General features: G+C 74.6%; 55 protein-coding genes, 1 tRNA gene and 1 pseudogene (2 of these 57 running past the window's edge). 29 read left to right on the forward strand and 28 right to left on the reverse strand.

Annotation, left to right across the window (positions count from 1 at the left end):
* The 4 genes from ACR9E3_RS11220 to glp form a co-directional block, all read right to left on the reverse strand.
* Positions 1-65 (reverse strand) — tRNA-Ala (locus ACR9E3_RS11220); it reaches 8 nt to the left of the window's first position.
* A 63-nt stretch (positions 66-128) separates the two neighbouring features.
* Entirely contained in the window at positions 129-1376 is a 1248-nt protein-coding gene (gene sepX / locus ACR9E3_RS11225; RefSeq protein ID WP_460380306.1) for a divisome protein SepX/GlpR, read from the reverse strand.
* A gap of 226 nt (positions 1377-1602) precedes the next feature.
* Positions 1603-2274, reverse strand: coding sequence for a GNAT family N-acetyltransferase (locus ACR9E3_RS11230; protein WP_460380307.1), 672 nt, complete (start codon positions 2272-2274; stop codon positions 1603-1605).
* Between the two features lie 21 nt (positions 2275-2295).
* A complete protein-coding gene (gene glp, locus ACR9E3_RS11235) occupies positions 2296-3549 on the reverse strand; it encodes a molybdotransferase-like divisome protein Glp (protein WP_460380308.1) in 1254 nt (417 codons plus the stop codon).
* A gap of 108 nt (positions 3550-3657) precedes the next feature.
* On the opposite strand from glp, the gene ACR9E3_RS11240 reads away from it, so the two are divergent.
* From ACR9E3_RS11240 to ACR9E3_RS11250, 3 genes and pseudogenes are all read left to right on the forward strand, one after another.
* Positions 3658-5019 carry a UTP--glucose-1-phosphate uridylyltransferase gene (locus ACR9E3_RS11240; RefSeq protein ID WP_460380309.1) on the forward strand — a complete coding sequence of 454 codons (1362 nt, stop codon included), beginning with the start codon at positions 3658-3660 and terminating at the stop codon, positions 5017-5019.
* The gene (locus ACR9E3_RS11245) at positions 5016-5630 is read left to right on the forward strand and encodes a 5-formyltetrahydrofolate cyclo-ligase (protein WP_460380310.1); all 615 of its coding nucleotides are present in this window, start codon (positions 5016-5018) and stop codon (positions 5628-5630) included. The genes ACR9E3_RS11240 and ACR9E3_RS11245 overlap by 4 nt, the downstream gene beginning before the upstream one ends.
* A 173-nt stretch (positions 5631-5803) precedes the next feature.
* A pseudogene (locus ACR9E3_RS11250) lies at positions 5804-5896 on the forward strand (FmdB family zinc ribbon protein); the annotation flags it as partial.
* 62 nt (positions 5897-5958) lie between these two features.
* Here ACR9E3_RS11250 and ACR9E3_RS11255 read toward each other — a convergent pair.
* Complete coding sequence (locus ACR9E3_RS11255) at positions 5959-6180, reverse strand: hypothetical protein (protein ID WP_460380427.1); 222 nt, start codon at positions 6178-6180, stop codon at positions 5959-5961.
* A gap of 209 nt (positions 6181-6389) precedes the next feature.
* Complete coding sequence (locus ACR9E3_RS11260) at positions 6390-7301, reverse strand: DMT family transporter (protein ID WP_460380311.1); 912 nt, start codon at positions 7299-7301, stop codon at positions 6390-6392.
* A gap of 214 nt (positions 7302-7515) precedes the next feature.
* Between ACR9E3_RS11260 and ACR9E3_RS11265 the strand changes: the two genes are divergently transcribed.
* Positions 7516-8199 carry an SAF domain-containing protein gene (locus ACR9E3_RS11265; protein ID WP_460380312.1) on the forward strand — a complete coding sequence of 228 codons (684 nt, stop codon included), beginning with the start codon at positions 7516-7518 and terminating at the stop codon, positions 8197-8199.
* Between the two features lie 26 nt (positions 8200-8225).
* On the opposite strand, the gene ACR9E3_RS11270 is transcribed toward ACR9E3_RS11265, so the two are convergent.
* A complete protein-coding gene (locus tag ACR9E3_RS11270; protein ID WP_460380313.1) occupies positions 8226-8393 on the reverse strand; it encodes a hypothetical protein in 168 nt (55 codons plus the stop codon).
* Positions 8394-8524: 131 nt separating this feature from the next.
* Positions 8525-9043: a MogA/MoaB family molybdenum cofactor biosynthesis protein gene (locus tag ACR9E3_RS11275; RefSeq protein WP_460380314.1), complete on the reverse strand. Its 519-nt coding sequence runs from the start codon at positions 9041-9043 to the stop codon at positions 8525-8527.
* A 92-nt stretch (positions 9044-9135) separates the two neighbouring features.
* On the opposite strand from ACR9E3_RS11275, the gene ACR9E3_RS11280 reads away from it, so the two are divergent.
* Positions 9136-10194 (forward strand): NAD-dependent epimerase/dehydratase family protein, encoded by a 1059-nt coding sequence (locus ACR9E3_RS11280; protein ID WP_460380315.1) that lies wholly within the window; start codon positions 9136-9138, stop codon positions 10192-10194.
* 73 nt (positions 10195-10267) lie between these two features.
* On the opposite strand, the gene ACR9E3_RS11285 is transcribed toward ACR9E3_RS11280, so the two are convergent.
* Entirely contained in the window at positions 10268-11647 is a 1380-nt protein-coding gene (locus tag ACR9E3_RS11285; protein WP_460380316.1) for a hypothetical protein, read from the reverse strand.
* A 192-nt stretch (positions 11648-11839) separates the two neighbouring features.
* Here ACR9E3_RS11285 and ACR9E3_RS11290 point away from each other — a divergent pair, with 192 nt between their 5' ends.
* From ACR9E3_RS11290 to ACR9E3_RS11300, 3 genes are read left to right on the forward strand one after another with little or no spacing between them, the layout of a single operon-like run.
* Positions 11840-12535: a glycosyltransferase family 2 protein gene (locus ACR9E3_RS11290; RefSeq protein ID WP_460380418.1), complete on the forward strand. Its 696-nt coding sequence runs from the start codon at positions 11840-11842 to the stop codon at positions 12533-12535.
* A gap of 47 nt (positions 12536-12582) precedes the next feature.
* The gene (locus tag ACR9E3_RS11295) at positions 12583-13287 is read left to right on the forward strand and encodes a TIGR04282 family arsenosugar biosynthesis glycosyltransferase (protein ID WP_460380420.1); all 705 of its coding nucleotides are present in this window, start codon (positions 12583-12585) and stop codon (positions 13285-13287) included.
* Positions 13284-13997, forward strand: coding sequence for a class I SAM-dependent methyltransferase (locus ACR9E3_RS11300; protein WP_460380317.1), 714 nt, complete (start codon positions 13284-13286; stop codon positions 13995-13997). Before ACR9E3_RS11295 ends, ACR9E3_RS11300 begins: the two co-directional genes overlap by 4 nt.
* A 33-nt stretch (positions 13998-14030) precedes the next feature.
* On the opposite strand, the gene ACR9E3_RS11305 is transcribed toward ACR9E3_RS11300, so the two are convergent.
* On the reverse strand, positions 14031-15809 hold the full coding sequence (locus ACR9E3_RS11305; RefSeq protein WP_460380318.1) for a S1C family serine protease: 1779 nt from the start codon (positions 15807-15809) through the stop codon (positions 14031-14033).
* 254 nt (positions 15810-16063) lie between these two features.
* On the opposite strand from ACR9E3_RS11305, the gene ACR9E3_RS11310 reads away from it, so the two are divergent.
* On the forward strand, positions 16064-17449 hold the full coding sequence (locus ACR9E3_RS11310; protein ID WP_460380422.1) for a HAMP domain-containing sensor histidine kinase: 1386 nt from the start codon (positions 16064-16066) through the stop codon (positions 17447-17449).
* A 96-nt stretch (positions 17450-17545) separates the two neighbouring features.
* Positions 17546-18736 carry an LLM class flavin-dependent oxidoreductase gene (locus ACR9E3_RS11315; RefSeq protein WP_460380319.1) on the forward strand — a complete coding sequence of 397 codons (1191 nt, stop codon included), beginning with the start codon at positions 17546-17548 and terminating at the stop codon, positions 18734-18736.
* A 53-nt stretch (positions 18737-18789) separates the two neighbouring features.
* On the opposite strand, the gene ACR9E3_RS11320 is transcribed toward ACR9E3_RS11315, so the two are convergent.
* Positions 18790-19494 (reverse strand): response regulator transcription factor, encoded by a 705-nt coding sequence (locus ACR9E3_RS11320; protein ID WP_460380320.1) that lies wholly within the window; start codon positions 19492-19494, stop codon positions 18790-18792.
* 271 nt (positions 19495-19765) lie between these two features.
* Between ACR9E3_RS11320 and ACR9E3_RS11325 the strand changes: the two genes are divergently transcribed.
* Entirely contained in the window at positions 19766-20908 is a 1143-nt protein-coding gene (locus tag ACR9E3_RS11325) for a L,D-transpeptidase (protein WP_460380321.1), read from the forward strand.
* A gap of 313 nt (positions 20909-21221) precedes the next feature.
* Here the strand turns inward: ACR9E3_RS11325 and ACR9E3_RS11330 are convergent, their stop codons facing one another.
* Positions 21222-21797 (reverse strand): hypothetical protein, encoded by a 576-nt coding sequence (locus ACR9E3_RS11330; protein WP_460380322.1) that lies wholly within the window; start codon positions 21795-21797, stop codon positions 21222-21224.
* Between the two features lie 11 nt (positions 21798-21808).
* A complete protein-coding gene (locus ACR9E3_RS11335) occupies positions 21809-22798 on the reverse strand; it encodes a helix-turn-helix transcriptional regulator (protein ID WP_460380323.1) in 990 nt (329 codons plus the stop codon).
* A gap of 64 nt (positions 22799-22862) precedes the next feature.
* Here ACR9E3_RS11335 and ACR9E3_RS11340 point away from each other — a divergent pair, with 64 nt between their 5' ends.
* The 12 genes from ACR9E3_RS11340 to ACR9E3_RS11395 all read left to right on the forward strand — a co-directional run bounded on the left by ACR9E3_RS11340 (position 22863) and on the right by ACR9E3_RS11395 (position 35350).
* The gene (locus ACR9E3_RS11340; RefSeq protein WP_460380324.1) at positions 22863-23756 is read left to right on the forward strand and encodes a DNA-3-methyladenine glycosylase family protein; all 894 of its coding nucleotides are present in this window, start codon (positions 22863-22865) and stop codon (positions 23754-23756) included.
* A 29-nt stretch (positions 23757-23785) separates the two neighbouring features.
* A complete protein-coding gene (locus ACR9E3_RS11345; RefSeq protein ID WP_460380325.1) occupies positions 23786-24385 on the forward strand; it encodes a TIGR03086 family metal-binding protein in 600 nt (199 codons plus the stop codon).
* 60 nt (positions 24386-24445) lie between these two features.
* On the forward strand, positions 24446-25834 hold the full coding sequence (locus tag ACR9E3_RS11350) for an MFS transporter (protein WP_460380326.1): 1389 nt from the start codon (positions 24446-24448) through the stop codon (positions 25832-25834).
* Between the two features lie 108 nt (positions 25835-25942).
* Entirely contained in the window at positions 25943-26479 is a 537-nt protein-coding gene (locus ACR9E3_RS11355; RefSeq protein ID WP_460380327.1) for a MarR family winged helix-turn-helix transcriptional regulator, read from the forward strand.
* 184 nt (positions 26480-26663) lie between these two features.
* Positions 26664-27932 carry an FAD-dependent monooxygenase gene (locus tag ACR9E3_RS11360; protein ID WP_460380328.1) on the forward strand — a complete coding sequence of 423 codons (1269 nt, stop codon included), beginning with the start codon at positions 26664-26666 and terminating at the stop codon, positions 27930-27932.
* A gap of 37 nt (positions 27933-27969) precedes the next feature.
* Positions 27970-29361 carry an MFS transporter gene (locus tag ACR9E3_RS11365; RefSeq protein WP_460380329.1) on the forward strand — a complete coding sequence of 464 codons (1392 nt, stop codon included), beginning with the start codon at positions 27970-27972 and terminating at the stop codon, positions 29359-29361.
* A 40-nt stretch (positions 29362-29401) separates the two neighbouring features.
* Positions 29402-30271, forward strand: a complete 870-nt coding sequence (locus ACR9E3_RS11370) for an FAD binding domain-containing protein (RefSeq protein WP_460380330.1) — start codon at positions 29402-29404, stop codon at positions 30269-30271.
* On the forward strand, positions 30268-32670 hold the full coding sequence (locus tag ACR9E3_RS11375; RefSeq protein ID WP_460380331.1) for a xanthine dehydrogenase family protein molybdopterin-binding subunit: 2403 nt from the start codon (positions 30268-30270) through the stop codon (positions 32668-32670). Before ACR9E3_RS11370 ends, ACR9E3_RS11375 begins: the two co-directional genes overlap by 4 nt.
* Complete coding sequence (locus ACR9E3_RS11380) at positions 32667-33152, forward strand: (2Fe-2S)-binding protein (RefSeq protein WP_460380332.1); 486 nt, start codon at positions 32667-32669, stop codon at positions 33150-33152. The genes ACR9E3_RS11375 and ACR9E3_RS11380 overlap by 4 nt, the downstream gene beginning before the upstream one ends.
* Positions 33149-33847 (forward strand): SRPBCC family protein, encoded by a 699-nt coding sequence (locus ACR9E3_RS11385; RefSeq protein ID WP_460380333.1) that lies wholly within the window; start codon positions 33149-33151, stop codon positions 33845-33847. Before ACR9E3_RS11380 ends, ACR9E3_RS11385 begins: the two co-directional genes overlap by 4 nt.
* Positions 33837-34505 carry an isochorismatase family protein gene (locus ACR9E3_RS11390; protein WP_460380334.1) on the forward strand — a complete coding sequence of 223 codons (669 nt, stop codon included), beginning with the start codon at positions 33837-33839 and terminating at the stop codon, positions 34503-34505. Before ACR9E3_RS11385 ends, ACR9E3_RS11390 begins: the two co-directional genes overlap by 11 nt.
* Positions 34502-35350 (forward strand): alpha/beta fold hydrolase, encoded by an 849-nt coding sequence (locus ACR9E3_RS11395; RefSeq protein WP_460380335.1) that lies wholly within the window; start codon positions 34502-34504, stop codon positions 35348-35350. Before ACR9E3_RS11390 ends, ACR9E3_RS11395 begins: the two co-directional genes overlap by 4 nt.
* A gap of 203 nt (positions 35351-35553) precedes the next feature.
* Here ACR9E3_RS11395 and ACR9E3_RS11400 read toward each other — a convergent pair whose 3' ends face one another.
* Together ACR9E3_RS11400 and ACR9E3_RS11405 are read right to left on the reverse strand one after the other, a co-directional pair.
* Complete coding sequence (locus tag ACR9E3_RS11400) at positions 35554-36336, reverse strand: maleate cis-trans isomerase family protein (RefSeq protein WP_460380336.1); 783 nt, start codon at positions 36334-36336, stop codon at positions 35554-35556.
* Positions 36333-37364, reverse strand: coding sequence for a M29 family metallopeptidase (locus tag ACR9E3_RS11405; protein ID WP_460380337.1), 1032 nt, complete (start codon positions 37362-37364; stop codon positions 36333-36335). The genes ACR9E3_RS11400 and ACR9E3_RS11405 overlap by 4 nt, the downstream gene beginning before the upstream one ends.
* A 111-nt stretch (positions 37365-37475) precedes the next feature.
* Here ACR9E3_RS11405 and ACR9E3_RS11410 point away from each other — a divergent pair, with 111 nt between their 5' ends.
* Positions 37476-38612: an NYN domain-containing protein gene (locus ACR9E3_RS11410; protein ID WP_460380338.1), complete on the forward strand. Its 1137-nt coding sequence runs from the start codon at positions 37476-37478 to the stop codon at positions 38610-38612.
* A gap of 73 nt (positions 38613-38685) precedes the next feature.
* Here ACR9E3_RS11410 and ACR9E3_RS11415 read toward each other — a convergent pair whose 3' ends face one another.
* From ACR9E3_RS11415 to ACR9E3_RS11450, 8 genes are all read right to left on the reverse strand, one after another.
* Entirely contained in the window at positions 38686-39222 is a 537-nt protein-coding gene (locus ACR9E3_RS11415) for a flagellar basal body-associated FliL family protein (protein ID WP_460380339.1), read from the reverse strand.
* Between the two features lie 249 nt (positions 39223-39471).
* Positions 39472-40152 (reverse strand): aspartate/glutamate racemase family protein, encoded by a 681-nt coding sequence (locus tag ACR9E3_RS11420; RefSeq protein ID WP_460380340.1) that lies wholly within the window; start codon positions 40150-40152, stop codon positions 39472-39474.
* Positions 40152-40871 (reverse strand): mycothiol-dependent nitroreductase Rv2466c family protein, encoded by a 720-nt coding sequence (locus tag ACR9E3_RS11425; protein ID WP_460380341.1) that lies wholly within the window; start codon positions 40869-40871, stop codon positions 40152-40154. Before ACR9E3_RS11425 ends, ACR9E3_RS11420 begins: the two co-directional genes overlap by 1 nt.
* Positions 40872-40880: 9 nt before the next feature.
* A complete protein-coding gene (locus tag ACR9E3_RS11430; protein WP_460380342.1) occupies positions 40881-42410 on the reverse strand; it encodes an NCS1 family nucleobase:cation symporter-1 in 1530 nt (509 codons plus the stop codon).
* A 110-nt stretch (positions 42411-42520) separates the two neighbouring features.
* Positions 42521-43150 (reverse strand): maleylpyruvate isomerase family mycothiol-dependent enzyme, encoded by a 630-nt coding sequence (locus tag ACR9E3_RS11435; RefSeq protein ID WP_460380343.1) that lies wholly within the window; start codon positions 43148-43150, stop codon positions 42521-42523.
* A 44-nt stretch (positions 43151-43194) separates the two neighbouring features.
* On the reverse strand, positions 43195-43962 hold the full coding sequence (locus ACR9E3_RS11440; protein WP_460380344.1) for an SDR family oxidoreductase: 768 nt from the start codon (positions 43960-43962) through the stop codon (positions 43195-43197).
* A 12-nt stretch (positions 43963-43974) separates the two neighbouring features.
* Complete coding sequence (locus ACR9E3_RS11445) at positions 43975-45117, reverse strand: acetyl-CoA C-acetyltransferase (RefSeq protein ID WP_460380425.1); 1143 nt, start codon at positions 45115-45117, stop codon at positions 43975-43977.
* A 125-nt stretch (positions 45118-45242) separates the two neighbouring features.
* Positions 45243-46073: an oxygenase MpaB family protein gene (locus tag ACR9E3_RS11450; RefSeq protein ID WP_460380345.1), complete on the reverse strand. Its 831-nt coding sequence runs from the start codon at positions 46071-46073 to the stop codon at positions 45243-45245.
* Positions 46074-46212: 139 nt separating this feature from the next.
* Between ACR9E3_RS11450 and ACR9E3_RS11455 the strand changes: the two genes are divergently transcribed.
* The 3 genes from ACR9E3_RS11455 to ACR9E3_RS11465 are packed head-to-tail and all read left to right on the forward strand — an operon-like array spanning position 46213 to position 49269.
* A complete protein-coding gene (locus tag ACR9E3_RS11455) occupies positions 46213-47208 on the forward strand; it encodes a thiamine pyrophosphate-dependent dehydrogenase E1 component subunit alpha (protein WP_460380347.1) in 996 nt (331 codons plus the stop codon).
* A complete protein-coding gene (locus tag ACR9E3_RS11460; RefSeq protein WP_460380348.1) occupies positions 47196-48221 on the forward strand; it encodes an alpha-ketoacid dehydrogenase subunit beta in 1026 nt (341 codons plus the stop codon). Before ACR9E3_RS11455 ends, ACR9E3_RS11460 begins: the two co-directional genes overlap by 13 nt.
* 7 nt (positions 48222-48228) lie before the next feature.
* A complete protein-coding gene (locus ACR9E3_RS11465) occupies positions 48229-49269 on the forward strand; it encodes a hypothetical protein (protein WP_460380349.1) in 1041 nt (346 codons plus the stop codon).
* A 40-nt stretch (positions 49270-49309) separates the two neighbouring features.
* Here the strand turns inward: ACR9E3_RS11465 and ACR9E3_RS11470 are convergent, their stop codons facing one another.
* Both ACR9E3_RS11470 and ACR9E3_RS11475 read right to left on the reverse strand, forming a co-directional pair.
* Complete coding sequence (locus ACR9E3_RS11470; protein ID WP_460380350.1) at positions 49310-49837, reverse strand: TIGR03086 family metal-binding protein; 528 nt, start codon at positions 49835-49837, stop codon at positions 49310-49312.
* Between the two features lie 54 nt (positions 49838-49891).
* Positions 49892-51073: an alpha-hydroxy-acid oxidizing protein gene (locus ACR9E3_RS11475; RefSeq protein ID WP_460380351.1), complete on the reverse strand. Its 1182-nt coding sequence runs from the start codon at positions 51071-51073 to the stop codon at positions 49892-49894.
* Between the two features lie 103 nt (positions 51074-51176).
* Between ACR9E3_RS11475 and ACR9E3_RS11480 the strand changes: the two genes are divergently transcribed.
* Together ACR9E3_RS11480 and ACR9E3_RS11485 are read left to right on the forward strand one after the other, a co-directional pair.
* Entirely contained in the window at positions 51177-52097 is a 921-nt protein-coding gene (locus ACR9E3_RS11480) for a TIGR03564 family F420-dependent LLM class oxidoreductase (RefSeq protein WP_460380352.1), read from the forward strand.
* On the forward strand, positions 52094-53584 hold the full coding sequence (locus ACR9E3_RS11485) for a lyase family protein (RefSeq protein WP_460380353.1): 1491 nt from the start codon (positions 52094-52096) through the stop codon (positions 53582-53584). Before ACR9E3_RS11480 ends, ACR9E3_RS11485 begins: the two co-directional genes overlap by 4 nt.
* Positions 53585-53645: 61 nt before the next feature.
* Here ACR9E3_RS11485 and ACR9E3_RS11490 read toward each other — a convergent pair whose 3' ends face one another.
* The 3 genes from ACR9E3_RS11490 to xcbD form a co-directional block, all read right to left on the reverse strand.
* A complete protein-coding gene (locus tag ACR9E3_RS11490; RefSeq protein ID WP_460380354.1) occupies positions 53646-54752 on the reverse strand; it encodes a cobalamin-independent methionine synthase II family protein in 1107 nt (368 codons plus the stop codon).
* A 132-nt stretch (positions 54753-54884) separates the two neighbouring features.
* The gene (locus tag ACR9E3_RS11495; protein ID WP_460380355.1) at positions 54885-55853 is read right to left on the reverse strand and encodes a 1-aminocyclopropane-1-carboxylate deaminase/D-cysteine desulfhydrase; all 969 of its coding nucleotides are present in this window, start codon (positions 55851-55853) and stop codon (positions 54885-54887) included.
* A protein-coding gene (gene xcbD / locus ACR9E3_RS11500) for a 3-sulfopropionylcysteine synthase XcbD (protein ID WP_460380356.1) crosses the window boundary here: on the reverse strand, positions 55850-56160 show its 3' end. 1027 nt of this gene lie beyond the right edge of the window; 311 of the gene's 1338 nt are visible here — the last part of the coding sequence; the start codon falls outside the window, past its right edge; it ends in the stop codon at positions 55850-55852. The genes ACR9E3_RS11495 and xcbD overlap by 4 nt, the downstream gene beginning before the upstream one ends.

Below are 56160 nucleotides of genomic sequence, written 5' to 3' on the forward strand. Positions count from 1 at the left end.
AGGGGAATCGAACCCCTGACCTACTCGATGCGAACGAGTCGCGCTACCAACTGCGCCACAGCCCCTGGTGCGGTGCCAACTCTAGCAACGCCGCTGATCGCCGTCGGACGGCGGGTCAGGCCCTCGTGTCAGGCGCCGGCCGCCCGGCGGTAGCCGTAGGTGCGCTCGCCGTCGAGGTCGTGGAACGCGGGGTCGTCGTCGGAGTCGTCGACGAGCTCGAGGTCCTCGGGCACCGGCGGCGGGGGCGTGCGCGGCGCCGCCCAGCGGGGCGCCTCGTCGTGGTCGGCGTGGTCGTCGCGACCGCCGCGCGCCACGGGCACCCGGCGGGTGTCCTCCTCGGCCGGCTCGTCGTCGAGCTCGTCGTCGGCGTAGGCGGCCTCGTAGTCCCCGTCGATCCAGTCGGTCTCGTCCTCACGCGCCGCGGCCATGCGGGCGTCGTGCTCGGCCTGACGGACCCGGCGGGCCTCGAGCGCCCGGCGCTCGCCGGACAGGCGGGCCGCGCGGCGGGCACGGACCTCCTCCTCGATGCGCGTCTGGCGGCGCAGGAAGATCAGGTAGCCGACGAGGACGACGTCGGCGGCGGCGTGCAGCCACCACATCATGCTGGAGACCACCAGCGCCGCGAGCGCCGAGAGCACCGCGACCGCGATGAGGCCGAGCGCGATCCGCTGCCGGAACGCGTAGCGCGCCTGGGCCGCGGCCGCCGCCGCGTCGGCGTCGAACCCGCCGCGGCCGGGCCGGTAGGGGCGCAGCTCCCGGGAGACGGTCTCGGTGTCCTCGAGATCCTCGAGGTCCTCGTCGTCGTAGCGGTCGTCGAACTCGTCGAGGTCGTCGTCGTACTCGTCGTACCCGCCGTCGGCGTCGTACCGGCTGTCGTAGCCGTCGTCACGGTCGTCGTGGTCGTCGTCCGGGGCCCGGCGGGGCAGGACCCGCTCGCGGCCGACCGGGCGCGCGTCGCGCCCCGCCTCGTCCTCGACGTCGTCCGTGTCGTCGAGCCCGCCGGCGACGGAGGTGTGGACGTCCGTGTCCAGATCGCGGTCCAGGTCGCCGCGGTCGGCGTCCAGGTCGAGCTCGGCGTCGAGGGCCTCGGGCGTCTCGTCGTCACGCTCGGCGAGCGTCGTCCCGGCCGTGCCCGCGCCGCGGCTCGTCGACCCGGAACCCGTCGCCGCCCGGTCGCCGCCGCCGCGGCCCGTCGTCTGCGCAGTCGTCACGGCGACCTCCTCGATCAGGGGTGCGCCGGCCGTCCGTGGCAGCACCCGGGCACTCAGGTCGGCCTCGGCGGGACGCGGGACCATCTGGCGGCGTCGGGCGACCACGGGGACCAGCACGACCAGCCACGCCAGGACCAGGGCTGCGAACACGACCGAGCTCGGCACCCGCAGACCTCCCACCGGGACGACCGCGACGACCGGATCCGGACCGCCGCGCTCGCCACGCTAGTCACACGAGTCCCTCGCGCCCCGTAGCGACGTCGGCGTGTCGTGTGCGAGCGGTGACGTCACCCCTCCAGTGGGGGAACCTCGTCCCCCGGGGTTCCGGGCCCGGAGCCACTCGACCGGGGGTCAAGCCACGATGGAGGGCTGGGCCATGTGGGTGCGAACCTCACGCCCGCTCGGCCAGGCCCGCCCGCAGCAGCCGCGCGACCAGGCCGTCGGGCAGGACGTCCTCCTCGGTGACGGCCAGGACGAGGTGGTCGCGCCAGTCGCCGTCGACCTCGAGGTAGCGCCGCAGGAGGCCCTCCTCGCGGAAGCCGAGCTTGGCGAGGACCCGTCGGCTGCGGGCGTTCTCGGGCCGCACGGTCGCCTCGATGCGGTGCAGGCCGACGCGGGCGAAGCAGTGGTCGACGGCCAGCGCGACGGCCGCGGTCGCGGCGCCCCCGCCGGCGACGTGCGCGGACACCCAGTAGCCGACGTAGGCCGAGAGCAGCGGCTCGCGCACCACGTTGCCGATGACGACCTGGCCGGCGAACTCGCCGTCCACGAGCAGTGTGAACGGCAGGGCCTGACCGGTGCGCCCCATCGAGCGCAGCGCGCTCCAGCGCGCGGGCCACTCGACGAGCGCGTTCCGCTCGGCCCACGGCCCCGGCAGCGTCGGCTCCCACGGCGCGAGGTGCTCCTCGTCGCGCAGGCGGGTCCGTGACCACGCCGCCCCGTCGCGCAGGCGCACCGGGCGGAGGGTCACGACGCCGGCCGGCACCCGCAGGTCGCGGGTGCGCGCCGGCCAGCCGGGGTGGCGCCCGGTCGGCCGGGCCCCGCCCCACGGGGCACGGGTCACGCGACGGATCCTCTCCCCGCGTCAGGTGCGGGGCGCGAGGAAGGAGACGCGCACCGGGGCGTCCATGCCGACCTCGGTGGTGTCCTCGTCGACGACGATCAGCGCGTTCGCCTCCGCGAGCGAGGACAGCAGGTGCGAGCCGGAGCTGCCCAGCGGCTGGGCGAGGTAGTCGCCGGTCTGGCGGTCGCGCAGCAGGCGGCCGCGGACATAGCTGCGGCGCCCGGGCGGGGAGCTGACCGGCGAGAGCAGCGCGGCGGTGACCTCGCGGCGGTGCAGCTCGGCGCGGCCCAGGGCGAGGCGGATCAGCGGGCGCACGAGCACCTCGAACACCACCAGGGCCGAGACCGGGTTGGCGGGCAGCAGGAAGGTCGGGACCTCCTCGCTGCCGAGGCGCCCGAAGCCCTGGACGGAGCCGGGGTGCATGGCCACCCGCGAGATGTCGACGGGCCCGAGGGCCGCGAGCGCGTCCTGGACGTCCTCGCCCAGCCGCCCGCCGACCCCGCCCGCGACGACGACGATCTCCGAGCGGGCCAGGGCGGACTCCACGGCCTCGCGCAGCGCGCCGGCCTCGGTGGACGCGATGCCCAGCCGGGTGACCTCGGCGCCGGCGTCGGACGCGGCGGCCGCGAGGGCGTAGGAGTTGACGTCGACGACCTGGCCGGTGCCCGGCGTGCGGTCGAGGTCGACGAGCTCGTCGCCCACGGCCAGCACCGACACGCGCGGGCGCGGGTGCACCAGGACCTTGGCGCGTCCGACCGCGGCGAGCAGCCCGACCTGCGCGGCGCCCACCGCGGCGCCGCGGCGGACCGCGACGTCGCCGGGCGCGACGTCCTCGCCGACCCGGCGCACCCAGGCCGCGGACGGCACCGGCGCCTTGACGGTCAGACGCGCCCGGTGGCCGGTGCCCCGGACCGCCGGGTCGTCGGCCGCGTCGGTGTGGTCGTGCGGCGCGACGGCGTCGGCCAGGGTCGGCAGCGGGGCGCCGGTGGCCACGCGCACGGCCTGGCCGGGCTGCAGGCGGTGCGCCTGGCGGGACCCGACCGCGACCTCGCCCACCACGGGCAGCTCGACCGGCTCCTCGGCCGCGGCGCGCACGTCGACGCTGCGCACCGCGAACCCGTCGACCGCCGCCTGGTCGAACCCCGGGAGCGCCCGGTCGGCGACGACCTCCTCGGCGCAGAGCAGTCCCTGGGCGGAGGAGATGTCGACCCGGATGGGCGCCGGGCGGACGGCCGCGTCGAGCACGCGACGCAGCTGGGCCTCCACCGTCCTCACCGTGATCGCCCCGTCATGGAGGCCATGGTCCTACGCCGGGCGCGTCGGATCGGGTTCCGACGCGCCCGATATCGTGGGACGGACCGGAGATCCGCACGTGGGAGCCGCATGAGCTACGTCGACGCCGCCCTGGCCGCCCTCACCGCGCGGGACGCGCACCCCGCGGAGGTCGAGGCCTTCCGCCGCCGGCTCGAGCAGCTGGCCAAGCCCGAGAGCGCGGTGGTGCCGGGCGGGGAGCTCGACGAGGTCGGCGACCTGCCCACGCTCGACGCGCTGGGTGAGCCCTCCGACGCCGACGCCCGCGCGGCGCTCGACCGGCTCGCGGTGATCAAGCTCAACGGCGGCCTGGGCACCAGCATGGGGCTCGCGGGCCCGAAGTCGCTGCTGGAGATCAAGCCCGGCACGAGCTTCCTCGACGCCGTCGCCCGCCAGACCCTGGCGCTGCGCGCGCACCACGGCGCCCGCCTGCCGCTGCTGCTCATGGACTCCGAGGGCACCCGCGAGCCCTCCCTCGCGGCGCTGCGCCGTCACGACGGCCTCGAGGACCCCGACCTGCCGCTGGACTTCCTCCAGGGTTCGGAGCCCAAGCTGCGCGCCGACGACTGGGAGCCGGTGTCGTGGCCCGCCGACCCGCGCCTGGAGTGGTGCCCGCCGGGTCACGGCGACCTCTACACCGCGCTCGCGGCGTCCGGGACGATCGAGAAGCTGCTGGCCGCGGGCGTGCGCTGGTGCTTCGTGTCGAACTCCGACAACCTCGGCGCGATCCCCGACGTGCGGGTCGCGGCGTGGATGGCGGCGCACGAGGTGCCCTTCGCCCTCGAGGTCGCGCGCCGCACGCCGATGGACCGCAAGGGCGGGCACCTCGCGCGGCACGCGGGATCGCTCGTGCTGCGCGAGACCGCGCAGGTGCCCGAGGGCGACGAGTCGTTCCAGGACATCGAGCGCTTCTGCTTCTTCAACACGAACAACCTCTGGTTCGACCTCGAGCACCTGCGCGCGCTCCAGGACGCCGACCCGGCGGCGCCGTTCCTGCCGCTGATCGTCAACAAGAAGACCGTCGACCCCACCGACAAGGCCTCGACGGCCGTGCTCCAGCTGGAGACGGCGATGGGCGCGGCCATCGGCTCGATCGAGGGCGCGCAGGCGATCGAGGTGCCGCGGACCCGGTTCGCGCCGGTCAAGACGACCGACGACCTGCTCGTCGCGCGCTCGGACCTCTACGACCTGACCGACGACGGGCGCATGGTGCCGACCGTCGACGGGTTCCCGGTGGTCGGCCTGGAGAAGGCCCGGTTCGGGATGCTCGGCGACTTCGAGCGCCGCTTCGCGGGTGGCGCGCCGTCGCTCGTCGCCGCGTCCTCGCTGACGGTCTCGGGGGACGTCACCTTCGGGTCGGGCGTCGTCGTCGAGGGTGACGTGACGGTGGAGGGGCCGCGCCACGTCGGGGACGGCGAGACGCTGACGGGGTGACCCGCACCAAGGCCGACCTGCGCCGCGAGCTGCTGGCGGCGCGCCGTTCCCGGTCGGGCGAGGCGCGCCGGGCCGACGCGGCGGCCCTGGCGGCGGGGCTGCCGGCCGTGGTCGAGGGTGTCGACGACCCGGTCTGCCTCTTCGTCGCGGTCGGCGGCGAGCCCGGCGCGACCCCCGACGGCGCGCTGCCCGTGCTCGACGCCGCCCGCGCCCTCGGCCGGCGGGTGCTCCTGCCCGTGACGGTCGGCGACGCGCCCCTGGACTGGGCGTGGTTCACGGGCGCCGACTCCCTCGGACCCGGCCCGCACGGCCTCCTCGAACCGGCGGGCGCGCGGCTGGGCCCTGGCGCGGTCGCCGACGCGGGCCTCGTCGTCGTCCCGGCCCTCGCCGTCGACCACCGCGGCGTGCGCCTCGGCCGCGGCGGGGGGCACTACGACCGCACCCTCCCCCTCGCGGGCCCCGCGACGCGTCTCGTGGCGCTGGTCGGCGACGACGGCCTGGTGACCGACCCCCTGCCGAGCGAACCCCACGACGTCGGGGTCCACGCCGTCTGGCGCCCGTCGTCCGGGGTGACGTGGTTGTCAGCCTGGCGTCCACTTGCTGACGATTAGACACAGCACGCCGATAGGATCAGTAAATCCCCCATCTCGGCACGGCACGGACCGGCCGCGGCGGAACAGCCGTGACGCATCCGGCGTTGGCACTCGCAGGGCGCGAGTGCCATCTACACTCTGCGCGGACATCACCACCCCGTCACCGGGGGCGGACGACCTCAGGAGTGCACGTGCCGACCTATCCCTACGCCTGCACCGCCTGCGACCACCGCTTCGAGCAGGTCCAGGCGTTCTCCGACCCCTCGCTGACCGAGTGCCCGGTCTGCGGCGGCCGGCTGCGCAAGGTGTTCTCGTCGGTGGGGATCGTGTTCAAGGGCAGCGGCTTCTACCGCAACGACGCGCGGTCGGGCTCGAACTCGGGCGGGTCGTCGGAGAAGTCCGAGAAGAGCGAGAAGGCGACGGCCGACTCCTCGTCGGGCTCGAGCGAGACGAAGGGCTCGAGCGAGACGAAGAGCTCGTCGGACTCCGGGGCCTCGAGCTCGTCCGGGTCGGGCTCGTCGGGCTCGAGCTCGTCCGGCTCGTCGACGACGTCGGGATCCTCGGCCAAGTCCGCCTGAGGGAGAGTCGAGGGGTGATCCGGGACGCCGACCCCGAGCCGGCGTCCCGGACCTACCTGACGCCCACCCGCTCCCCAGCGGTCGGCGTCGAGGTCCTCGCACAGGGAAAGACGGATCAGCGCCCGGATGGTTCCGGACTTTCCGCCGCGTCACCCTGTCGGGTGACATCGACGACGTTTCGGCGCCCGGGAATCGGGTCCTAGAGCGGTCGCCGGCGTTCGCCGCCGCTCTGACGTCCCGTCGCCGACGTGTCGCGCGGCCCGCCCTCCTGCGCCGCCAGGAGCGGCGAGCGCGACAGGAGGATCACCCCGACGGTCATCAGGACGGCGCCCGCCAGGCCGCCGAGCACGGCCGCCCCGCCGTTGACCTGCTCGCCGAGCAAGCCGATGCCCCAGATCGACGACAGCAGCGGGTTCCCGAGGATCAGACCGGGTTGCGACGCGAGCAGCCGGCCGGACCGCAGCGCGTGCTGCAGGGTCAGGAACGCCGCCGGCGCGACGGGCACGAGCAGGTAGCTCTGCCAGGTCGTGAGGACGCCGGTGAGGCCGCTCTCGGCCAACGCCTCGGTCATCGCCTTGACGATCACGGCGACGAAGCCCGACCCGATGCCCGCCGCGATGCCGTAGAAGGCGGCGCGGCCGACCGCGCGGGACCGCCTCGCGATCACCGTGGTGAGCCCGAGGAGGCCGAGGGTCACGATCGTGCCGAGGATCCAGACGAGCGCGCCGGCGCCGAGCGCGTCACCGCCGCTGGGCTGCAGGGTGACGAGCAGGACCACGAGGCCGACGGACATGATCGCGACGGCCGTCCACTCGTAGCGCCGCAGCGCGCCGCCGAGCACCAGCCAGCCCAGCAGCAGCGTGAACGGCAGCTCCATGACGAGCACCGGCTGCACGAGCGCGATCGACCCGATGCTCAGGGCCGTGGCCTGCAGCGCGACGGCCACCGCGAAGATCGAGGTACCGATCAGCCAGGCCGGGCGCTGGACCATGTCGCGCAGCGTCCCGGCGCTGATGCCGCGGGCACGCGCGCTGTCCTGGGCCGCCTTGCGCTGCAGGACCAGGGCGGTCGCGTTCGCGATGGTCGCGAGCAGCACGAGCACCACGGCCATTGCCTGCGCCCGCCCTCTTCCGATGTCTCGGCGACCCTCGGCCGCAAACTACCCGCGGGACGCCGACGGCCACGCGCCGGGCCGATCGTGCACACCCGACCGGGCGGTCCCGGACCGCCGGCTGCTCCGGACGCCGTCCCCATCCGCCGGACGCGTCCCCAGCCCGCGAGACGGTCCTCGGCTCCGGGGTGGCGCGCGCCCTACCGTCGATGACGTGCGAGAACGCGAGAAGCCGGCCCCGCGCCGGCGGCGCCGACGGCTCCCGCCGCCGGGGTGGCGACGGGTCGTGGCGCTGCGCCGGGCCGCCGCGGTGCTGCTCGTCGTGCTGGCGGCCGTGCTGCTCGCCGCGCCGGCCGCGGCGCCGGCCGGGACGCCGGTGCTCGTGGCGGCGCGCGACCTCGCCGCCGGTGTCGCGCTCGGCCCGGGGGACGTCACGGTGCGCCTGCTGCCCGACGAGCTCGTCCCGGCGGGCGCCCTGCGCGAGCCCGGAGCGGTGACGGGGCGCCAGGTGGTGGGCGGGGTCCGGGCCGGGGAGACGCTCACCGACGTGCGGCTGCTCGGCGCCCTCGCGGCCGTCGCCGCCGCGGGCGTGCCGGACGCGGCCGGGGTGCCGGTCCGCCTCGCCGACGCGGGCGTCGCGGCGCTGCTCACGCCCGGCACCCGGGTCGACCTGGTCGCCGCCGGGGACCAGCACGGTGCCGGCGAGCCGTCGGCGCCGCAGGACGTGCCGGGCGTCCCCACGGTGCTGGCGCCCGGCGCGGTCGTCCTCGCCGTGCTCCCGGCGCCCGAGCGGACGGCCGCGGCGGCGCCGGTCGTGGTCGTCGCGCTGCCGGCCGAGCTCGCGGCCCGGGTCGCGACCACCTCGCTGCGGGAGGAGGTGACGGTCACGCTGCGCTGAGCCAGCTGTTCGGGACGGTCCGGCCGTCAGGGCCGGTCGTGGTGCGGCGGGCGCTCGTCGTCGTAGCGACGTCGGTCGTCGTCCGGTCCCCCGCGGTCGGCGGGCTCGCGCTCGTCGGCCGACGCGACCGGCTCCTCGCCGAAGATCGCCGCCCGGCGTGCGGCGCGGCACCGGGCTGCGGCCCCGTCCGCCATCGGCGCGTCGGAGGCCCGCCCGCCGGGGGCCGATTCCTCGGGGGCCGGTTCTTCTGGAGCTGGTACCGCGGAGACCGCCCGGTCCGCGCCCGACCGGGCCTCCCGCGACCGGGGGTCGTCCCCGGAGGAGCTCAGTGCTCCTCCATCCCCGACAGCTCGGCGATCACGTGGGAGATCAGCGGGGTGAGCGTGGCCATCCCGTCGCGGACCGCTGCGCGGGAGGAGGCGAGGTTCACCACGAGCGTGCTGCCCGAGACGCCGACGAGCCCGCGGGACAGGCCGGCGTCGACGGCGCCGGCGGCGAGGCCCGACGCGCGGATGGCCTCGGCGATGCCCGGGATCGGGCGGTCGAGCACGCCCGCCGTCGCGTCGGACGTCACGGCGCGCGGCGACACCCCGGTGCCGCCGACGGTGACGACGAGGTCGACCCCGCCGATCACCGCGGTGTTCAGCGCGTTGCGGATCGCGACCGACTCGCCCGGCACGACGATCGTCCCGTCGACCACCAGGCCGGCCTCACCGAGCAGCTCGGTGACCAGCGGGCCGATGGTGTCCGAGGACTCGCCCCGGCTGACCCGGTCGTCGACCACGACGACGAGGGCACGTCCCAGCAACTCCTCCGCGCCGCCGTGCAGCGGCTGGTTCTCCATGGCGCCCAACGTAGTCGGGCGTCCGGCGGCGCCGAGCAGGCCGTCGGGGGTGTGCCACCACCGGGTGGGACCTGGGCGGATAGCGTGCCGGGGTGCGTGTTCTCGTGACGGGCGGAGCCGGCTTCATCGGCTCCCGCATCGCCGATGCCCTGGCCGAGGGTGGTCACACCCCGGTGCTGCTCGACGCGCTGCTCCCGCAGGCGCACGCGGCAGGCAAGGCGCCGCCATGGCTCGACCGCTACGAGCTGGTGCAGGGCGACGTCCGTGACGCGGGCCTGCTCGACCGGCTGCTGCCGCAGGTCGACACGGTGTGCCACCAGGCCGCCATGGTCGGCCACGGCGTCGACCCGAACGACGCGCCGGACTACGCCGAGAACAACGACGTCGCCACGGCCGTGCTGCTGGCCGCGATGTACCGCTCCGGGCACCGCGACCTCGTCATGGCGAGCTCCATGGTCGTCTACGGCGAGGGGCGCTACGCGTGCCCCGAGCACGGCGTCGTGCCCCCGCCGGACCGCCGGCAGGCCGACGTCGACGCCGGCCGCTACGACCTGCCGTGCCCGCACTGCGGCCGTGACCTCGCCGGCGAGCTCGTGCCCGAGGACGCCGCGCTCGAGCCGCGCAGCACCTACGCTGCGACGAAGCTCGCCCAGGAGCACCTGGCCGTCGCCTGGGCGCGCGCCACCGGCGGGCGGGTCTGGGCGATGCGCTACCACAACGTCTACGGCCCGCGGATGCCGCAGAACACGCCCTACGCCGGCGTCGCGTCGATCTTCCGCTCGTCGCTCGAGCGCGGCGAGGCCCCGCGCGTCATGGAGGACGGGCGCCAGCGCCGCGACTTCGTGCACGTCTCCGACGTCGCCGCCGCCAACGTCGCCGCGCTCGAGACGCCGGCTACCGACGGGCGGTGCGTCCCGCTCAACGTGTGCTCGGGCGAGGTCCGCACGATCGGCGACCTCGCGACCACCCTCGCCGGGGCCATGGACGGCCCGGCGCCGCAGATCGTCGGCGGGGCCCGGCCCGGCGACGTCCGCCACGTCACCGCCGACCCCGCCCGCGCCGCGGACCTGCTCGGCTACCGCGCCCGGACGACCTTCGCCGACGGCATCGCCGCCTTCGCCACCGATCCCCTGCGCGACGCCGTCGGCTGACCGACCCGGCTGATCAACGGGGACTTCGTACGCATAGAAGCAGCGAACAGGGCGTTCGCTGCGACAACGCGGGTCACCACACCGTCGCGAGCAGACTGTTGATCGCCAGGGCCAGGACGGCCTGGGCCAGGAGCCACCAGCGGGCCGCGGCGCGGGGCAGGAGCGCCGCGAGCGGGAGGATCCACAGCGCGAACGGCAGCCAGATCCGCTCGACCTCGGACTTCGAGAGCCCCGAGAAGTCCGCGGCGAGCACGGCGACGAGGCCGGCCGCGGCGAGCGCGACGAGGGCGACCGGTGCGGCGCGGGGCCGCCAGGCCGCACGCCGGAGGCCGGCGATCGCCGCGGGCCCGAGCACGAGGACCAGCGCGGCGAGGTTGCCCCACACCCAGTACTCGTACGGGCGCAGGAGGCCGAACTCGCCCTCCTGGTAGTAGCGCACCTGCACCTGCTCGTAGCCCTCGTACCACCAGAACCCGCCGGCGGTGAACGCCGCGACGACGGCCGCGACGCCGACGCCGCCGGTGATCAGGGGAGTGAACCGCCGGGCGAGCACCGCGACGACGACCGGCACCAGGCCCGCGACCACGAGCCCGTAGGAGAGGTAGAGCGAGAGCCCGAGGACGACGCCGCCGGCCAGGCACAGCACGTGCCCGGCGACGCTGCGGCGCGCGACGCCGAGGGCGAACAGGGCGACGCCCCAGGCGAACACGGCCGCGAACATCCCGTCGGCCGAGACCCCCACCCAGATCGCCGCTGGGGCGAGCACGCCGAACGGCAGGTACGCCCGCGCGAGGTCGCGGTCGCCCACGGCGGCGAGGGTGATCGCCACGGCGACGGCCGCCGAGGCGCCGATCGCGGCGGTGACCGCCCCCGCGTACTCGCCGCCCGGGAACCCCGCGCGGTCCAGCAGGACGTAGAACAGCGTCGCGCCCGGCGGGTGCCCGGACGCGTGGGTCACGAGCGTGTCGGGGGTGCGGCCCGCGATGCGCTCGGCGAAGGTCTGCAGGAAGACCGCGATGTCGGGCGTGCGGGGCACTTCGGCGAGGTACTCGGTCGGCGTCGCCAGCCGCTCGGCGACCCCGACGATCCATCCGTCGATCGTCGCGAGCGCGAAGGTCCACGCCAGCGAGGCGACGTAGGCCACCGCGAGCAGCGGGCCCCAGCGCAGCGAGCGCGCCACCGCGGGGCCACCGAGGGCGACGAGCAGGGCCACGACGGTCGCCGGCACGGTGCCCGGACCCACGCGGGGCAGCCACGACGCCAGCAGCGGCGGCCAGCCCACGAGCACGGGCACGCCCGCGTCGATCAACATCCATCCGACGACGGACGACGCCGTGACCAGCAGCGCAGCCACCAGGACCGCGATCAGGTCGCCACGCAGGCGCAGCGGCCGGCGGGTCGGCGACGGGGGCTCGCCGGCGGGTCCCGGGCGGTCGTGCACCACGGTCGTCATCAGCGCAGGACGGTACGGCGGCCCCGTGATCCCCCGGTGAGGAGGTCCGCCCGGAGGCCGCCGGTCGCCCGTCCGGACCAGGACAGACCCGTCGCGACGGAGCACCGTCCACCCGACACGGGGACCGACCCCGTGCGGCGGGCTCACGGGCGACCTCATAGCGTGACCGAGGTGGAGCAGCCCGCGGACCGTGTGGACGTCGTGCTCCCCTGCCTCGACGAGGCGGAGGCGCTCCCCGGGGTGCTCGCCGCCCTGCCCGCGGGCTTCGACGCGGTCGTCTGCGACAACGGCTCCACCGACGGCACACCGGAGATCGCCGAGCGTCTGGGCGCGCTCGTCGTCCACGAGGCCCGGCCCGGCTACGGCGCCGCGGTGCACACCGGGCTCGAGGCGACGCGGACCGACGTCGTCGCGGTGATCGACGCCGACGGTTCCCTCGACCCGGCCGAGCTGCCGGCCATGGTGCGGCTGCTGCGCGACACCGACGCCGACCTCGTCGTCGGGCGCCGCGTCCCGGCGGCCCCCGGGGTGTGGCCGTGGCACGCGCGGGTCAGCAACCTCGTGCTGTCCGGGCTGATGCGCACCCGCGGGGTCGCGGTGCGCGACATCGCGCCGATCCGCGTCGCGCGCCGAGAGGCCCTGCTCGACCTCGGGATCACCGACCGCGCCTTCGGCTACCCCCTCGAGCTGCTCATCCGGGCCGGCGCCGCCGGGTGGCGGATCCGCGAGGTCGACGTCGCCTACCGGCCCCGGACCGGCGGGCGCTCCAAGGTCTCCGGCTCGGTCAAGGGCACCGCGCGCGCCGTGCGGGACATGTCGAAGGCCATCGCGCGGACCCGGCCGGACGGACCGTCCACCGCCGTCGACGGCCGGGGTACCGCTTCATGACCGGCGGGGTCGAACCGATCACGAGCCCGCGCACGAACACGCCGTCCATGCGGACCAGTGCGCCGGTCACGAGGGTCGTCCTCGTGCTCGCGAAGGCCCCGGTGGCGGGCCGGGTGAAGACCCGCCTGACGCCCGCGGCGACCCCCGCGGGTGCCGCGGACGTCGCGGCGGCGGCCCTGCTCGACACCCTCGACGCCGCGCGCGCGGTCCCGGGCGCGCGGGTCGTCGTCGCCCTCGAGGGCGACGCCGCCGCGGCGGCGCGTCGCGACGAGATCGCCGCGGCGCTCGGCGACACGGTCGTCGTGCCGCAGCGCGGCGAGAGCCTCGGTGAGCGGATCACCGCCGCGCACGGCGACGTCGCCGACACGTTCCCCGGCGCGGTCAGCGTGCAGATCGGGATGGACACCCCGCAGGTCGACGCGACGATGCTCGCCGACGCGCTCGATCTCGTCACGACCGACGCCGAGGCCGCCCTGGGCCACGCGCTGGACGGCGGCTGGTGGGCGCTCGCCCTCGCCGACCCCCGGCAGGCGAAGCTGATCGCCGAGGTCCCCACCTCGCGCGACGACACCGGCGACCTCACGCTCGCCGCACTCCGGGCGGGGCACCCGGGCCACGTGCTCGCCCTGCCGCCCCTCTCCGACGTCGACACCCCCGACGACGCCGTCGCGGTCGCCGACCTCGTCCCCACCGGCCGTTTCGCCCGCGCCGTCGCGGACGCGCTCCCCGCCCCCGGAGGCCTCCCACGATGAGTTCCCTGACGTCGGCCCGCGCGAGCGCACCGGTCCACCCGGGCGACGGGGTCGAGCCGGGCCCGACCGACACCGGGGCGGTCTTCGACGCGGCGCTGGCCGGACGGTGCCACCGGCTGGTGCGCGGTGACGGCCTGGTCCTGCCGCTGGCCGTGCAGCGATGGCACGACGACGCCGACGACGACGACGCGTGGCTGCTCGAGCGCTGCTCGGGCGCGACGCTCGACCTCGGCTGCGGCCCGGGCCGCCTCGTCGTGGCGCTGGCCGACCGCGGCGTGGCGGCCCTGGGCGTCGACGTGTCGGTGCAGGCCGTCGAGCGCTGCCTCGAGCGCGGCGCCGCCGTCCTGCACCGCGACGCGTTCGAACGCCTGCCCGGCGAGGGCCGCTGGCAGCACGTCGTGCTGGCCGACGGCAACATCGGCATCGGCGGTGACCCGGTGGCGCTGCTGCGCCGCTGCCGCGCGCTGCTCGCCGACGGCGGCACCGTGCTGCTCGAGCTGGAGGCCGGCGCCGACCTCTGGTGCGGCACCGCCTACCTCGAGGGCCCCGACGACCTCACCGTCCGCGAGGCGGGCGGGCCGTGGTTCCCGTGGGCCGTGCTCGGCCCGGACGGCGTCGACGCCGTCGCGGCGGAGGCCGGGCTCGCCGTGGCCGAGCGCCACCAGACGGCCGACGGCGCCCGCTGCTTCGTGACGCTGACCCCCGCCTGAGCCTCCGGATCCCGGGCCGTCCCGGCGGCGGGCTCAGCGCCCGCCGATCACCCGGCTGCCCAGCGTGACCGTGACCTGGCGCGTACCGCCCGGCGCCTGCAGCGTGAGCGTCGCGGTCTGACCCGGCGCCCGCGACTGGATGGCGGCCACGAACGCGTTGGCGTCCTCGATCACCCGGTTGTCGACGCCGACGACCACGTCGCCGGCCGCGATGCCCGCGGTCTGCGCCGGCGAGCCCGGCTGCACGTCGGCCATCGCGGCGCCGCGCGGCCGGGCGTCGGCCACCCCGACCCCGATGACCGCCTGCGTGGCCTGGCCGGTGTCGACGAGCTCGGTGGCGAGCCTGCGGGCCTGGTTGATCGGGATCGCGAACCCGAGACCGATCGACCCGGCCTCCTGACCGGCGCTGCCGGTGACGCTCGCGATCGCGGTGTTGACCCCGATCACGCGGCCCTGGCCGTCGACGAGCGGACCGCCGGAGTTGCCGGGGTTGATCGCGGCGTCGGTCTGGATGGCGTCGAGGACGCTGCTCTGGCCGGACCCGGAGCCGCCCGCCTCGACCGGCCGGTTCAGGGCGCTGACGATGCCGGTGGTCACGGTGCCCGACAGCCCGAGCGGGGAGCCGACCGCGATGACGGCCTGCCCCTGGGCGAGCTGGTCGGAGTTGCCGAGGTTCGCGGGCCGGAGGTCGGTGACGCCGCTCGCGCGCACGACGGCGATGTCCGCGGCCGGCGCGGTGCCCACGACCTGCAGCGGCGCGGACCGGCCGTCGGAGAAGATCGCCTCGAGACCGCCGCCCTGGCCCGCCTGCAGGACGTGGTTGTTCGTCATGATCAGGCCGTCGGCCGACAGCACGACGCCGGAACCCTCGCCGGCCGCGCCCCGGATCTGCACGGCGCTGGGGATCACCGTCGCCGCGACCTGCTCGATCGAGCCGGGTGCCGCCGCCGCGGCGCCGCCCTCGGGGACGGGCTGGTCGAGCGCGGTGCCCTGCGACGACGTGCTCGAGCTGCCCAGTCCGCCGACCACCACCGCCGCCAGCACGCCGCCGACGAGGCCCGCGACCAGCGCCAGGGCGACCAGACCGAGCGTTCCCGGCCGGCGTGCCGACCGGGCGGTGTCCGGCGCCGCGGGTCCTCCCGGTGACGCCGCGCCGCCCCACCCGGCCCCGGGGTCGCGGGGGTAGCCCCCGGGCGGGGTCGCCGGACCCGCGGCGGCGGCGCCCCAGCCGTAACCCCCGGAGCCCCCGGAGCCGCCGGTCGGCGGGGCGAACCCGCCCGCCGGCGCCTCCCGCGTCTGCGGGGCGGTCGCGGGGTACGACGACACCGCGCCGAACGCCGCCGTCGCGCCGGCGGCACCGCCGGACGGGGTGCCGAGCCCGGGCGGCGATCCCGACGGCGGCCCGCCCGGTTGTCCGCCCTGCGGGGTCTGCGGCGCGAACGACGGCGTGGACGGGGACTGGGTGACCGTCGTCGGCGCGGTGTACGGCGCGGCGCGGTCGCCCTCGGTGTGGGACGCGGTGGTGGACGTGGCGTCGTACTCGCGCCCGGTGCCCTCGGCCCAGCGCACCCCGCCCGGGCCGGCGGGACGGGCGCCGCTCGGCGCCGCCGTCTCGGAGGCGCTCCCGGGCGTGCTCGCCGCCGTCACGGACGTGTCCGCCGTCGTGGACGTCCTGGACGTGCCGGCCGTCTCCGACTCCTCCGACGTCTCCGGCGCACCGGCGGCGGAGGCCGACGTCGATCCGGGCGGCGGGCCGGCCCCGGGGTTTCCGGAGCCGTCCGGGGCGGCGGAGGCGGCGTCGTTCTCACTCATGTGCCCAGCCTCTCGCATCGCCCGCGGCGCCGCGTCGACAGGCGCCCGCCGCGGGCGTCGCCGGGACGGGGGAAGCTGGTGGGGTGGAACGTGGAGTGCCCGGCCCGTCGCACGGCGGCCCGCCGGCCGTCGACGACCGTCCCGAGGCACCCGACCCCGGGGCTCCCCCGGAGAGCTCGGACTCTTCCGCGGGGACCGCGAGCGCCCCCCGCGACGACGAGCAGGACCACCCGCCCGGCCTCGTCCGCCACGTCCTGCAGGGCATCCCGCTGCGTCGCCGCGTCGGGATCCTCGTCTCCGTCGGCGGCGGGCTGCTCGTCGCGCTGATCGCCGCGGCGGTCTTCTTCACCGCCCAGCGCGCGCTCTACGACCAGCTCGACGAGAGCCTGGTGCAGCGCGCGACCACGGCCGCGTCGGGCGACCTCGCCGATCCCGCGATCCTGCTGCGGGTCTCGTCGGACGCGCTCGCCGCCGGCGAGGTGCGGGTCGCGATCGTCACCGCGGACGGCGAGTTCGTCACCCTGCGCGGCAACAGCCCGCCGCTCGGCGCGGCCGAGGTGTCGGCGGCGCGCCGGGACCCGCCGACCTCGGTGCGGACCGGCGTCATCGACGGCGAGGTCTACCGCGTCGTGGCCGTCTACGCGGGCGAGAACCGGGCGCTGGTGCTCGCCCAGGAGCTCGACCCGACCCGGCAGACGCTGCGCAAGCTCGCCGTCGTGCTCATCGTCGCGGGCGCCTCGGGCGTCCTGCTCGCGGCGCTGACCGGTGTCGCGATCGCCCGCGCGGGCCTGCGCCCGGTCGAGCGCCTGATCTCGGCGACCGAGCGCGTCGCGCGCACGGGCGACCTGCGCCCGATCCCGGTCACCGGCGGCGACGAGATCGCGCGCCTGACGTCGAGCTTCAACGCCATGCTCGCGGCGCTGGCGTCGTCGATCGAGCGACAACGCCGGCTCGTGGCCGACGCCGGCCACGAGCTGCGGACCCCGCTGACGTCGCTGCGCACCAACCTCGAGCTGCTCATGGCCTCCGACCAGGCCTCCGGGCGGCCCGGGGCCCCGACGCTGTCCGCGCAGGACCGCGCCGAGCTCCAGGAGGACCTGCGCGCCCAGGTCGACGAGCTCGCGAACCTCATCGGCGACGTCGTCGAGCTCGCCCGCGACGACCCGCCGGAGGTGACGGCCGAGCCCCTCGACCTCGCCGACGTCGTCGAGCGCGCCCTCGACCGGGCCCGGCGCCGCGCGGTCGCGGAGAACGTGGGGTTCGACGTCGACCTCGCGACGTGCGAGGTCGTCGGCGACGCCAACGCCCTCGAGCGCGCGGCGCTCAACCTGCTCGACAACGCCGCGAAGTGGAGCCCGCCGGGCGCGAGCGTGCGCGTCACCCTGCGCCCCGGCGTCGCCCCCGAACGCCCGGGCACGGCGGTGCTCGAAGTGGCCGACGCGGGACCGGGGATCGCCGACGAGGAGCTCGACCTCGTCTTCGAGCGCTTCTACCGCTCGCTCGACGCCCGGACGATGAGCGGGTCGGGGCTCGGGCTCTCGATCGTCGCCCAGGTCGCGGAGCGCCACCACGGCGGCGTCTCGGCCGGCCGTGCACCCGAGGGCGGGGCCCTGCTGCGCTTCTGGATGCCCCGGCGTTAGTCCTCATGGACGTCACGCGCCGTCACGGTCCTGTACGAAGAGCTGTGACGCGGCTTACCGTCGGGTGCGAAGACGTCGACGTCGAGAGGTTGTCCCGTGAGCAGACTGCGCTTCGGCACGTTCCTGGCCCCGTTCCACCGCGCCGGTGAGAACCCGACCCTGGCCCTGCAGCGCGACCTCGAGCTCATCGAGCACCTCGACGCCCTCGGCATCGACGAGGCGTGGATCGGGGAGCACCACTCGGCGGGCAGCGAGATCATCGCCTCCCCGGAGATCTTCATCGCGGCCGCCGCGGAGCGCACCAAGCGGATCAGGCTCGGCACCGGCGTGACGTCGGCGAGCTACCACAACCCGCTCTGGGTGGCCGACCGCATGGTGCTGCTCGACCACCTCACCCGCGGGCGCTCGATGCTCGGCGTCGGGCCGGGCTCGCTGCCCAGCGACTCGTCGATGATCGGGCTGAACCCCACAGACACCCGCGAGCTGCTGGACGTCAACCTCGACATCATCATGCGGCTGCTGCGCGGCGAGGTCGTCACCGAGCAGACGAAGACCCACAACCTCGTCGAGGCCCAGCTGCAGCTGCGCCCCTACACCGAGCCGTGCTTCGACATCGCCGTCGCGGCCGTCGCGTCGCCGACCGGGCCGCGCATGGCCGGCCGGCACGGCGTGGGGCTGCTCTCGATCGGCGCGACGCTGACCCAGGACGGCTTCGACGCGCTCGCGCACCACTGGAACGTCGTCGAGGAACGCGCCCAGCACTACGGGCAGCCGACGCCGGACCGCGACAAGTGGCGCCTGGTGGGCCTCATGCACATCGCGGAGACCAAGGAGCAGGCCTACCGCGACGTCGAGTACGGGATCGAGAACTGGTTCCGCTACTTCCAGAAGACCGCGGCGTTCCCGCAGATGGCGGTCGAGGGCGGCGACGTCAAGGAAATGATCGACTTCATCAACGAGGCCGGCATCGGGGCGATCGGCACGCCGGACGACGCGCGCGCCCAGGTCCAGCGCCTCGCCGACCAGTCGGGCGGCTTCGGCGCGATGCTCCTGCTCGGGCACGAGTGGGCGAACCCGCAGGCGACCAAGCGTTCGTGGGAGCTCATCGCCCAGGAGGTGCTCCCCCACTTCCAGGGCACGACGTGGGGCGGGCGCTCGCACGCCGAGTCGACCCAGGCGGCCAAGGAGCGCGCCGGCCTGCGCCGCGACGAGTTCGCGGCCACCCAGCTCGACGCCGTCGACCACATGACCAAGAAGTACGAGGCCGAGGTCGCCTCGAAGAGCTGACCGACGTACGTGAGCGAACTTTGGGCCTATAGGCCCAAAGTTCGCTCACGTGTCTACGGCGGGGTCTCGCGCAGGACGTAGCCCACGCCGCGGACGGTGTGGATGAGGCGGGCCTCGCCCTCGGCCTCGGTCTTGCGGCGCAGGTAGCCGACGTAGACCTCGAGCGCGTTGCCCGTGGTCGGGAAGTCGTAGCCCCAGACGTCCTCGAGGATCCGGCTGCGGGTGAGCACGCGGCGCGGGTTGGCCATGAACATCTCGAGCAGCGAGAACTCGGTGCGCGTGAGGCTGATCGGCCGCTCGCCGCGGCGGACCTCGCGGGTGACGGGGTCGAGCGAGAGGTCCGCGAAGCGCAGCGGCTCGGGGTCGGGTGCGCCGTTGGTGCTCTCGTCGGGGATGGTCCGGCGCAGCAGCGCGCGCAGCCGGGCCAGCAGCTCCTCGAGCGCGAACGGCTTGGCCAGGTAGTCGTCCGCGCCCGCGTCGAGGCCGGCAACACGGTCGGAGACGGCCTCGCGCGCGGTGAGCACGAGCACCGGGATGTCGTCGCCGGCGTTGCGGAGGCGCCGGCAGACCTCGAGGCCGTCGACCCGCGGCATCATCACGTCGAGGACGAGGGCGTCGGGGCGCTGCCCGTCACCGGCCAGGGCGTCGAGGGCCTGCTGCCCGTCCGCGGCGAGCTCGACCTGGTAGCCGTTGAACGCCAGGGAGCGGCGCAGGGAGTCGCGCACCGCCCGGTCGTCGTCCGCGACGAGGATCCGCATGGCGCACAGTGTGGCCGCACGCCCTGAGACGGTGCTGAGACCGCGCCGCGACGCTCCCCCGTCGGGAGCAGCCGGTTCCCGAGGACGGGCCACCGAGACCGGATCGACACCCGCGACACGCAACCCTCGTCCGCTCCGCGACGTCTGCCACGAGAGAGGATGTCGGGGCAGGATCTCCCCGAATCGGGATGAGGGGGTCGGTGTGTCGGGAACGGAGCGCGCCCGCGCGACGGGGGTCCGCAGGTCCGATCGGGCCACGGCGGTCCCGATCGTGGTGCTGCTCGCCCTGGCCGCTCTGCTGGGTGGGTGCGCCGTCGGCCCCACCGCGGCCCCGGCGTCGCCGCCGGCACCCCCCGTGGCCCTCGCCGCGTCGGTCGCACCGGGTGCCGCGGACGTGGCGCCCGCCGAGCCCCTGGTCGTCTCCGCCGCCGGCGGTCGGCTGACCCAGGTGACCGTCACCCCCACCGGCGCCGCTCCGCTCGCCGGCACGCCCGACCCGAGCGGCACACGCTGGACCAGCGCCGCGCTCGCCTACGACACCGAGTACCGCGTGCAGGCCGCCGGCGTCGACTCCGACGGCCGCCCCGGCGCCCCGCTCGACCAGACCTTCCGCACCGTCGCCCCCGAGCAGACCCTCGAGATCGCCAGCACCCGCCCCACCGACGGGCAGACCGTCGGCGTCGCGATGCCGATCTCGATCACCTTCGACGCCCCCGTCACCGACCGCGCCGCCGTCGAGCGCCGCGTGTCGGTGCGGACGTCGGTGCCCACCGAGGGCTCGTTCCACTGGATGTCCGACGAGCAGCTCAACTGGCGCCCGAAGGACTACTGGCGCCCCGGCACGCAGGTCACGGTGGACGCGCGGCTGTTCGGGGTCGACACCGGCGAGGGCGTCTTCGGGGCCGAGGACAGCTCGTTGTCGTTCACCGTGGGCCGCGACCAGCGCGCCCGCGGCGACGTCAACGCCCACACCCTCGTGCTCTACCAGGACGGGCGCGAGCTGCAGACCATGCCGGCCTCCTACGGCCGCCCGCAGTACCCGACCCAGTACGGCGTCCACGTCGCGTTCGAGAAGCACGAGATCAAGCGGATGCGCTCGGACACGTGGGGCGGCCCGGCCGAGGGCACCCCGGGTTTCTACGACGAGGAGCTGCCCCTCGCCGTGCGGATCTCGAACAACGGCGAGTTCGTGCACGTCAACGCGGCGACGGTGCGCCAGCAGGGCCGCAGCAACGTCTCCCACGGCTGCGTGAACCTCTCCCCCGCCAACGGGCAGATGTTCTTCAACTGGGTGCAGATGGGCGACCCGGTGGAGATCGTCGGCTCCGAGCGGCCGCTGACCCCGGCCGACGGCGACATCGCCGACTGGCTGATCCCGTGGGAGCAGTACCGGCAGGGTTCGGCGCTGGCCTGAGGCAGGCGGCGCACGGGGAGATCACGAGCGCGCTGTCCACCCCGACGGGCTCCGGCACGTCGATGACGCTCCCCTGATCTTCGGGCGGGTGATGTTCACGGAGATCACCAGGGCGGAGACACCTCCGCGAGCCCTCGGGAGGTGACTCTCGGACTGCGGATCTCCCGCAGGACCTCACCGGGAGCGGAGGACGGGCGAGGGGACCCGAGATGCTTCGGTTTCCGAAGCACATCGACCACCCTCGACGCCCCGACCTGCACCCACACGGCGCGGGACCGAGGCCCCGGAGGTGGGGCGCCGGGATTCGCTCCGCCTAGAACTCCACGCGCACGAGGCCGAGGACCTCGGCGCGCCAGTCGGCGTAGGCCTTGCCGATCGCCGCGCGGTCGCCGGTCTGGTCGGCCGGCGCCGTCGCCTCGGCGCCGCTGTCTCCCAGGGCCGCGGCGATGTCGGCGGGGCTCCAGCCCGGGCCCGCCGTGCGCACGCGCAGGTGGGCGGGCGCGCGCTCGGCGCGCAGGGCGTGGGCGAGCACGCGCATGAGGGCGGTGCGCGCCTCCTGGTCGTCGGGGGCGTCGATGTCGACGTTGGTCTGGCCGCCGACGAGGAGGACGGTCGCGGAGTCGGCGAGGACGGGCAGCACGGTCTCCGCGGCGCGGAAGCGGCTGAGCAGGCCCTCGGAGAGGAACTGCTCGACCCGCGAGACGAGGCTGCCGTGCCGGGGCGTCATGGCCACCGGCAGCTGCACGTAGCCGTCGAAGGTGGTGCCGCGGACCGCCTCGCCGAGACGGTCGAGCGTATCCACGACGGTGGTCTCCGCCCCCGTCGCGCGGATGGCCTCGGCCACCTCGGTCAGTCGCTCGCCGCCACCGGTCACCAACACCGTCGTCATGGCGCGTGACCCTAATCGGGCAGCGACCCCTCCGGCAGACGAGATCGCGTGTACATCGCCACCACCCGCGCGGCCGCGTCGGCCATCTCCGCGCGGAGCTCCGCGGGGGCGAGCACCTCGACGGTCTCGCCGTAGCCCAGCAGGGCGGCCCGCGCGGCGAGCACCGACCGGAACGGCGCGACGAGGCGCTCGCGACCGTCGGCCTCGACACCCTCGGAGCGCCACGGGCCCGCGAGCTGGGCGAGGTGCACCCGGCGCAGCGTGGCCGCCCAGTCGGGGTCGACGAGCAGCCGGACCTCGACCTCCTCGCCGGCGGTCTCCAGCCGGTCGCGCAGCTCGCCCCACACCTCGGCGAGGCCGCGCTCGTCGGGCCGGCGGGCGGGCGTCCCGGTGGCCGTCACCGCGCGCACGCGGCTGACGCGGTACATCTTCGGCTGCCCGCGGTGGGCGGCCACGAGGTACCAGGTGCCCGCCTTGCTGACCAGGCCGTACGGGTCGACCGTGCGCCACGTGGCCCGCGGCGAGTCCCCCGTCGCGTACTGCATCCGCACCCGCTCGTCGGCGACGAGCGCCGCGTCGAGCGCCGGGAGCGCCGGCAGGTCCTCGGGCGCGCGCCGCCAGCCCTGGTGCTCCACGAGCAGCCGCCGCCGCGCCCGGTCGACGTCGTCGCGGCGGGCCTCCGGGAGCGCGGCCAAGAGCTTGCGCGACGCCGAGGCGAGCGCGGGACCCAGCGCGCCGTCGGCCGACGCGCCGAGCGCCACCAGCGCGCGCACCTCGTCGTCGGTCATGCCGGTGACGTCGGTGCGGTAGCCCTCGAGCAGGGCCACCCCGCCGCGGCGCCCGCGTTCGCAGTACACCGGCACCCCCGCCGACGAGAGGGCCTCGACGTCACGCTGCACGGTGCGCGTGGAGACCTCGAGGCGCCGCGCGATCTCGGGCGCGGGCAGCCGTCCGTGGGTCTGCAGGAGCAGCAACGTCGCGAGCAGACGGTCCGAGCGCACCCCGTGGATTCTGCCCCGAAATCACGACAGCAGATGTCGTGTATGGCGGCGCACCCTGCTTCCCATGACCGCCGCGCTCGCCGCCCACGCCCTGCAGCCCCTGGGGCCCTTCGACCTCGAGCGCACCCGCGCGTTCGTCGGTCGCTGGGCACCGATCACCCGCCACACGCCCACCGCCGACGAGCCGCTGCGCCTCACCGCGCCCCTCGACGGCGACCAGCGCCCCGTGGCGTTCGCCCTGCGCCAGGACGCCCCCGACGGCCCGGTGACCGTCGAGATCGCCGGGGCCGACGGCGCCGAGGACGTGGCGCTCGCCCAGATCGCGCGCATCCTGTCGCTCGACCACGACGCCCGCGACTACCCCGTGGTCGGGCGCCGGCTCCCGGCGATCGGCGACCTGATGGCCGCCCACCCCGGCCTGCGCCCCACGTTGTTCGGCGGGCCCTACGAGGCCGCCGCGTGGAGCGTCGTGTCGGCGCGGATCAGCGAGCGCCAGGCCGGCACGGTCTTCCGGCGCCTGTCCGCCGCGCACGGCGAGACCCTCACGGTCGCGGGCGCCGAGGTCGTCGCGTTCCCGCGCCCCGAGGCGCTGCGCCGGGTCGAGGCGTTCCCCGGGCTCTCCGCGGAGAAGGTGGCGCGACTGCACGGCGTCGCCGACGCGGCCCTGGCGGGCGAGCTCGAGGTGGCGCGGTTGCGCGACCTGGGCCCCGAGGGCGCCCGGGCGGCGCTGCGGCGGCTGCGCGGCATCGGCGAGTTCTACGCCTCCCTGATCTGGCTGCGGTCCTGCGGCGTGGTCGACGAGTTCCCCGCCGAGGAGCCCCGCTGCCGCGCCACCCTCGCCCGCCTCCACGGGCGAGGACCCGACGACCCGCTCGACGACCTGATCGAGCTGCTGCGCCCCTACCGGATGTGGGTCGCGCTGCTCCTGCGCGTGGCCGGCTCCGACGCCGCAGCCTGACCGACACCACCCCGAGAAGGAGATCCACCATGACCGCTCCCGACCCCCGCCCGCTGATGACCCGCGCGCTCGACCAGATCGGCGCCCTCGTCGAGGGCACCACCGCCGACCAGCTCGACCGCCCGACGCCGTGCGACGACTGGGACGTGCGCGCACTGCTCGGCCACCTCGTCGGTGTGCACCGCCGCATCGCGCACGTGGGCGCCGGCGGCCACTTCGCCGACGTCCCCGCCGACCCCGCGGCCGCCGACGGCGACCCGGCCACCGAGATCGCCGCGGCCCGCCCGGACGTCGACCGCGCGTGGGGCCTCGACGGCGGCGACGACTCCGTCCTCGACCGCGTCCTCACCGTCCCGTGGGGCACCATGCCCGGTCGGTTCGTCGGCTTCGGGTACGTCCAGGAGCTCACGGTCCACGCCTGGGACCTCGCCGCGGCCACGGGACGCTCCGCAGGCCTCGACGAGGAGCTCGCCGTGGCGATCGAGGAGAACGCCCGTCGCGTGCTCCCGGCCGAGCCGCGCGGCGGGCCGATCCCCTTCGGCCCGCCGGTGGACGTCGCGGCGGACGCCGGTGCCTACGAGCGCGTGGTGGCGTGGCTCGGACGGGAGCCGCGACCCACTTTCGTCTGATGAACAGACAATCCGGTCAGTCATCTGGCGTGAACAGCGTGTGAGGGCGACCATCGCCCGATGGCGGTACCCACCGGGGCGACGGAGCCCACGAGCCCGGCCGGCGCGATCCTCGAGCGGCTGCCCCTCGCGGGCTGGCACCGCCGACTGGTCGTGCTGGTCGGGATCGGCTCGTTCTTCGACCTCTACGAGGTCTTCCTGGGCGGCGTCCTCGCCCCGATCCTGGCCAAGGAGTTCTCGCTCGGGTCGATCGGCAAGGCCGCCGTCGTCGGCAGCGGGTTCCTCGGCATGTTCGTGGGCGCGATCGTGCTCTCGGTGCTCGCCGACCGCCTCGGGCGCCGGCGGGTCTTCCTGCTCAACCTGCTCATGTACTCGCTGTTCTCGCTGGCCGCGGCGTTCTCCCCGGACATCGGGTGGTTCCTGGTGCTGCGGTTCCTCGCGGGCGTCGGGCTGGGCGCGGAGCTGGTGCTCGTCGACACCTATCTCGCCGAGTTCCTCCCGGCCCATTCCCGCGGGCGGTACACGGCGTGGGCGTACACCGTCGGCTTCCTCGGCGTCCCGGTGGCGGCCCTGCTCGGCGGCAAGCTCGTCGCGGCATCCCAGCTCGGCGGGATCGACGGCTGGCGCTGGCTGCTCATCGCCGGCGGGCTCGGCGCGGTGTTCGTGCTCGTGCTGCGCCGGGTGCTGCCGGAGTCGCCACGGTGGCTCGAGTCGCAGGGGCGCACCGAGGAGGCGGTGGAGGTCGCCCGGACGATCGCCGTCAAGGTCGGGCACCCGGTGGCCCCGGACGACGTCCCGGCCCGCGTGACGCCGGAGGAGCCACCGGAGAAGCGCTCGACCCGGGAGGTCCTGCGCACCGCCCTGAACGGTCAGTACCGCACCCGGATGGTCATGTTGCTGATCTTCCAGGTGCTCCAGACCATCGCCTACTACGGCTTCGGCACGCTCGCGCCGCTCGTGCTGGTGAGCAAGGGCTTCGAGGTCACCGAGTCGCTCGGCTACGCCGCGCTGTCGTTCTTCGGCTACCCCATCGGCTCGCTGATCTCGGTGCCGCTGGTGGAGCGCTTCGAGCGCAAGTGGCTGATCGTCGGCTCGGCGATCGCCATCGGCGTGCTCGGCATCGTGTTCGCCGCCGCGTCGGCGCCCTGGCTCATCGTGCTCGCCGGCTTCCTGCTGACCTCGGCGAGCAACATCTTCTCCAACGCCTTCCACATCTACCAGGCGGAGATCTTCCCGACCTCGATCCGCTCGACCGCCAGCGGCGTCGCGTACTCGCTGTCGCGGGCGACGTCCGCGGTCATGCCGTTCATCGCCGTCCCGCTGCTGGCGACGGCCGGCCCGGTCGCGGTCTTCGGCGGCGCGGCGTTCCTGATCCTGCTGCTCTGCCTCGACGTCGGCATCCTCGGGCCGCGCAGCACCGGGCTCGCGCTCGAGGAGGTGGACCCCTGACCGCGGCGTCGCGCCGCCCCATTCGTTCCGAGCACGTATCATCTCCTGCGACGGGGAGTGACCCGATGGGTCACGCGCGGGGGCAGCGGGGCGAAGGACGGGTGAGCGGTGGCGTCGAGATCGGGAGCCGCAGCGGCCACGAACACCGGTGACGAGGTCCGCGAGGCCCGGGCCGCGCGGCGGCGGGTCCGCCTCGACCCGCCGGCCGACCTGGTGGCCGCACCCGGCTACGGCGCCCGCCGGGTCTACCAGGCCTACCTCGCGGCCTGGAACCGCCACGTCGACTCCGTGCTGACCGGCCCGCAGTTCGCGGTGCTCTCGGCCGTGCGCGCCTACCCCGACGCCGACCAGACGGCCTTGGCCAGCGCCGTCGCCCTCGACACCTCGACGATGGCGGACGTCTGCCGGCGCATGGAGCGGCGCGGGCTCATCGCCCGGCACGAGGCACCCCACGACGCGCGGGCGAAGGTCCTGACGCTCACCGACGCGGGCGTCGAGGCCCTGGCCGAGACCAACCGCCGCGCCCGCGCCCTCGACGAGGCCCTGCTCGCGGGCTGCTCGCCCGAGCAACGGCCACACCTGGCCTCGCTGCTCAACGACCTCGGCCGCCAGTGGGAGGACGTCGCCGAGCGCGGCGACCTCTGAGCCTGCTCCCGAGACCACGAGCGACGGCGCAACGGACGGACACGTCTCGTCCCGATGGGCCACGTGGCCCCCGTCGATCTGTTACGGCCACATCTCGGGACCCGCTCAGCTATTGCGTCCTCGGATAGTACGTGCTCGGATTTAACGCAGCCGAACGCGAGCACCACACCGGGAGGGCGGCCAGATGGCGAGCCAGTCGTTCGAGGTCACCATCGTCGGCGGAGGGCTGGGCGGGCTCTGCGCCGCACTCTCGCTGCGCCAGCGCGGCCTGCGCGTCACCGTCGTCGAGGCCGCGCCCGAGCTCGGCGAGATCGGCGCCGGCATCCAGACCGCACCGAACGCGAGCCGCATCCTCATCGGGCTCGGGCTGCGCTCGCAGCTCGAGGCGATCCGCACCCAGCCCGAGGACCAGGTCCGGCGCCGCTGGGCCGACGGCAGCATCATCGCCCAGCTCCCGCTGGGCCAGCGGGTGATCGACCAGTACGGCGCCCCGTACTGGCACTACCACCGCGCCGACCTGCACCGCGTGCTCCTCGACGCCTGCACCGACCCCGACGTCCCCGGACCGGCCGTCCGCCTGGTGACCGCGGCCAAGGTCGTCGACCTCGACCGGGCCGAGCCGCTGCGCCCCGTCGCGGTCGCCGAGGACGGGCGCCGGTTCGCCGGCGACGTGCTGGTCGGCGCCGACGGGATCCGCTCGGCCGTGCGCGACCTCGCCGGCTTCGACGACACGCTCGTGTTCTCCGGCGAGATGGCCTACCGCGCGCTGATCCCCGGCGAGCTGATCGCGGCCGACCCGGCGACGCGCTTCCTGCTCGACCGCTACCACTCCACGATCTGGTACGGCCCCGACAAGCACCTCGTGCACTACGTCATCCGCGGCGGCCAGTACCTCAACGTCGTCGCGATCGTGCCGTGCTCGGAGGGCATTGCCGACGACTGGAGCGCGCCCGCCACCCCGGAGCGGCTGGCGTCGGACTTCGGCGACTGGGACGACCGCGTCCCGGCGATGCTCTCGAAGGCGAAGCCCGAGGACGTCTCGCTGTGGGCGATGTACCGGCGCCGCCGCGACCCCGTGTGGATCGACGGCCGGGTCGCGCTGCTCGGCGACGCCTGCCACGCGATGCTGCCCTACCAGGCGCAGGGCGCCTCGCAGTCGATGGAGGACGCCGCCGTGCTCGCCGAGGAGCTGGGCCGGGTGACCCGCGACGGCATCGACGGCGCGCTGGTGCGCTACGTCGACCGCCGCGCCAAGCACGCGGGCATGGTCCAGGACGCATCGCTGCAGAACATGGCCTTCTACCACCTGCCCGACGGCCCCGAGCAGCGCGAGCGCGACGACAAGCTGCGCCGCTTCGACGGCGAGTCCGACCTCTCCTACGACTGGCTGTGGCACGGCAGCCCGCTGCACGACCCCGACACCGAGTCCATCCACTACCAGTTCGCCCGCTGACGCGCGGACGGTCACGAGCCGGACAGGAGCGAACACCATGCGCACCGGAGACCAGATCGTCCAGGACCTGCCCTGGCGCTGGGGAGTCCAAGGAAAGATCTTCCTCATCGGCGGCCTCGGCTACATGTTCGACGCCTGGGACGTCGCCCTCAACGGGTTCCTCACCCCGCTGGTCGGGACCGAGTTCGGCCTGACGCCCGGCCAGAAGGGCCTGGTCGCCACGGCCAACCTCATCGGCATGGCCGTCGGCGCCGTCGCCTGGGGCACCGTCGCCGACCGCATCGGGCGCAAGAAGGCCTTCAGCATCACGCTGCTGGTGTTCGCGGTGTTCTCGGTGCTCGGGGCGCTGTCGCCGGGCATCGGGTGGTTCCTGCTGCTGCGGTTCCTCGCCGGGGTCGGGCTGGGCGGCTGCATCCCGGTCGACTACGCGATCGTCAGCGAGTTCTCGCCGAAGAAGCAGCGGGGACGGGTGCTCGCCGCGATGGACGGCTGGTGGCCGATCGGGGCGACGCTCGCCGGCGTCTCGGCGACCCTGCTCGTCCCCGTCGGCGGCAACTGGCGCTGGATGCTCGTGCTGATGATCCTGCCGGCCCTGCTGCTGTTCTGGGTGCGCCGCGGGGTGCCGGAGTCGCCGCTCTACCTCTCCCGCAAGGGCCGCGAGGCCGAGGCCCGTGCCGTCATCGACGACATGGTGACCCGCACCGGCGCCACCCCGGAGCCCTACGCCATCCCCGCCGCCGTCGCCGAGGACACCCGCGGTGGCGCCTGGGCCGCCGCTGTCGACCAGCTGCGCCGGGTCTGGGCCTTCAACCCGCGCGTCACCGGCGTCGCCTGGTCGCTGTTCATCGCGGTCATGCTCGTCTACTACGCCGCCCTGAGCTGGATGCCCTCGATCCTCAAGGCCCAGGGCTTCGGCGAGATCGCGGCGTTCGCCTCGACGACCCTGATGAACGCGCTGGGCATCGTCGGTGTCGCCCTGTCGGTGCTGGTCGTCGACCGCTACGGCCGCAAGCGCGTCATCGCGATCGCCGGGCCGGTCGCGGCCGCGACGCTCGTGGTGTTCTCGCTGCTGCTCGGCTCGCCCACGGCGGCCGTGATCGCGATCGGCGCGTTCGGGCTCTTCTCCCTGATCGTCATCCCGGTCATGTACGCCTACGTCTCCGAGCTCTACCCCACCGAGCTGCGCGCGTCGGGCTTCGGTTGGGCGTCGTCGTCGAGCCGCGCGCTCACCGGCTTCGCGCCGCTGCTCTTCGGCAGCGTGCTGTGGCCGGTGCTCGGGCTGCCGCTGACGTTCACCCTGCTCGGCCTGCTGGTCGTCGCCGCGGTGATCTACATGTGGGTCGGCGCGCCGGAGACCGCGGGCCGCGAGCTCGACCGGATCACCACGGACGTGCCGGACGCGCCGGCGACCGAGCGCACCCAGGTCTGACGGGAGACGGAGCCTGCGGAGCTCGACCCATGGAGATCACGTGAAGCCGGCCGCGTTCAGCTACCACCGCGCGCACGACGTCGCCGACGCCGTCGGGCTGCTCGCCGAGCTCGGCGCGGCGGGCGGGGACCCGAAGGTCATCGCCGGCGGGCAGAGCCTGATGCCGATGATGAACTTCCGGCTCGCCCGGCCGTCGGCGCTCGTCGACCTCGGCCCGCTGCGCCGGACACCGTCGATGACGGCGATCAACGAGCAGGACGGGGCCCTGACCCTCGGTGCGCTCGTCACGCACCGCGCGGTGGAGACGGCCTCCCTCTCCCCCGACTGGGCCGTCCTCTCCCGCGCCATGCGCTGGGTGGGACACCTGCCGATCCGCAGCCGCGGCACCGTCGCCGGGAGCCTCGTGCACGGCGACGCGACCGCCGAGTGGTGCCTGCTCGCGCTGCTCCTCGACGCGGTCGTCGTCGCCGAGGGCCCGGCCGGGCGCCGCGAGATCCCGGCCGGCGAGCTGTTCCACGGCTTCTACGCCACGGCCGTCGACCCCGACGAGGTCGTCGTCGAGGTCCGCTTCACCCGGCCGGCCCGGCACGCGGCGCTGGCCGAGTTCGCCCGCCGCCACGGCGATTTCGCGATCGTCGACGCGGCGGTGGCACTGGACACGGACGGCACCACCGTGACCGGCGGGCGGGTGGTCCTCGGCGGCGTCGCGCCCGCTCCGATCCGGGTGCCCGAGGCCGAGACGGCGCTCGCCGGCGAGGCCTGGGACGACCTGTGGGCCGCGGTCGCCGACGCGGCCGTCGCCGCGGTCGATCCGCCCGACGACGAGGGCACGACCGCCGCCTACCGCCGGCGCCTGACCCGGACGCTGGTCGCCGACGCGTGCCGTGAGGCCGCGGGAGGGATCCGGTGACCGCGACGGAGCTGCCGGCCGACGTGGTCGAACCCCGCTTCGAGGGCCCCAGATTCGACGGGAAGAGGGGCCGCTGGGTCGGCGCCTCGATCCCCCGCCACGAGGATCCGCGCCTGCTCACCGGCCGCGGGCGCTTCGTCGACGACATCGCCCTGCCCGGGATGCTGCACGCGGGCTTCGTGCGCGCGACCGTCGCGCACGGGCACCTCACCGACGTCGACCTGACCGCGACCCGCGCAGTGCCCGGCGTCGTCGCGGCCTTCGCCGCGGGCGACCTCGCCCTCGGCGACGTCGTCGCGCTGCTCGACCGGCCCGCCGCGGAGTTCACGCCGACCGCGATGCCGGTGCTCGCGAAGGACAAGGTCCGGTTCGTCGGCGAGCCGGTGGCGATCATCATCGCCCGCAACCCGTACGCGGTCGAGGACGGGATCGAGTCCGCGGTGGTGTCGTACGACGTCGTCGACGCCGTCGTGGACGAGGCGACGGCGTTCGCGGCCGCGACCACGGTGCACGACGAGGCCCCGGACAACGTCCTGCTCGACGTGTCGATGTTCGACACGCCGGGGGTGGACGAGGGGTTCGCGGACGCGGCCGTCACGGTCGAGGTCACCACGCGCAGCGGCCGGCAGAACGCGCTGCCGCTGGAGACCCGGGGCGCGGTGGCGTCGTGGGACGCGCGGGACGACCAGCTGCTGGTGCAGACGTGCACCCAGGTGCCCCACCAGGTGCGCACGATGGTCGCGCGCTGCCTCGGCGTCCCCGAGCGCACCGTGCGCGTGACCGTCCCGGACATGGGCGGCGGCTTCGGCCAGAAGTGCGTGGTCGGGCGCGAGGAGATCGCGGTCGCGGCCGTCGCCCGGCGTCTGCACCGCCCCGTGAAGTGGATCGAGGACCGGCGCGAGGCGCTCACCGCCGGGTTCCTCGCCCGCGAGCAGCACTACGACACGCGGGCGGCGTTCGACGCCGACGGCCGCATCACCGCCCTCGACGTCGACGTCGTCTGCGACATGGGCGCGTACTCCTGCTACCCCTTCACCGCCGGCATCGAACCGCTGATGGCGTCGGCGGAGATGCCGAGCGTCTACCGGGTGCCCGCCTACCGCGCGCGCGGCCGGGCGATCACCACGAACAAGGCCCCCACCGCGCCCTACCGGGGCGTGAGCCGCCCGCAGTACGTCATGGCGATCGAGCGGGTGATGGAGAAGGCGGCACGGGCGCTCGGCCTGGACCCGGTCGAGCTCCGCCGCCGCAACGTCATCACCGAGTTCCCGTACACCGGGGTCAACGCCGTCACCTACGACCCCGGGACCTACCGCGAGTCGCTCGACCTCGCCGAGGAGACGCTGCGGGCGGAGGGTTGGTACGACGCGCGCGACGCCGGGGACCGACACCTCGGGATCGGCTTCTGCTGCTTCTCCGAGCGCACGGGCTACGGGTCCGAGGCGTTCGCGAAACGGCGGATGACCGTCGTCCCCGGCTTCGATCTCTCCGAGATCCGGATGGACACCACCGGGGCGGTCGTCGTCACCAGCGGGACGATGAACCACGGCCAGTCGCACGAGACGACGTTCGCGCAGATCGTGGCCGACCGGCTCGGCATCGACGTCGCCCGCGTGAAGCTGCGCCAGGGCGACACCGAGCGGATCGCCTACGGGTGGGGCACGTTCGCGTCACGCTCGGTGACGATCGGTGGCTCGGCGGTCGCGCTGGCCTCGGAGCGGCTCGGCGAGCTCCTGCGCCGCATCGCCGCGCACCTGCTCGAGACCCGGCCGGAGAACGTCGCCCTCGACGGTTCCGGCGGGGTCATCGTGGTGGACGACCCGGCACGGCGGCTGTCGTACGAGGACATCGCGGACGTCGCCTACCTGCGCAGCCACCTGCTGCCCAAGGACGTCGAGCCGACGCTGACCGCGACCGCGAGCTTCGACGTCCCCGGCGACGGCACCTTCTCGAACGCGACGCACGCCGTCGTCGTCGAGGCCGACCCGGGCACCGGGCAGGTCCGCATCCTGCGCTACGTGTGCGTCGAGGACTGCGGCGTGGTGATCCACCCGCAGGTCGTCGACGGCCAGTGCCGCGGCGGGATCGCGCAGGGCATCGCGGGGGCGCTGTTCGAGGAGGTCACCTACGACGCGCACGGCGAGCCGTCGGCGGCGTCGTTCATCGACTACCTGGTGCCGACGGCGACGGAGATCCCCGACGTGTCGATCACGCACCTCGAGACGCCGTGTGCGTTCACCGAGAACGGGGCGAAGGGCGCCGGCGAGGGCGGCACGATCGGCGCGCCCGCCGCGGTGCTGAACGCCGTCAACGACGCGCTGCGCCGCACCGGCGTCGAGCTCGACACGACACCGATCCACCCGAGCACGGTGCTGGACGCGCTGGAGGGCACGCCGTGAACGACCCGCACCTGCTGACGCTGCACGTCAACGGCACCGAGCACGAGGCGGTCGTCGAGCCGCGCCGCACGCTCGCCGACGTCCTGCGCCACGACCTGCACCTCACCGGCACCCACGTCGGCTGCGAGCACGGGGTGTGCGGCGCGTGCACCGTGCTCCTCGACGGCGCCCCGGTCCGCGCGTGCCTCGTGTTCGCCGTCCAGGCCGAGGGCGCCGACGTGCGCACCGTCGAGTCGCTCGACCACGACGGCGCGCTGTCGGACCTGCAGCAGGCGTTCACCGACCACCACGCCCTGCAGTGCGGCTTCTGCACACCCGGGTTCCTCATGCTCGCCGAGGGCGTGCTCGCGGAGTCGCCGGACGCCTCGCGCGACGAGGTCCGCGAGGCCCTCTCGGCGAACCTCTGCCGCTGCACCGGCTACCAGACGATCGTGGACGCGGTGTGCGCGACGGCCGCGTCCCGACGGGAGACGATCTCGTGATCCTGGACAACCACCTCGCCGTCGCCGCTCCTCCGGACGACGTGTTCGCCCTGCTCGGCGACGTCGAACGCGTGGCCGGCTGCCTGCCGGGCGCGACGCTCGAGGGCCGCGAGGGCGAGGCCTACCGGGGCCGCGTGAAGGTCAAGGTCGGCCCGATCAGCGCCGCGTACGCGGGCACGCTGCGGTTCACCGAGGTCGTCCCGGACGAGCGCACCCTGCGCCTGTCCGCGCGGGCGAGCGACGCCCACGGCGCCGGCGACGCGGAGGCCGACGTCGTGCTCTCGGTCGCCGAGGCCGACGGCGGCTCGCGCCTCGACCTGCACACGGACCTGCTGATCCGCGGGAAGATCGCGCAGTTCGGGAAGGGCGCGATCACGACGGTCTCGAGCCGCCTGCTCGACCAGTTCGCCCGCAACCTCGCGGGCGAACTGTCGAGCACCCCGGCGAGCACCCCGGCCGGCGGGAGTACGGGCACCTCCGGTGCCAGCCTGGCGTCCACGCTGACGTCAGACGTCAGGAAATCCACCAGCTCGAGCGAGGACTCCGTCGACGGGCTCGCCATGCTGCTGCCGCCGGGTGCCGGGCGCTGGGCCGCTCTGGTCGGCGCCGCGGCGTTCGGCGTCGTCCAGGGTTACCTGCTCGGCCGACTGAAGGGCCAGAAGATGCTGATCGAGGAGCTGCGACGTGAGCGCTGAGGGACTCCACGGCTCGGCCACCGACGCCGTCTACGACCGGGCCGGGCTGGGGGCGAGCGTCCCCCGCGGGCCACGCCCGGCACTGATCGTCGTCGACCTGACCCGCGGCTTCACCGAGCCCGGATTCGACCTCGGTGCCGACCTGACCGCCGAGGTCGCCGCGACCGCGCAGCTCATCGAGGTCGCCCACCGCCGCGACGTGCCGGTGATCGCCACCGTCGTCGCCTACACCCCGGCCGAGGCCGACGGCGACGCGATCGCCTGGCTGCGCAAGGCGCCAGGCATCCGAGCGCTGCGTGAGGGCAGCGACGCCGTCGCCCTCGACGCGCGGCTGGGGCTCGCCGCCGACGACCACGTCATCACCAAGAAGGGCGCGTCGGCGTTCCACGGTTCCTCGCTGGCCGCGCTGCTCGCCGGCCTGCACGTCGACACCGCCGTGGTCTGCGGTGCCACGACCTCGGGCTGCGTGCGCGCCACGGCCGTCGACGCCGTCCAGGGCGGTTTCGACACGCTCGTGGTCGCCGAGGCGTGCGGCGACCGCGCGCAGGGCCCCCACGACGCCGCGCTGTTCGACCTGCAGGCCAAGTACGCCGACGTCGTCGCCCTCGACGACGCCGTGTCCTACCTCGACGACCCGTTCCGGAAGGCCGACGCGTGACCGAGTCCGCCAGCCACCGTGTCCTGACCCAGCCGGCCCTCGCCGACCTGGCCGACACCCCGGCCGTGAGCCGTTGGGTGCGCTCCGGCGACCTGCGCCTCCACGTCCTCGACCACGGCCCGGTCGACGGCGTCCCGCTGGTGATCGTCCCGGGCATCACGAGCGTGGCGATCAGCATGGACTTCGTCGCCCGCGAGCTCACCGATCTGGTCCGCCCGCTCGTGCTCGACGTGCGCGGCCGCGGCCTCTCGGACAACGGGGACACCTACGCCCTCGACGCCTACGCCGCCGACGTGGCCGCGGTGGTCGAGGGCCTCGGCCTCGAGCGCCCCCTCGTGCTGGGCCACTCCATGGGCGCGCGCATCACCGCCGTCGCCGCGACCCGCCTCGACCTGCGCGGCACGGTGCTCGTCGACCCGCCCATGAGCGGCCCGGACCGCGGCCCGTACCCGACGACGCTCGAGGCGTTCCTCGGCCAGCTGGACCAGGCCCGGCGGGGGACGGACGCCGACGAGGTGGCGGCGTCCTGGCCGCGCTGGCCGCGTCGCGAGCAGGAGCTGCGCGCCCGGTGGCTGGGCTCGATCTCGCGCGACGCGGTCGTCGCCACCCACGCGGGCTTCGAGTCCGAGGACTTCTTCGCGACCTGGCCCTCGGTCCCCGCGCCCACGGTGCTGATCCACGGCGGCGACAGCCCGGTGGTCACCGCGGCCGGCGCCGAGGAGGCGGCGAAGGCCAACCCGGAGGCGACCCTCGTCGAGGTGCCCGGCACCGGGCACATGGTGTTCTGGGACGACCCGGCCGCCGCGCTCGCGGCGACCCGCGAGGCACTGCGCTCGCTGCTCTGAGCGCGCCGAGAACGGAGATCGCTCCGGGTGCTCCATCGACCCCACCACATCGGGTCCACGGAGCACCTGAAGCGATCATGAATGCGCGTGGGACGTCGCCGGGGCCCGCGTACCGGGTCGCCCCGCGGTCGCCCGCCGTCGCGAGTGATCGAAGTACCGATACGGACGCTGAGCGTCTGTGACGGCACTTCGCTGACAACACCTCAGGCGGCGCGGGTGACGTCTCCCGGGTCGGCGACGGTGCCGCTGAGCAGCGCGCCGGCGTCGGGCACGCGGGTCTCCAGTCCGAGCGAGGACAGGATCCGGAACGTCGTCGCCGTGGCCGCGGAGAGCACCGGGAGCCCGACCTCGTCCTGCACCGCCTGCACCACCGGCAGCGACGGCATCTGCACGCACGCCGAGAGCACGAGGGCGTCGGCGCCGGAGAGGTCGAGCTTCGTGTAGTGCTCCCGCAGGTCGGCGGGGTCCAGGCGGGCGACGGCGAGGTTGTCGGGCACCTCGAGCGACAGCGAGTCGACGACCTCGACGCCCGCGTCCTCCAGGTACGCCACCACGGCCTGGGTCAGCGGCTTCATGTACGGCGTCACGATCGCGACCCGCTTCGCTCCCAGCGCCGCGATCCCCGAGATGAGCGCGCCGGCGCTCGAGACGACGGGAGCGGACGAGCCCTCCGCCCGCAGCGCCGCGGTGATGTCGTCCTCGGCGGTGCAGTGGAACCCGGGCCCCTGCGCCATGATCGCGACCAGGCACGCCGTCGCGACCACGTCGGGCCGGGCGTCGGCGAGCTCGGTGGCCGCGCGGGTGGCCTGGGCGTTCATGGCCTGGAGCTGCTCGGGCGTCACGTGCTGCATGCGCGCCCGCGCGGCGTGGAACACGAACCGGTCGGACGGGATCGCCCGCTCGCGCGCGGCGAGCATCCGCGGCAGCTCGGTCTCCATCGTGAGGTTGGAGCTCGGGACGATCATCCCGATGTGGTGGTCGGTCATCGCTTCACGGTAGGACGCATCTCGGGGATGGTCAGCTCTCCGGAGTCCACCACCAGCTCGTCGTCGAGGTACAGCGAGTTGCCGCGCATCGGGATGTCGAAGTGGCAGGGCGTGTCGTTGGGGCCGCCGAGCTCGTTGTTGGGCCCGATCGAGAACATGACGTTGCCGTAGAAGCTGCGCAGCTCCATGCCCATGCCGCCCGGGAACTGGGTCAGGCCGTGCCAGTGCGCCCGCTCGTCGAGACCCCACCCGACGTGGGACATACCGTAGCCGCGGGGGTCGTCGAAGCTCTTGATGTACGACGACAGCAGCTCCGCGTCGAGGCCACCGCGGATGTCCCGGATGAACCCCTGCTCGATCGTCAGCGTCACCGGGGTCTGCACGTAGGTGTTGAACGGCAGCAGCACGTCCCCGGGCGAGAGGACGATCTGCCCGTCGACGCCGTCGTCGGCGCCGCCGGTGAACACGAACGCCGCGGGCCAGTGGTCCCAGCGCCCGGGGGTGTCGGTGTAGCCGTACTCGGAGAGCGTCGGGTAGACGCCGAGGCGGTAGGTGACGTCGGTGCCGGCCGGGCTGGTGATGCGCATCGTCTGGGCCTTGGCCAGCAGGTCGGCGCCGTACTCGACGCGCTCCCGCAGCTCGGTGGTCGGCATGAGGCGGGCCAGCAGCTCGGGGGGCTCGACGGCGGTGAGGATGCGGGTGCCGGCGTCCTGAATCGCGAACTGCTCCGGGGAGAAGAGCAGGAAGGTGCAGTCGACGACCATGTCGGCGGCCTTCAGCGCGTCCACGGCCAGCGGGATGTTCCCCAGACCCGAGTCGCCGACCGCCCACGCGCCCGACGCGGACGCCGGCGGCGGGAGGCGCAGGTGGAAGGTCGCCGCGCCGAGCTGCTGGGCCGCCCACAGGAACGCGTCGGCGTACTCGCCGCGCTCGGCACCCCGCGTCAGGACCGCGACGGTCTCGCCCTCGTGCACCCCGGAGAGCCGCAGCTGCTGCAGACAGATCTCGTTGAACAGGTTCTGGTCCATCGGCCGACCACCTCCGCCTAAATCCGAGCACGTACTATCCGAGCACGCAAGGTCTGCAACGCAATCGTCACCGCGGACCGGCCGCTCGGGGCAGGGGCCTACGCTGCCCCGGTGGCGCCGGAGGACGAACGCATTGCCCTGTTCCTCGACTACGAGAACCTCGCCATCGGGGCGCGCGACGGGCTCGGCGTCTCGCCGTTCGACTTCGGGCCGGTCGCCGACGCTCTCGCCGAACGCGGCCGGGTGGTGACGCGCCGGGCCTACGGCGACTGGTCGGCGTTCGACGAGGACCGCCGTCTGCTCGCCCGCGCCCAGGTCGAGCTGATCGAGATCCCGCAGCGCATCGGCGGCTCCCGCAAGAACGCCGCCGACATCAAGATGGCCGTCGACGCGATCGAGCTGGCCTACGAGCGCGGGTTCGTCACCACCTTCGCCATCGGCACCGGCGACTCCGACTTCACCCCGCTGATGCACAAGCTGCGCGAGATGGACAAGCGTGTCATCGGCATCGGTGTGCAGTCCTCCACCTCGGCGCTGCTGCCCGCGGCCTGCGACGAGTTCCTCTTCTACGACCGTCTGCCCGGTGTCGAGGGCCGGCCGATGCCGGCGAAGCAGACGCGGCGGCGGTCGGCCCCCGTGACGACCCCGGCGCCAGCGGCCGGACCCGCCGGACCCGCGGGACCTGCGGCGGCCACGGCACCCGTCGAACCCCCCGCGCCGGTGCCCGACGACCCCATGCCCGAGGACGCCCCCGCCGCCGGGTCCGACCCCGACCTCACCGCGGTGGTCAGCAGCACGCTCGCCGGGCTGGCGCGCGCCACCGACGGCCCGGTGCGCGCGTCGACCCTCAAGCGCGCCATCCTGCGCAAGGACCCGACCTTCGACGAGGGCGACCAGGGCTTCCGCGGCTTCGGCGAGCTGCTGCGCCACCTCGAGAACCGCGGGGTCGTCGCCCTCGCGCCGGGCACCGCGGCCGGCGACCCCGAGGTCGCGTTCCCCGAGGACACCTCCGCCGAGGACGAGGCGTTCGCCCTGTTCGCGACCACCGTGCGCGACCTCGAGGCCGCCGGTGGACCGCCGCAGCTCTCGGGGCTCAAGGACCAGATGCGCAAGCGCGACCCCGGGTTCTCCGAGAAGCGCTACGGCTTCAACAACTTCCTGTCCTTCGCCCGCGCCGCACGGTCGCGCGACCTGGTCACGATGGACTGGGACGAGGGGCGCGGCGACTACCAGCTGTCGGTGTACTGAGTGAGGTCCAACGCGACCGAGGGGATCGGGGCCATGACGACGACCCCGATCCGTCCCGCGCAGAGGGCCGCGATCAGCGTCGCGTCCAGGAGCACGTGCCGCTGAACTCGATGTACTTGTCGCCGGCCTTGACGCTCATCGAGCTCGGCCCGTCCGCGAATCCGTTCGCGTTGATCGAGCCGAGTTCACCGTCGTTGGAGTTGAGCCGGGACCAATAGCAGAAGTCCGACCCACTGGTCCGATAGGTCCCGGGCTCGATCTCGGTCCCGACCTCGTACGTCCCGGAGCTGAAACTCGATCCAGCCGCGGGCGCGGTCGACGCGGACGCCGGCTGTGAGGCCTGGACCGTCACCGTCGGACCGGGGACGGTGACCGTCGGACCGGGCACGGTGACGGTCGGGCCGGGAACCGTCACGGTGCGGGTGGTCACGGAGGGCGCGGGCTGCGCAACGGGCTGCACGGTCGCGTTGGCGCCGCCGACGCCCAGGCCGGCGAAGTAGGCGATCGCGAGGCCGCAGAGAGCGAGGAGGAAGAGTCCGATCCTCGGCTGCTTCTTCGGGCCAGGCGTGGGCTGGGTGGGCGGCGCCGAGTGGTCGGTCGGGATGGCCATGGGAGCTCCGTCGGTTCATGGTTGCCTCTACAGCAACCGCGCTTGCGTGGTTCGCAACCGACAGATCGAGCCTTGTGCGCAATGCGTTAGTAAAGCTGCCCGAGATTCACTCGTTCGTGGAGGGTAGCCCGGCGACGACGGATGCGAACCACGCGACGCCGGGCTACCGACGACATCGTCGCAGATCACAGCTCTACGGCCGCCGGTGGGCTGTTGTCACAGCGCGTTGCCCCAGAGATGCCGAGCGCGTCACTTCGGCGGTGGCGGGGCGTACTCGCTGCGGCGGGAGGTCGTGACGCCGAGGGCGACGAGCGACTCCGCCGCGCGGGTCGCGGCGGCGACGCCGTCGAGCACCGGGACGCCGAGCTCGGCGGTCAGGGCGGCGCACAGGTCGGCCATCCCGGCGCAGCCCAGCACGATCACGTCGGCTCCGTCGAGCTCCACCGCCGCCCGGCACTCGCGCAGGATCGCGGCCCGGGCGGCCGGATCCTCCAGGCCCAGCACCGGCACCTCGCACGCCCGCACCCGCCGGCACGCGTGCGCCGCCCCGTAGCGCTGCGCGAGCTCCTCGGCCCGGCCCGCGGTGCGCGCGAGCGTCGTCACCACCGAGAACGCCCGGCCCAGGTAGAGCGCCGTGCGCATCGCCGCCTCGGCGATCCCGACCACCGGGCCGCGCGCGACCTCCCGGGCGGCGTCGAGGCCGGGGTCGCCGAAGCACGCGATGACGTGCGCGTCGGCCGACGGATCCAGCGCGGCGAGCAGGCCGGGGACCGCCATCGCCTCGTCGTGGTGGCTCTCGATCGAGACCGGGCCGTGCGGCGAGGTGACCGCGACGATCTCGGTGCCGGGCGCGGCCACCGACCGCGCGGCGGCGCCGATCGTCGCCGTCATCGACGCCGTCGTGTTCGGGTTGACGACCTGGAGCCGCATCAGCGGTGCTGGCGGCGGCTCCCGCCGTGCCAGTCCTCGACGAGCCCGACGTCGGAGGTGGTGACCCCGAACGACGGGAGCTGCGGGCGCTCGCGCAGGCTGCGCTTGAGCTCCGCGAAGCCCGGGAAGCGGGCCAGCCCGACCGCGTGGTCCCACAGCTCGCCGGCCTGCTCCTCGGTGGGCATCCGGCTGATCACCGGGCCGAAGAACGCCAGCCCGTCGGGCGGGTCCACCTGGATGATCGGCGTCCCGACGTCCTTGCCGGTCAGCGCGAGCGCCTCGTCGGTCTCGGCCTGGACGACCGGGTCCCACGCGGTGTCGGCGAGGGTCTCGACCAGCGACGTCGGCAGCCCGGCCGTCGTCAGCACCTCCGCGACGAACGCCTCGGAGCCCTGGGTCTCCCGCGACGTCGCCGTGTCCGGCACCGGCTCCCGCTCGAAGACGTGCCGGCCGAACGCCTCCTGCAGGCGGTCGAGCGCGTCGGCCCCGTGCTCCTGGCGGACTCGCGCGGCCACCCGCAGCATCCGCAGCCCGGCGGTGTGCCCCGCCTCGTACTCCGGCGGGAACCAGGCGTCGTAGTCGACGCCCGCGTTGACCAGCCGCAACGAGATGAACCGCCACTCGATCGTCAGGTCACGCTGCCCGGCGACGAGCCGCAACCACTTGCTCGTCATCCAGCAGAACGGGCACACCGGGTCGAACCAGAAACGGACGTCCACGCTCCGAGCCTAGGTCGGCGTCGCGTCCTCCGCCGGGAGCACGTGCCCCGCCCGGCGCGACAGCCCCCAGTGCAGGGCGAACGCGATCCCCGCCCCGACGAACCAGCTGAACGACGCCGCGTCGGTGGACCCGAGCAGCACCAGCAGCATCGCCCCGATCGCGCCGACGACCGTCGCGGCGATCGCGACCGGGTTGTAGCCGCCGCGGAAGTGGTACCGGCCGGCCGGCGAGAGCGTGTACATGTCGTCGACGACCAGGCGGCGGCGCTTGACCAGGAAGTAGTCGGCGATCAGCACGCCGTAGAGCGGGCCGATGAACGCGCCGAGGGTGTCGAGCGTGTAGTGGATGACCTCGGGATCGGAGTAGAGGTTCCACGGCGTGAGCAGCACCGACCCGACGGCGGCGATCATGCCGCCCATCCGCCAGCTGATCCGGCGCGGGTTGACGTTGGAGAAGTCGAAGGCCGGCGAGACGAAGTTCGCGACGATGTTGATGCCGACCGTCGCGATCATGAAGGTGAGCGCGCCGAGGACCACGGCGAACGTCGAGTCGAGACGGGCGACGGTCTCCACCGGGTCGTCGATCATCTCGCCGAACACCGGCTGGGTCGCCGCAGCCGTGACGACCACGAGGATCGCGAAGACGAGGAAGTTGACGGGCAGGCCGAGGAAGTTGCCCTTGCGCACCGCCGCGAACGACTTCCCGTAGCGGGTGAAGTCGCCGTAGTTGAGCATCGGGCCCGAGAAGTAGGAGACGATCAGCGCGACCGCCGTGGCCATCACCGGCAGCACCGCCCACCCGGAGACCAGGTTCTCCGAGAGGTTCAGGTCGATGTTCGACGGCCCGGCCTCGATCACGAGGTAGCCGGCGAGCAGGAACATGACCACGTAGACCGCCGGACCGCAGAAGTCGATGAACCGGCGGATGGCCTCCATGCCCTTCCAGAACACCAGCGCCTGCAGCACCCACATGATCCCGAAGGCGGCCCAGCCGAGCGCCGACAGACCGGTGAACCCGGTCGCGTCGTCGGCGTACGGGGCGAGCCCGGGCCAGAGCTTGAGCGCGACCACCACGAGCGACGCCGACGCGAGGTAGGTCTGGATGCCGTACCAGGCGACGGCGATGAGCCCGCGGATGATCGCGGGGATGTTCGCTCCGAGCACCCCGAACGACGTCCGGCAGACCACCGGGTAGGGCGTCCCCGTCGCCTGGCTCGGGCGGGCGACGAGGTTGCACAACAGGTAGACGATCGCGATGCCGATGATCAGCGCGATGAACACCTGCCACGCCGCGAGGCCGAGCGCGAACAGGCTGCCCGCGGTGAGGTAGCCGCCGACGGAGTGCACGTCCGACATCCAGAACGCGAAGAAGTTGTAGGAGCCCCAGTGCTGCTCGCGCAGCGGGGCCAGGTCCTCGTTGGTCAGCCGCTCGTCGTAGCCCTCGCCGGCGACGCCGCTGCCGACCGGGTGGCCGGCCGCTTCGACGAGGTCGTCGTGGCCGGCCGAGTAACCGTCGGGCCGCGGCAGGGCGTCGGTCATGTCGTGTCCCCCGTCCGGGTGGGTGATCCGGAACGGACGCTAGGAACCGGCACCCCGGGAACGGGAGACGCCGCGATCGCTCTTCACCGAGACGTAACAGGTGACGACGCTCAGTCGCGGGGCATCCGCTCGGTCAACGTGTCGAGACCGGCGCCGTCGACCTCGCCCAGCGCGTCCCGGCGACCGGCGGCCACCATGAGCACGGCCTCCCCCGGTCCCCGCACCTCGGGGCCCTGCCCGGAGCTCCAGTCGAGGTCGGTGGCGACGAGGCGCAGCCCGCGGGTGCGTACCGACGCCCGGATCGGCGGGGCGACCATCGCGAAGTCGAGGATCGCCCGCAGCCGCTCGGGCGGGATCCTGCGCGGCATCCCGAGGGGCCGGCGCATGTCCTGCTGGTGGATCGCCCCGTCGGTGAGCGCGATCCGGTAGCCGAACCGGGCCGTCGGCCCCTCCGGGGTCCGGTAGCGGCGCACGAGGTCGAGCAGGCCGTACGGCTCGAGCTCGCGGAAGGCGTCGACGACGCGCTGGTTGGCCCGGTCCGGCGAGCCGCCCGCGAGGACGAACGTCCGCCAGAACCCCGTCATCCCCTGGACGTCGTAGCCGATGACGTGGGCGACGACGTCGCGCACCGACCACCGCGAGCACAGGGTCGGCGCGTCCCACTGCGCGGGCGTGAGCTCCGCGAGGAACGAGGCGAGCTCTCCCCGCTCCTCCTGCGCGAGCGCGAGGACGTCGGCCACCCGGAGAGCCTGCCAGCGCACACCCCGTGGTCACGAGGCTCCGGTCAGCGGCTGACGGACTCCTGCAGGCGGCGCATCCCGGCGAGCCAGCGCTCGTAGTCGTCGGCCTTCCGGCGGAAGAACGTCAGCACCTCGGGGTGGGGCAGGATGAGGAACTCCTCGCGCCCGATCCCCTCGACCACCGCGGCGGCGACCGTCTCCGGCGTGAGGACCTCGCCCGCCGCGCGCACCGCCCCCGTCGCCGCGGCCGACATCCCGCCCTCGTCGGCGCCGGTGTCGAGCATCGGCGTGGCGACGCCCATGGGGCACAGCGTGCTGACCCGCACGCCGCGGGCGCCGTAGGTCACCGAGAGCCACTCGGCGAACGCCACGGCGGCGTGCTTGCTCACCGCGTAGGGCGCCGAGCCGATCTGGGTGAGCAGGCCCGCGGCCGACGCCGTCGCGACGAAGTAGCCCTCGCCGCGCTCGAGCCATCCGGGCAGCAGGAGCTTCGCGGCGGTGATGTGCGCGCGGAGGTTGACGCCGAGGACCGTCTCCCAGAGCTCGTCGGGGGTGTCCATCGGGTCGGTACCCGCGGCGACGCCCGCGTTGGCGAGGTAGACGTCGACGGGACCGACCTCGTCCAGCAGCGCCGCGGTGGCCTCGGCGTCGGTGACGTCGAGCGCGCGGGCCACGGCCGCCCCCTCGACCTCGGGCACGTCCAGGTCGGTCGCCACCACGCGGGCGCCCGCCGCGGCGAGGGCCCCGACGAGCGCGCGCCCGATGCCCCCGCCGGCGCCCGTGACGACCGCGACGCGATCACGCAGCTCCATGCGCGGAGGGTGTCAGACGCGCTCGATGATCGTCGCGTTGGACTGGCCGCCGCCCTCGCACATCGTCTGCAGGCCGCGCCGACCGCCCGTGCGCGCCAGCTCGTGGACGAGCTTGGTCGCGAGCACAGCGCCGGTCGCGCCGAGCGGGTGGCCCATGGCGATCGCGCCGCCGTTGACGTTGGTGCGCTCGAGCGGCGCGCCCGTCTCCTGCGCCCAGGCGAGCACGACCGGCGCGAAGGCCTCGTTGCACTCGAAGAGGTCGATGTCGTCGATGGTCAGGCCGGCGCGGCGCAGGACGTCGCGCGTGGCGGGGATGGGGCCGGTGAGCATGTAGACCGGGTCCTCGCCGACCACCGACAGCGTCGTCACCTTCGCCACCGGGGTCAGGCCGTGACGGCGCACCGCGTCCTCGGAGGCGACGAGCAGCGCCGCCGCGCCCACCGAGACCTGGCTGGAGACCGCGGCCGTGAGTTCGTAGCCCTCGCGCAGCGCCGGCAGGGTGGACATCCTCTCGACGTTGGCGTCCGGACGGATGCCCTCGTCGCGCTCGAGGCCGTTCAGCGGGGCGATCTGGGAGGTGTAGCGGCCCTCGTCGGTGGCCCGCGCGGCGCGGCGGTGGCTCTCGACGGCGAACTCCTCGAGCTGCGGGCGGCGCAGGTCCCACTTCTCGGCGATCAGCTGCGCCCCGCGGAACTGGCTGATCTCCTGCTCGCCGTAGCGCTCGATCCAGCCCGCGCCCTCGCGGCGGGTGCCCATCTTCTCGAGCACCGCGGCGTTGGCGTCGATGGGGACGATCGCCATGTTCTCGACACCGGCGGCGATGACCATGTCCTGCGTGCCCGAGAGCACCGCCTGCGCGGCGAAGTGCAGGGCCTGCTGCGACGAGCCGCACGCGCGGTTGATCGTCACGCCGGGCACGTGCTCCGGGAAGCCCGCCGAGAGCCAGGCGGTGCGGCCGATGACGCCGGCCTGCGGGCCGAGCTGGCTCACGCAGCCCATGAGGACGTCGTCGACGGTGCCGGGGTCGATGCCCGTGCGGTCGACCAGCGCCGTGAGCGCGTGCGCGCCCAGATCGGCGGGGTGCACGTCGGCCAGCGCGCCCTTGCGGGTGCCGATCGGCGTGCGGACGGCGTCGACGATGTAGGCCTCGGTCACGGCCACGCGTGCCTCCTCGCTCGGGTGATCGTGGGGGATTTCCTGACGCTGATTGTCAGCGTGGACGCCAGGCTGACACCAGGCCGACCTCGTCACCCTCGCCCAGCCCTCGCTGTCGCCCCTGGTCAGCCGGCGGCGCGGGCCTCCCGGACGAGGCGGCGCGCGCGGTCGATGTCGGGCGGGGCGGGGAGGTCGGGCAGCAGGGTCGTCGCGGTGCGCAGCGCGCGCAGGGCGACCGTGACGCCGAGGTCGGTGGTCGGCAGCCCCGGCAGCCCGTACATCCGCCGCGCCCACCGGGGCAGCGTCGAGAACGAGATCGCCGCGATCGACGAGAGCGCCAGCGCCATCCCCGTCGGGGCGCTCGGTTGGGGTGTCAGCAGGCCGCCGACGCCGTTGCGGGCCTCGTCGGTGAGCGCGAGCTGCGGGCGGACCCGGTCGAAGTAGGCGGCGAGCTCGGCGCGGGACGCGGGCACGATCGCCGGGTCGAGGCCCACGACCTCCGCGGCGCGGACGCTCTCGGCGACGTAGGCGTCGGCCTCGGCGTCGTCGACCACCCCGGCCCGGCGGGCGACGTCGGCGTAGGAGTCGATCTCGGCGTTGTGCACCCAGAGCAGGTTCTGCGGGTCGTCGAGGGCGATCACGGTGCCGTCGGGGTCGCGTCCGCGCAGCGTCGCGTGCAGCCGGCGGACCCGCGCTCCGGCCGCGTCGACCTCGGTGCGGTTACCGAACGTGCGGGTGCCGACGAACCCGACGGTGCGCTGGAACCGGGGCCAGGCCTTCTTCGGGTCGAACAGCGCCGAGTTCTGGTACGTCGCGCGCATCACCTGCGGGTGCAGCGACTGCAGCAGCAGCGCCCGCATGCCCGCGACCCACAGCACGGGCTCGAGCTGCACCCGCCACGTCACCGACGTCGGTCCGAACAGGCCGAGGTCGTTCCCCGGCGCGGCGGTGGTCATACCGATGGGGTCACCACTCCGCGGCGCCGCAACCCCGCGGGGACGGTCGAGAGCTGGTCCCGGCGGTCCGAGCCCCCGGTGATCTGTTGACCTGCCGGGACGAGGCCCGGGTGCGACGTGCGTCACTAGCGTCGGGTGCGTGACGGGGTCGGTGGCGCAGGACGTGGGCCTGCGCGGGCTGTACGAACAGATGCTGCGCATCCGGCACTTCGAGGCGAAGCTCGACGTGCTCTACCGCCAGGGGCGCGTGCGCGGGCCGGCGCACCTCGGGATCGGCCAGGAGGCGATCGCGGTCGGCGTCGCCTCGTCGCTCGGCCCCGGCGACGCCTCGCTGGGCACCTACCGCGGCCACGCCCACGCCCTGGCCCGCGGCGCCGACCCGGAGGCGGTGCTGCGCGAGCTGCTCGGCCGCGAGGGCGGGATCTGCGGCGGCAAGGGCGGCTCGATGCACATCACGAGCGTCGCGCACGGCTACTACGGCTCCTACGCCATCGTCGGCGGGCACATCCCCACCGCGGTCGGCATGGCGTGGGCGAGCCGCATCCGCCGCGACGGCCGGGTGACGGCGTGCTTCTTCGGCGACGGCACCACGAACATCGGCGCCTTCCACGAGGCCGTGAACCTCGCGGCGGTCTGGGCGCTGCCGATCGTGTTCGTCTGCGAGAACAACCAGTACATGGAGTACACGCCGATCGGCGACGTCATCCCCGTCGCGCGGCCGGCCGCGGACCGGGCGCCTGCCTACGGGCTCGAGCCGGTGGTAGTCGACGGCAACGACGTGGAGGCCGTCCGGGAGACGGCGGCCCGTGCCGTCGAGCGGGCGCGCCGCGGCGACGGCCCGACGCTGCTCGAGGCGACGACCTACCGGCTCGGCGGCCACTCGGTCGCCGACGGCGCGGCCTACCGCGACGCCGACGAGGTCAGCGCGGCGTGGCTGCGCGATCCGGTGGTGAAGGCCGCCCAGCGGCTGACCGAGGCCGGCGACGCCACCGCCGCGGAGACCGAGGCGGTCGTCGCGCGGGTCAAGGGCGAGATGGACGACCTCGCGGTCCGCGTCCTCGAGGCCCCGACCCCCGACGCCGCGGCCGCGTGGACCGGGATGTGGAGCGACGGGAGCTCGACGTGGCGCAACTGACGTATCGCGAGGCGGTCGCCGGCGCGCTCGCCCAGGAGATGGCGCGCGACGAGCGCGTCGTGCTGCTCGGCGAGGACGTCGGGTCCGGCGGGGTCTTCAAGACGACCGCGGGGCTGCGCGACCGCTTCGGCACCGACCGCGTCTGGGACACCCCGATCTCCGAGCAGGCCATCGCCGGCGCGGCCATGGGCGCCGCCGCCGCGGGGCTGCGTCCCGTCGCGGAGATCATGTTCTCGGACTTCTACGCCACCTGCTGGGACCAGGTCGCCAACGAGATCGCCAAGGCCTGCTACATGACCGGCGGCCAGCTGCGGATGCCGCTGGTGATCCGCGGGACGAACGGCGGCGGGCTCGGTTTCGGCGCCCAGCACAGCCAGGCGATCGAGAACTGGGCGATGTGCGTCCCCGGCATCAAGATCGTGTCGCCGTCGGACCCCTCCGACATGTGGGGGCTGCTCGCGGCCGCGATCCGGGACGACGAGCCGGTGCTGGTCTTCGAGCACAAGGCGCTGTTCGGGACGAAGGGCGAGGCGCCGGTGGACGCGCAGCGCAGCGGAGCCGGACCCTCGGAGTCAGCGGACCACGTCGTGAGCCTCGGTCAGGCCGCGACGCGGCGGGACGGCGACGACGTCACGCTCGTCGGCCTCGCCCGCACGGTCGGCATGTGCCTGGAGGCCGCGTCGACCCTGGCGGAGGACGGCGTCTCCGCCGAGGTGCTCGACCTGCGCACGCTCGTCCCCCTCGACGCGGCCGCGGTGCTCGCGTCGGTGCGGCGCACGGGGCGCGTGGTGATCGTCGAGGAGAACCCCGGCCAGCTCGGCTGGGGCGCGGGCATCGCCGCGATCGTGGCCGAGGAGGCCTTCGCCGACCTGCGCGCCCCCGTCCGCCGGGTGTCCGGCGGCAACGTCCCGCTCCCCGTCGCCGCGGCCATGGAGGCCGAGGTCCTGCCGTCCGCGGACAAGGTCGTCGCCGCGGTCCGCGACGTGCTCACGCCAGCAACAGCGAGAGGATGAAGATCTCATGCGGATTCGGAACGAGGATGTCCTGCTCCCGGTGTCGGCCGTGTCCGCGTTCCCGCGGCCGCACTGGCTCCAGGGCCGGATCCTGGGGTGCGGGGACGAGCCCACGTACCGCAGCCACAACCTGCGCGTCGCCTACGAGGACGCCTGCAAGATCACCGCGCTCGAACAGGAACGGGCGGGCCTGCACGTCCTGTGCGACGGCGCGCAGTACTACGAGTGGGAGGCGCCGGGCTTCCAGCTCGAACCGATCTTCCACTTCATCCCCGAGAACCTCGGCGGCATCACCAACTACGGCCCGCCCGGTGACGGCGCGAAGTACGCGCCGTTCTACAAGGGCCAGGTGGTCAGCAAGGTCGAGTGGAAGCGCCCGATCTTCGAGTCGGTCAACTACGCGATGAAGAACGCGACCGACCGCCCGTTCAAGATCGCGATGCTCGGCCCGGCCCAGCAGTCGATCATCCTCGACGACCAGCACTACGGCGACGGCGTGGCGCTGGCCAAGGACATCGCCCGCGCGCTCAACAAGGAGCTGCGCTACCTGCAGGACCTGGGGCTCGAGGCCGTCCAGCTGATCGACGTGCTGCCGCCCTACACGACGGACATGTGGCAGATCGAGTGCCAGCAGATCCTCTTCGAGGGCGTCGACATGATGAAGTTCTGGCACGTCTGCTACGGCAGCGTCGACGGCCAGCGCGACATCTTCGACGACCACGCGAAGGAGATGATGCCGCTGTTCCGCGAGTCGCCGGTCGACGTGGTGCACCTCGAGTTCACGAACAAGGACTTCGCCGAGCTCGACGCGTTCGGCGAGTTCCCGGTCGACAAGGTGCTCGGTGTCGGCGTCGTCGACGCGAAGAACACGATGGTGGAGAGCGTGGAGCAGATCGCCGACCGCATCCGCCGCGCGCTGAAGGTCGTGCCCGCCGACCGCCTGCTCGTGGCGCCCGACTGCGGCCTCGGCTACTTCAGCCGCACCACCGCCTACGCGAAGCTGCGCCACATGGGCCAGGCCGCCGACGAGGTCCGCAAGGCGCTCTAGCCATGTGAGCAGTTGGCGCCCCTGCCGGGGCGCCAACTGCTCACGCACCCACGCGGCGGCCGGCGAAGGCGGCGATGCGGACGTAGGGGTCGGCGCCGTCGGGGGCGGGCTGTTCGGGGCCGAACGCTGGGCCGCGGATGTCGGCGGTGAGGTGGGCGCGCATGAACGCCAGCCCGAGCTCGGCGACCTCGGGGTCGAGGTGGGCGGTGGCGAGGCCCGTCGTCCTGGCGAGGTCCCAGGTGTGCACCGCGAGCTCGGCGCACTGCCAGTCGACGCCCGGCCCGGTCACGGTGTCGCCGTGCTCCGCCCACGCGGTCAGCAGCTCGGTGGCGTGCGCGCAGAACGCGGCCACCGGGTCGCCGCCGGCGGGTGGTGTCGGCGCGGACCAGTCGAGTGCCTCGCCGCGCACCATCACCGCGAAGCGCCACGGTGCCGCGACGACGTGGTCGACGAGGTCCTGCAGCGTCCAGCCCTCGCACGGTGTCGGGGTGGTGGGCGGATCTCCCTCCACACCCGCCAGCACGTCGGCCGTCTGCTCCAGCCCCCGCCGCAGCACTGCTGTGTCCATGAGGTGACCTCCGGTCATGTGAGCAGTTCGGCGTGCTGCAGCACGCCGAACTGCTCACGTGCGCGTCGCGCACACCGCGTCCGGCGCGGCGTGCAGGTCGGCGAGGTCGCGGTGGCCCGCGAGCCCGAGGGTGGTGTCCAGCTCGGCGAGCACGCAGCGCACGACGTGGCGCACCCCGGCCTCACCGCCCAGCGCGAGGCCGTAGGCCCAGGGCCGCCCGAGGAGCACCGCGTCCGCGCCGAGCGCCAGCGCGACCGCCGCGTCGGCGCCCGTCCGGATGCCGGAGTCGAACAGCACCGGCACGCGGTGCCCGACCGCCGCGACGACGCCGGGCAGCGCCGACAGGGCGCCGACGGCCCGGTCGACCTGCCGCCCGCCGTGGTTGGAGACGATCACGCCGTCGGCGCCTGCGTCGATCGCGATCTCCGCGTCCTCGCCCCACTGCACGCCCTTGACCAGCATCGGGCCGTCCCAGTGCGCGCGGATCGGCTCGAGGCGGTCCCACCCCCACGCCGTCCCGGTGAACAGCCGCTGGCGCAGGTCCGCCGCGGCGACCAGGTCCTCCTCCGGGGGCCGCGCGAGCAGCGACCGGAAGGCGGGGTCGGAGAACGGGATCGCCGTGCCCACCCCGCGCAGGAAGGGCAGGTGGCCGCGGTCGAGGTCGCGCGGGCGCCAGCCGAGCGTCCACGTGTCGAGGGTGACGACGAGCGTCGTGAACCCCGCCGCCCGCGCGCGGTCGAGGAGGCTGCGGGCGACGTCGTCGTCGAGCGGGCGGTAGAGCTGGTACCAGCGCGGGCCGTCCCCGGCAGAGTCAGCCGCGGCGGCGACCTCCTCGGTGGTGTGCGACGCGGCGGTCGAGAGCACCATCGGCACGCCCAGCCCCGCGGCCGCCCGCGCGGTGGCGAGCTCGCCCTCCTCGTGCAGCAGCGACTGCACCCCGATCGGGGCGAGCAGCAGCGGCGCGGGCATCGCGGTGCCGAGCACCGTCGTCGACCAGTCGCGCTCGGCGTTGTCCCGCAGCAGCCGCGGGACGAGCCCGTGACGGTCGAACGCCGCGAGGTTGGCGCGCATCGTCGCGCCGGACCCGGCGCCCCCGGCCACGTAGTCGAACGCCGCACCGGGCAGCACGCGCTCGGCCGCGGCCTCCAGGCGGCTCGGGTCGGTGGGCAGGTCCGGGACCACGCCGTCGCGCCCCGCCCGGTAGATCTCCGCGCCGTAGCGGTCGGGGCCGGCCATCGGGTCATCATCTCCGCGCGCCCGCGGCGCCGACCAGGGCGATCGCGCGATTCGTCCCGGCCGGACATGGTCGCGTGCACCGGGTGTGGCCGATGCTCCGGTCATGGCGCGGGCCCTGCGCATCGGCATCACGGTCGGCGGCGAGGTCGTCGGACGTCCCGGCCCGCCCGCGGAGGTGGTCGACGACGTCCGCCGCGCCGAGGAGGACGGGTTCGCGAGCGCCTGGACCGTGCACTTCTCCCGCGCCGTCGACGCGCTGACGACCCTGACCGTCGCCGGCGGCGTCACCTCGCGGATCGCGCTGGGCGTCGGCGTCGTCCCGACCTACCCCCGCCACCCGCTCGCGCTCGCCCAGCAGGCGGCGACGGCCCAGGCGTTCTGCGGGGGACGGCTGACCCTGGGGGTCGGCGTCTCGCACCGTCCGGTGATCGAGGGCCTGCACGGCCTGCCGTACGCGAGCCCCGCCGACCACCTGCGCGAGTACCTCTCCGTGCTGGTGCCCCTGCTGCGCGGCGAGGAGGTCGCGGTGGACGGGGAGCACCACCGCGTGCACGGCGGTTTCCGCGTCCCGGGCGCGGCCCCGGTGCCCGTGCTCGTCGGGGCGCTCTCCCCGCGCATGGTCCGGGCGGCACGCGAGGCCGACGGTGTCGTCACCTGGCTCGCCGGGCCCCGCACGCTCGGCGAGCAGATCGTCCCGGCCCTCGGCGGCGGGAAGCGCGTCGTCGCCGCCCTGCCCGTCGCCGTCACCGACGACCCGGACGCCGCGCGCGCCGCCGCCGAGGACGTCTTCGCCCGCTATGCCGGGCTGGACAACTACCGCCGGCTGTTCGAGCGCGAGGGCGTGGACTCCGTCGGCGAGCTCGCCGTCGCCGGACCGGAGGCGGTCGTCGAGGCCGCCGTGGACCGCCTCGCCGACCTCGGCGTCACCGAGCTGTGGGCCGTCCCGTTCCCCGCCGGCGCCGACACCGACGGCGCCGTGGCGCGGCGCACCCGGGCCCTGCTCGCGGAGCTGGGCTCGCGGTGAGCGGGCGCTACGCCGACGAGCTCGTCGAGGCCGGCTTCGCCGTCGAGGTCGCCGACGCCCCGCTGCTGCACGACGGGCTCAACGTCGCCGACCTCGCGCACCTGCTCGTGCTGCGCGAGCGCGGGATCGTGCCCGAGCACGTGGTGCCGCGGCTCGCGGCCGTGCTGCGCGAGGCGGACGCCACCCCGGCCGGCGAGTTCGGCTACGACCCGGAGCACGGCGAGGTCTACAACTGCCGCGAGCGGCGGTTCGCCGCGACGATCGGCCGCGACGCGGGCTGGCTGCACGCCGGGCGCCCCCGCCGCGAGGCCGTCCGGATCGCCCTGCGGCTGCGGGTGCGCCGCGATCTCGCCGCGCTCGTCACCGCCGCCGCCGAGGTCGTCCTCGCGACCGCGCGGGCCGCCGACGCGCACGCCGAGACGCTCATGGTCGAGCACACCTACCTGCAGCACGCGCAGCCCTCGACGCTCGGGCACCACCTCCTCGGCGTCGCCTACCCGGTGCTCCGGGACGTCGAGCGGCTCGTCGCCGAGCTCGACCGCCTCGACCGCAGCCCGGCCGGCGCGGGCGGGGTGAACGGCAGCCCGCTGACCGGCGAGCGCACCCGGACCGCGGCGCTGCTCGGGTACGCGGGCGTCATCGAGCACACGGGCGACGCGATGTGGCAGGCCGACGGGTTCACGGCGGTCGTCGCCCACGCCGCGGGCCTGGTGACGACGCTCGACCGGCTCGCCGAGGACCTCGAGATCTGGAGCAGCGAGGAGTTCGGCTGGGTGCGGCTCGCGGCCGGGCACACGCGCACGAGCGTGCTCATGCCGCAGAAGCGCAACCCGTACGCGCTGACGATGGTGCGCGGTGAGGCGGGCGTGCTCATCGGACGCGCGACCGGGATGCTCTCGCTGGCCAAGAGCCCGTCGGCGCGCAGCGACCAGCTGATCTTCGCCTACGGGGAGGTGCCGCGCGCCCTCGACCTCGCGACGCGGGCGACGCGCCTCATGGCCGGGGTGGTGGCCGGCCTCGAGGTGGACGCGGCGGCGATGGCGGCGACGCTGCGCGCCGGGTTCTCGCAGGCCGCGGACCTCGCCGAGCACCTGATGATCACCGCGGGACTCGACTACCGCAGCGCCTACGACGTCGTCGGCGCCGCCGTGCGCCGCGCCGAGGCCGAGGGGCTCGCCGGGGTCGACCTCACCCCGTCGATGCTCGTCGACGCGGCCGTCGCGACCGGGCTCGAGGCGGACGCCCTCGGCCCGGTGGTCGACGGCGACCTCACCGCGGTCCTCGACCCGGGCTCGATCGTGCGCGGCCGCGACTCGCGGGGCGGCGCGGCGCCGTCGGTCGTGCGGGCGATGGCGGCGGACTGCGCCGAGGCCGCCGAGATCGTCCGCGCGGACGTGATGGCGCGGCGGGCCCGGTGGGACGACGCCGAGGACGACGTACGGCGCCGGGCTGCGCGCCTGGTCGGCGAGCCCCGGGCGTCGCCGTGATCGAAGTACCGATACGGACGCTCAGCGTCCGTGACGGCACTTCGCTGACAACCCCGGTTGCTCAGCCCAGGGACTTCCGGACGATCTCGGTGCCCGCGACGAGGGCGTGGAGCTTGTCGATCGCGATGTAGCGCTGGAGCAGGATCAAGCCGCAGTCGGTGGTCACGCCGAGGCGGTCGGCCGGGATGTACTCGAGCAGGCGGTGGATGCGGTCGGCCACCTGCTCGGCGGTCTCGGTGATCGTCGACTTCACGTCGATCACCCCGGCCCAGAACATCATGTTCTCCGGCAACGGGTGGTTCTTCATGACGTCGAGGCCGGACAGGTCGTCCGAGCGCCGCCCGCAGCTCTCGAGGTTCAGGATGTCGATGTTCGCCTCGTACGACTTCGGCACCACCGACGCCGTCGCCGACGGCTCCGCGCCGCGGCGCTGCGTGAGGTCGAAGATCTCGCCGGCCTCAGCGGTGTCGTCGGGCATGTAGGCCGGGGTGCCGCCCCAGTTCCCCCAGCAGACGTGGCAGATGATCTTGGCGTGCTGCACGCCCTGCACGGCACGGTTGAACGCGTCGATGGCCCACTCCTCGTAGAAGTACGGCCAGGTGAACTCGTCGAGCTGGATGAAGTCGACGCCCATCGCGTCGACCTCGAGGAGGTCCTCGTTGATCGCCGCCGCGATCGCCATCGCCCGCTCGCGGGGTTCGGAGTAGTGCAGGTCGTTGGTGGCCTGCGCCAGCACCTGGATGCCGGTGTACTGGACCTTGGTGGCCTTGCGGGTCGCGCGCTTCAGCGCCCGCGCCTGCTCGACCATGATCGCGCCGCGCCGGCGGATCTCCTCGTGCGCCGTACCCGCGTGGAGCCGGCTGTAGATCGGGAAACCCAGGAAGCCGCCTTTGAGGTCGTAGCCGAGCCGGCGGTAGTAGTAGTACAGCGCCTGGTCGGCGTAGTTGTCGCCGTGCAGGCGGCCGTCGGTGACGATGTCGAGGCCGGCCAGCTCCTGGTCGGCGACCATCGCGGCCATCGCGTCCTGGAAGGACTCCTGGTTGAACGAGTCCGGGGGCTCCTGGTCGCCGGTCCACGACCGGACCGGCCCGGCGTCCCACCACCGCGGGTTGGGGTAGTTGCCGACCATCGAGGTCGGGATCAGGATGTCGCGGTCGCCGACGCGCATGGGTGGACCTCCCGGGGTCCCGTGTGTCGTGGATCACAGGTCGGGTCGACGGTCCCACGGCACCCGCGGTGCGGCGGGAACCCTGTCCTGCCGGGACGTCGGACTCGTCCCGTCAGGACCGCTCAGGACCGCTCAGGACACGACCGGCGGCGTCGTGAACAGCGTCGGCGCCCCGCCGCTGACGACGAACACCACCGGGCCCGCGACGTCACCGCGCGCCGCAGCGCCGAGCAGGCCGGCCATGGCCTTGGCGGCGAACACCGGGTCGAGGAACACGCCCTCGGTGCGCGCGACGAGCGCCGCGGCCGCCTCCCCCTCGGCCGACCGGTGCCCGTAGCCCGGGCCGAGGTGCCCGCCGAGGACCGTCGGCGCGGTCGCCGGCGGGGGCACCCCGATGCGCTCGGCGGCCTTCGCGGACAGCGCCGTGACCCGCTCCACGCACTCCGCCACCGGCCGGCTGACGGTCACGCCGGTGACGGGGCCGAGGCCCTGCCAGTGCGCCCCGGCGTGCAGGCCGGCCTGGGTGCCGCACGAACCGGTCGCCAGCCAGATGCCGCGCGGCCCCACCCCGACCGCGGCGAGCTGGCCGGCGAGCTCGACGCTCGCGTGGACGTAGCCGAGCGCGCCCACCGGCGTCGCGCCGCCGCGGCCGAGCACGTAGGGGTGCCGCCCGAGGGCGCGCAGCTCGTGCGCCACCGTCTCGACGCCGGTGTCGACCGAGGACCGGTCGGGATCGCCGGTGAACCGGACCGTCGTCCCGACCAGCGCCGCCAGCGCCGTGTTGCCGACCGGGGGGACGGGGTCGCCGTAGCAGACGAGCGTCGCGCCGAGCCCGTGGACGCGGGCCGCGAGCGCGGCGAGCATCGCCCAGTTCGAGCCGGGCCCGCCGCCGGTGACGAGGTGGTCGCAGCGCCGGGCGAGAGCGTCGGCGACGAGGAACTCCAGGCCCCGGACCTTGTTGCCCCCGAGACCGAGGCCGGTGAGGTCGTCGCGCTTGAGCCAGATCTCCACGCCGGCCGCCGCGGAGAGCCGGGGCGCGGGCTGCAGCGGCGTCGGCAGCGTCGCGAGGTGCACGCGCGGCTGCCCGAGCAGGCCGGTCACGGCGGGTGCCGGGCGACGATCCGGTCGACGAAGGCGGTGGCCGCGCCCAGCGCGCGGTGCGGGTCGCGGGCGGAGGCGACCTCGGCGGCGTCGAGCAGACCCTCGGCGACGAGGCGGTCGCCGAGGTCCTCGCCGGCGTCCCGGGCGGCCATCGCGGCGGCGTACACGGCGTCGTGCGCGGTGTGCTTGCCGAGCTTCGCGGCGACCGCGGCCATGAGCGGTTCGGAGGTCATCGCGCCTCCGTGCGAGTCGAGGTTCGCCCGCATCCGCGCCGCGTCGACGGTCAGGCCCTCCAGCAGCGTCGCCG

The sequence above is a fragment of the Actinomycetospora sp. C-140 genome (assembly GCF_054796175.1).

Coding starts and splice junctions, on each gene's coding strand:
- ACR9E3_RS11465 (WP_460380349.1), top strand. CDS start 48,229: ATGCGGATTCGGAACGAGGATGTCCTGCTCCCGGTGTCGGCCGTGTCC.
- ACR9E3_RS11330 (WP_460380322.1), bottom strand. CDS start 21,797: ATGACGACGGTGTTGGTGACCGGTGGCGGCGAGCGACTGACCGAGGTG.
- ACR9E3_RS11300 (WP_460380317.1), top strand. CDS start 13,284: ATGAGTTCCCTGACGTCGGCCCGCGCGAGCGCACCGGTCCACCCGGGC.
- ACR9E3_RS11305 (WP_460380318.1), bottom strand. CDS start 15,809: ATGAGTGAGAACGACGCCGCCTCCGCCGCCCCGGACGGCTCCGGAAAC.
- ACR9E3_RS11440 (WP_460380344.1), bottom strand. CDS start 43,962: ATGGAGCTGCGTGATCGCGTCGCGGTCGTCACGGGCGCCGGCGGGGGC.
- ACR9E3_RS11365 (WP_460380329.1), top strand. CDS start 27,970: ATGCGCACCGGAGACCAGATCGTCCAGGACCTGCCCTGGCGCTGGGGA.
- ACR9E3_RS11240 (WP_460380309.1), top strand. CDS start 3,658: ATGAGCTACGTCGACGCCGCCCTGGCCGCCCTCACCGCGCGGGACGCG.
- ACR9E3_RS11275 (WP_460380314.1), bottom strand. CDS start 9,043: ATGGAGAACCAGCCGCTGCACGGCGGCGCGGAGGAGTTGCTGGGACGT.
- ACR9E3_RS11400 (WP_460380336.1), bottom strand. CDS start 36,336: ATGACCGACCACCACATCGGGATGATCGTCCCGAGCTCCAACCTCACG.
- ACR9E3_RS11345 (WP_460380325.1), top strand. CDS start 23,786: ATGACCGCTCCCGACCCCCGCCCGCTGATGACCCGCGCGCTCGACCAG.
- ACR9E3_RS11350 (WP_460380326.1), top strand. CDS start 24,446: ATGGCGGTACCCACCGGGGCGACGGAGCCCACGAGCCCGGCCGGCGCG.
- ACR9E3_RS11415 (WP_460380339.1), bottom strand. CDS start 39,222: ATGGCCATCCCGACCGACCACTCGGCGCCGCCCACCCAGCCCACGCCT.
- ACR9E3_RS11360 (WP_460380328.1), top strand. CDS start 26,664: ATGGCGAGCCAGTCGTTCGAGGTCACCATCGTCGGCGGAGGGCTGGGC.
- ACR9E3_RS11430 (WP_460380342.1), bottom strand. CDS start 42,410: ATGACCGACGCCCTGCCGCGGCCCGACGGTTACTCGGCCGGCCACGAC.
- ACR9E3_RS11475 (WP_460380351.1), bottom strand. CDS start 51,073: ATGGCCGGCCCCGACCGCTACGGCGCGGAGATCTACCGGGCGGGGCGC.
- ACR9E3_RS11270 (WP_460380313.1), bottom strand. CDS start 8,393: ATGGCGGACGGGGCCGCAGCCCGGTGCCGCGCCGCACGCCGGGCGGCG.
- ACR9E3_RS11285 (WP_460380316.1), bottom strand. CDS start 11,647: ATGACGACCGTGGTGCACGACCGCCCGGGACCCGCCGGCGAGCCCCCG.
- ACR9E3_RS11470 (WP_460380350.1), bottom strand. CDS start 49,837: ATGGACACAGCAGTGCTGCGGCGGGGGCTGGAGCAGACGGCCGACGTG.
- ACR9E3_RS11480 (WP_460380352.1), top strand. CDS start 51,177: ATGGCGCGGGCCCTGCGCATCGGCATCACGGTCGGCGGCGAGGTCGTC.
- ACR9E3_RS11320 (WP_460380320.1), bottom strand. CDS start 19,494: ATGCGGATCCTCGTCGCGGACGACGACCGGGCGGTGCGCGACTCCCTG.
- ACR9E3_RS11490 (WP_460380354.1), bottom strand. CDS start 54,752: ATGCGCGTCGGCGACCGCGACATCCTGATCCCGACCTCGATGGTCGGC.
- ACR9E3_RS11295 (WP_460380420.1), top strand. CDS start 12,583: ATGCGGACCAGTGCGCCGGTCACGAGGGTCGTCCTCGTGCTCGCGAAG.
- ACR9E3_RS11340 (WP_460380324.1), top strand. CDS start 22,863: ATGACCGCCGCGCTCGCCGCCCACGCCCTGCAGCCCCTGGGGCCCTTC.
- ACR9E3_RS11260 (WP_460380311.1), bottom strand. CDS start 7,301: ATGGCCGTGGTGCTCGTGCTGCTCGCGACCATCGCGAACGCGACCGCC.
- ACR9E3_RS11450 (WP_460380345.1), bottom strand. CDS start 46,073: ATGACCACCGCCGCGCCGGGGAACGACCTCGGCCTGTTCGGACCGACG.
- ACR9E3_RS11405 (WP_460380337.1), bottom strand. CDS start 37,364: ATGGACCAGAACCTGTTCAACGAGATCTGTCTGCAGCAGCTGCGGCTC.
- ACR9E3_RS11420 (WP_460380340.1), bottom strand. CDS start 40,152: ATGCGGCTCCAGGTCGTCAACCCGAACACGACGGCGTCGATGACGGCG.